79 protein-coding genes, 1 tRNA gene and 3 pseudogenes are annotated in these 52,357 nt (G+C 39.2%); 14 read left to right on the top strand and 69 right to left on the bottom strand.

All coding sequences use genetic code 11. From position 1 onward, the window contains the following. Nucleotides 1-188: pseudogene (locus ACFPOH_RS07380) on the bottom strand (hypothetical protein); the annotation flags it as partial. Between the two features lie 208 nt (nt 189-396). Here ACFPOH_RS07380 and ACFPOH_RS07375 point away from each other — a divergent pair. From ACFPOH_RS07375 to ACFPOH_RS07360, 4 genes are all read left to right on the top strand, one after another. Further along, nucleotides 397-807, top strand: a complete 411-nt coding sequence (locus ACFPOH_RS07375) for a hypothetical protein (protein ID WP_390309290.1) — start codon at nt 397-399, stop codon at nt 805-807. Then, on the top strand, nt 807-1,487 hold the full coding sequence (locus ACFPOH_RS07370) for a hypothetical protein (protein ID WP_390309288.1): 681 nt from the start codon (nt 807-809) through the stop codon (nt 1,485-1,487). The genes ACFPOH_RS07375 and ACFPOH_RS07370 overlap by 1 nt, the downstream gene beginning before the upstream one ends. Beyond that, nucleotides 1,477-1,713, top strand: coding sequence for a helix-turn-helix domain-containing protein (locus ACFPOH_RS07365; RefSeq protein ID WP_390309286.1), 237 nt, complete (start codon nt 1,477-1,479; stop codon nt 1,711-1,713). The genes ACFPOH_RS07370 and ACFPOH_RS07365 overlap by 11 nt, the downstream gene beginning before the upstream one ends. 103 nt (nt 1,714-1,816) lie before the next feature. Next, nucleotides 1,817-2,062, top strand: a complete 246-nt coding sequence (locus ACFPOH_RS07360; RefSeq protein WP_390309284.1) for a hypothetical protein — start codon at nt 1,817-1,819, stop codon at nt 2,060-2,062. Nucleotides 2,063-2,257: 195 nt separating this feature from the next. Here the strand turns inward: ACFPOH_RS07360 and ACFPOH_RS07355 are convergent. The 31 genes and pseudogenes from ACFPOH_RS07355 to terS form a co-directional block, all read right to left on the bottom strand. Next, nucleotides 2,258-2,833: pseudogene (locus ACFPOH_RS07355) on the bottom strand (peptidoglycan recognition protein family protein); the annotation flags it as partial. A gap of 36 nt (nt 2,834-2,869) precedes the next feature. Further along, the gene (locus ACFPOH_RS07350; RefSeq protein WP_390309282.1) at nt 2,870-3,148 is read right to left on the bottom strand and encodes a phage holin; all 279 of its coding nucleotides are present in this window, start codon (nt 3,146-3,148) and stop codon (nt 2,870-2,872) included. After that, entirely contained in the window at nt 3,138-3,446 is a 309-nt protein-coding gene (locus ACFPOH_RS07345) for a coiled-coil domain-containing protein (RefSeq protein WP_390309280.1), read from the bottom strand. Before ACFPOH_RS07345 ends, ACFPOH_RS07350 begins: the two co-directional genes overlap by 11 nt. Before the next feature lie 108 nt (nt 3,447-3,554). Beyond that, complete coding sequence (locus ACFPOH_RS07340; protein ID WP_390309278.1) at nt 3,555-3,854, bottom strand: hypothetical protein; 300 nt, start codon at nt 3,852-3,854, stop codon at nt 3,555-3,557. A 111-nt stretch (nt 3,855-3,965) separates the two neighbouring features. Further along, complete coding sequence (locus tag ACFPOH_RS07335; RefSeq protein WP_390309276.1) at nt 3,966-4,103, bottom strand: hypothetical protein; 138 nt, start codon at nt 4,101-4,103, stop codon at nt 3,966-3,968. 1 nt (nt 4,104) lies between these two features. Next, nucleotides 4,105-4,509: a hypothetical protein gene (locus ACFPOH_RS07330; RefSeq protein ID WP_390309274.1), complete on the bottom strand. Its 405-nt coding sequence runs from the start codon at nt 4,507-4,509 to the stop codon at nt 4,105-4,107. A gap of 17 nt (nt 4,510-4,526) precedes the next feature. After that, nucleotides 4,527-5,444, bottom strand: a complete 918-nt coding sequence (locus tag ACFPOH_RS07325) for a hypothetical protein (RefSeq protein WP_390309272.1) — start codon at nt 5,442-5,444, stop codon at nt 4,527-4,529. Between the two features lie 12 nt (nt 5,445-5,456). After that, the gene (locus ACFPOH_RS07320; protein WP_390309271.1) at nt 5,457-6,098 is read right to left on the bottom strand and encodes a hypothetical protein; all 642 of its coding nucleotides are present in this window, start codon (nt 6,096-6,098) and stop codon (nt 5,457-5,459) included. Next, nucleotides 6,091-7,269, bottom strand: coding sequence for a baseplate J/gp47 family protein (locus tag ACFPOH_RS07315; RefSeq protein ID WP_390309269.1), 1,179 nt, complete (start codon nt 7,267-7,269; stop codon nt 6,091-6,093). Before ACFPOH_RS07315 ends, ACFPOH_RS07320 begins: the two co-directional genes overlap by 8 nt. Then, the gene (locus ACFPOH_RS07310; RefSeq protein WP_390309268.1) at nt 7,259-7,615 is read right to left on the bottom strand and encodes a contractile injection system sheath initiator; all 357 of its coding nucleotides are present in this window, start codon (nt 7,613-7,615) and stop codon (nt 7,259-7,261) included. The genes ACFPOH_RS07315 and ACFPOH_RS07310 overlap by 11 nt, the downstream gene beginning before the upstream one ends. Continuing rightward, nucleotides 7,615-7,992: a Gp138 family membrane-puncturing spike protein gene (locus ACFPOH_RS07305; RefSeq protein ID WP_390309267.1), complete on the bottom strand. Its 378-nt coding sequence runs from the start codon at nt 7,990-7,992 to the stop codon at nt 7,615-7,617. The genes ACFPOH_RS07310 and ACFPOH_RS07305 overlap by 1 nt, the downstream gene beginning before the upstream one ends. Continuing rightward, the gene (locus ACFPOH_RS07300; RefSeq protein WP_390309266.1) at nt 7,989-8,789 is read right to left on the bottom strand and encodes a phage protein; all 801 of its coding nucleotides are present in this window, start codon (nt 8,787-8,789) and stop codon (nt 7,989-7,991) included. Before ACFPOH_RS07300 ends, ACFPOH_RS07305 begins: the two co-directional genes overlap by 4 nt. Beyond that, nucleotides 8,782-9,102, bottom strand: coding sequence for a phage baseplate plug family protein (locus tag ACFPOH_RS07295; protein WP_390309265.1), 321 nt, complete (start codon nt 9,100-9,102; stop codon nt 8,782-8,784). The genes ACFPOH_RS07300 and ACFPOH_RS07295 overlap by 8 nt, the downstream gene beginning before the upstream one ends. 6 nt (nt 9,103-9,108) lie before the next feature. Continuing rightward, nucleotides 9,109-9,705 (bottom strand): LysM peptidoglycan-binding domain-containing protein, encoded by a 597-nt coding sequence (locus tag ACFPOH_RS07290; RefSeq protein ID WP_390309264.1) that lies wholly within the window; start codon nt 9,703-9,705, stop codon nt 9,109-9,111. Nucleotide 9,706: 1 nt separating this feature from the next. Continuing rightward, nucleotides 9,707-11,668 carry a phage tail tape measure protein gene (locus tag ACFPOH_RS07285; protein WP_390309263.1) on the bottom strand — a complete coding sequence of 654 codons (1,962 nt, stop codon included), beginning with the start codon at nt 11,666-11,668 and terminating at the stop codon, nt 9,707-9,709. Continuing rightward, complete coding sequence (locus tag ACFPOH_RS07280; protein ID WP_390309262.1) at nt 11,668-11,790, bottom strand: hypothetical protein; 123 nt, start codon at nt 11,788-11,790, stop codon at nt 11,668-11,670. The genes ACFPOH_RS07285 and ACFPOH_RS07280 overlap by 1 nt, the downstream gene beginning before the upstream one ends. Before the next feature lie 61 nt (nt 11,791-11,851). Continuing rightward, entirely contained in the window at nt 11,852-12,136 is a 285-nt protein-coding gene (locus tag ACFPOH_RS07275) for a hypothetical protein (RefSeq protein ID WP_390309261.1), read from the bottom strand. Nucleotides 12,137-12,232: 96 nt separating this feature from the next. After that, a complete protein-coding gene (locus tag ACFPOH_RS07270) occupies nt 12,233-12,625 on the bottom strand; it encodes a phage structural protein (protein ID WP_390309260.1) in 393 nt (130 codons plus the stop codon). 16 nt (nt 12,626-12,641) lie between these two features. After that, nucleotides 12,642-13,637: a DUF3383 family protein gene (locus ACFPOH_RS07265; protein WP_390309258.1), complete on the bottom strand. Its 996-nt coding sequence runs from the start codon at nt 13,635-13,637 to the stop codon at nt 12,642-12,644. Between the two features lie 4 nt (nt 13,638-13,641). Continuing rightward, nucleotides 13,642-14,112, bottom strand: a complete 471-nt coding sequence (locus ACFPOH_RS07260; RefSeq protein ID WP_390309257.1) for a phage neck terminator protein — start codon at nt 14,110-14,112, stop codon at nt 13,642-13,644. Further along, nucleotides 14,105-14,446, bottom strand: a complete 342-nt coding sequence (locus tag ACFPOH_RS07255) for a hypothetical protein (RefSeq protein WP_390309256.1) — start codon at nt 14,444-14,446, stop codon at nt 14,105-14,107. Before ACFPOH_RS07255 ends, ACFPOH_RS07260 begins: the two co-directional genes overlap by 8 nt. Next, entirely contained in the window at nt 14,443-14,952 is a 510-nt protein-coding gene (locus tag ACFPOH_RS07250; RefSeq protein ID WP_390309255.1) for a hypothetical protein, read from the bottom strand. Before ACFPOH_RS07250 ends, ACFPOH_RS07255 begins: the two co-directional genes overlap by 4 nt. A gap of 3 nt (nt 14,953-14,955) precedes the next feature. Next, nucleotides 14,956-15,297 (bottom strand): phage head-tail connector protein, encoded by a 342-nt coding sequence (locus ACFPOH_RS07245; RefSeq protein ID WP_390309253.1) that lies wholly within the window; start codon nt 15,295-15,297, stop codon nt 14,956-14,958. Continuing rightward, nucleotides 15,287-15,427 (bottom strand): hypothetical protein, encoded by a 141-nt coding sequence (locus ACFPOH_RS07240; RefSeq protein WP_390309252.1) that lies wholly within the window; start codon nt 15,425-15,427, stop codon nt 15,287-15,289. Before ACFPOH_RS07240 ends, ACFPOH_RS07245 begins: the two co-directional genes overlap by 11 nt. A 41-nt stretch (nt 15,428-15,468) precedes the next feature. Further along, entirely contained in the window at nt 15,469-16,428 is a 960-nt protein-coding gene (locus ACFPOH_RS07235; RefSeq protein ID WP_390309251.1) for a phage major capsid protein, read from the bottom strand. A gap of 14 nt (nt 16,429-16,442) precedes the next feature. Further along, a complete protein-coding gene (locus ACFPOH_RS07230; RefSeq protein ID WP_390309249.1) occupies nt 16,443-17,087 on the bottom strand; it encodes a DUF4355 domain-containing protein in 645 nt (214 codons plus the stop codon). Between the two features lie 30 nt (nt 17,088-17,117). Further along, on the bottom strand, nt 17,118-17,303 hold the full coding sequence (locus tag ACFPOH_RS07225; protein ID WP_390309247.1) for a ribosomal-processing cysteine protease Prp: 186 nt from the start codon (nt 17,301-17,303) through the stop codon (nt 17,118-17,120). 122 nt (nt 17,304-17,425) lie between these two features. After that, a complete protein-coding gene (locus ACFPOH_RS07220; protein ID WP_390309246.1) occupies nt 17,426-18,337 on the bottom strand; it encodes a phage minor head protein in 912 nt (303 codons plus the stop codon). Further along, nucleotides 18,303-19,694 carry a phage portal protein gene (locus tag ACFPOH_RS07215; RefSeq protein ID WP_390309292.1) on the bottom strand — a complete coding sequence of 464 codons (1,392 nt, stop codon included), beginning with the start codon at nt 19,692-19,694 and terminating at the stop codon, nt 18,303-18,305. Before ACFPOH_RS07215 ends, ACFPOH_RS07220 begins: the two co-directional genes overlap by 35 nt. Nucleotides 19,695-19,704: 10 nt before the next feature. Continuing rightward, nucleotides 19,705-20,910: a PBSX family phage terminase large subunit gene (locus tag ACFPOH_RS07210; protein ID WP_390309244.1), complete on the bottom strand. Its 1,206-nt coding sequence runs from the start codon at nt 20,908-20,910 to the stop codon at nt 19,705-19,707. Then, nucleotides 20,910-21,662, bottom strand: coding sequence for a phage terminase small subunit (gene terS, locus ACFPOH_RS07205; RefSeq protein WP_390309243.1), 753 nt, complete (start codon nt 21,660-21,662; stop codon nt 20,910-20,912). Before terS ends, ACFPOH_RS07210 begins: the two co-directional genes overlap by 1 nt. Nucleotides 21,663-22,251: 589 nt before the next feature. Here terS and ACFPOH_RS07200 point away from each other — a divergent pair. Both ACFPOH_RS07200 and ACFPOH_RS07195 read left to right on the top strand, forming a co-directional pair. Continuing rightward, entirely contained in the window at nt 22,252-22,485 is a 234-nt protein-coding gene (locus ACFPOH_RS07200; protein WP_390309241.1) for a hypothetical protein, read from the top strand. Between the two features lie 10 nt (nt 22,486-22,495). Continuing rightward, entirely contained in the window at nt 22,496-23,809 is a 1,314-nt protein-coding gene (locus tag ACFPOH_RS07195) for an ISL3 family transposase (protein WP_390309239.1), read from the top strand. On the opposite strand, the gene ACFPOH_RS07190 is transcribed toward ACFPOH_RS07195, so the two are convergent. The 23 genes from ACFPOH_RS07190 to ACFPOH_RS07080 all read right to left on the bottom strand — a co-directional run bounded on the left by ACFPOH_RS07190 (nt 23,806) and on the right by ACFPOH_RS07080 (nt 35,023). Then, complete coding sequence (locus tag ACFPOH_RS07190) at nt 23,806-24,075, bottom strand: hypothetical protein (protein ID WP_390309237.1); 270 nt, start codon at nt 24,073-24,075, stop codon at nt 23,806-23,808. The two genes, ACFPOH_RS07195 and ACFPOH_RS07190, sit on opposite strands and share 4 nt — an antisense overlap. A 139-nt stretch (nt 24,076-24,214) precedes the next feature. Beyond that, the gene (locus ACFPOH_RS07185) at nt 24,215-24,358 is read right to left on the bottom strand and encodes a hypothetical protein (protein ID WP_390309235.1); all 144 of its coding nucleotides are present in this window, start codon (nt 24,356-24,358) and stop codon (nt 24,215-24,217) included. A 307-nt stretch (nt 24,359-24,665) separates the two neighbouring features. Further along, nucleotides 24,666-25,073, bottom strand: a complete 408-nt coding sequence (locus ACFPOH_RS07180) for a helix-turn-helix transcriptional regulator (protein ID WP_390309234.1) — start codon at nt 25,071-25,073, stop codon at nt 24,666-24,668. Nucleotides 25,074-25,169: 96 nt separating this feature from the next. Beyond that, nucleotides 25,170-25,628 carry an SAM-dependent methyltransferase gene (locus tag ACFPOH_RS07175; protein ID WP_390309232.1) on the bottom strand — a complete coding sequence of 153 codons (459 nt, stop codon included), beginning with the start codon at nt 25,626-25,628 and terminating at the stop codon, nt 25,170-25,172. A gap of 64 nt (nt 25,629-25,692) precedes the next feature. Next, the gene (locus tag ACFPOH_RS07170) at nt 25,693-26,583 is read right to left on the bottom strand and encodes an adenine nucleotide alpha hydrolase family protein (RefSeq protein WP_390309230.1); all 891 of its coding nucleotides are present in this window, start codon (nt 26,581-26,583) and stop codon (nt 25,693-25,695) included. 103 nt (nt 26,584-26,686) lie between these two features. After that, nucleotides 26,687-27,205, bottom strand: a complete 519-nt coding sequence (gene recU / locus ACFPOH_RS07165) for a Holliday junction resolvase RecU (RefSeq protein WP_390309229.1) — start codon at nt 27,203-27,205, stop codon at nt 26,687-26,689. A 10-nt stretch (nt 27,206-27,215) separates the two neighbouring features. After that, entirely contained in the window at nt 27,216-27,851 is a 636-nt protein-coding gene (locus ACFPOH_RS07160) for a dUTP diphosphatase (RefSeq protein ID WP_390309226.1), read from the bottom strand. Continuing rightward, nucleotides 27,829-28,041 carry a hypothetical protein gene (locus ACFPOH_RS07155; RefSeq protein ID WP_390309224.1) on the bottom strand — a complete coding sequence of 71 codons (213 nt, stop codon included), beginning with the start codon at nt 28,039-28,041 and terminating at the stop codon, nt 27,829-27,831. The genes ACFPOH_RS07160 and ACFPOH_RS07155 overlap by 23 nt, the downstream gene beginning before the upstream one ends. A gap of 13 nt (nt 28,042-28,054) precedes the next feature. Then, nucleotides 28,055-28,522 (bottom strand): single-stranded DNA-binding protein, encoded by a 468-nt coding sequence (locus ACFPOH_RS07150; RefSeq protein ID WP_390309222.1) that lies wholly within the window; start codon nt 28,520-28,522, stop codon nt 28,055-28,057. 329 nt (nt 28,523-28,851) lie between these two features. Continuing rightward, nucleotides 28,852-28,998, bottom strand: coding sequence for a hypothetical protein (locus ACFPOH_RS07145; protein ID WP_390309221.1), 147 nt, complete (start codon nt 28,996-28,998; stop codon nt 28,852-28,854). Between the two features lie 16 nt (nt 28,999-29,014). Next, nucleotides 29,015-29,215, bottom strand: a complete 201-nt coding sequence (locus ACFPOH_RS07140; RefSeq protein ID WP_390309219.1) for a hypothetical protein — start codon at nt 29,213-29,215, stop codon at nt 29,015-29,017. Next, entirely contained in the window at nt 29,212-29,412 is a 201-nt protein-coding gene (locus tag ACFPOH_RS07135; RefSeq protein WP_390309217.1) for a hypothetical protein, read from the bottom strand. The genes ACFPOH_RS07140 and ACFPOH_RS07135 overlap by 4 nt, the downstream gene beginning before the upstream one ends. Further along, nucleotides 29,409-29,699, bottom strand: a complete 291-nt coding sequence (locus ACFPOH_RS07130) for a hypothetical protein (protein WP_390309215.1) — start codon at nt 29,697-29,699, stop codon at nt 29,409-29,411. The genes ACFPOH_RS07135 and ACFPOH_RS07130 overlap by 4 nt, the downstream gene beginning before the upstream one ends. A gap of 5 nt (nt 29,700-29,704) precedes the next feature. Further along, on the bottom strand, nt 29,705-29,989 hold the full coding sequence (locus ACFPOH_RS07125; protein WP_390309214.1) for a hypothetical protein: 285 nt from the start codon (nt 29,987-29,989) through the stop codon (nt 29,705-29,707). Between the two features lies 1 nt (nt 29,990). Further along, nucleotides 29,991-30,818, bottom strand: coding sequence for an ATP-binding protein (locus ACFPOH_RS07120; RefSeq protein ID WP_390309212.1), 828 nt, complete (start codon nt 30,816-30,818; stop codon nt 29,991-29,993). Continuing rightward, nucleotides 30,754-31,512: a DnaD domain protein gene (locus ACFPOH_RS07115; protein WP_390309211.1), complete on the bottom strand. Its 759-nt coding sequence runs from the start codon at nt 31,510-31,512 to the stop codon at nt 30,754-30,756. The genes ACFPOH_RS07120 and ACFPOH_RS07115 overlap by 65 nt, the downstream gene beginning before the upstream one ends. A 45-nt stretch (nt 31,513-31,557) precedes the next feature. After that, on the bottom strand, nt 31,558-32,391 hold the full coding sequence (locus tag ACFPOH_RS07110) for an exodeoxyribonuclease X C-terminal domain-containing protein (protein ID WP_390309210.1): 834 nt from the start codon (nt 32,389-32,391) through the stop codon (nt 31,558-31,560). Between the two features lie 13 nt (nt 32,392-32,404). Next, nucleotides 32,405-32,884: a siphovirus Gp157 family protein gene (locus tag ACFPOH_RS07105; RefSeq protein ID WP_390309209.1), complete on the bottom strand. Its 480-nt coding sequence runs from the start codon at nt 32,882-32,884 to the stop codon at nt 32,405-32,407. 72 nt (nt 32,885-32,956) lie between these two features. Further along, nucleotides 32,957-33,160, bottom strand: a complete 204-nt coding sequence (locus tag ACFPOH_RS07100) for a hypothetical protein (RefSeq protein ID WP_168412050.1) — start codon at nt 33,158-33,160, stop codon at nt 32,957-32,959. Nucleotides 33,161-33,622: 462 nt separating this feature from the next. Further along, the gene (locus tag ACFPOH_RS07095; protein ID WP_390309207.1) at nt 33,623-33,883 is read right to left on the bottom strand and encodes a hypothetical protein; all 261 of its coding nucleotides are present in this window, start codon (nt 33,881-33,883) and stop codon (nt 33,623-33,625) included. Further along, nucleotides 33,874-34,173, bottom strand: a complete 300-nt coding sequence (locus tag ACFPOH_RS07090; protein ID WP_390309206.1) for a helix-turn-helix domain-containing protein — start codon at nt 34,171-34,173, stop codon at nt 33,874-33,876. The genes ACFPOH_RS07095 and ACFPOH_RS07090 overlap by 10 nt, the downstream gene beginning before the upstream one ends. A 120-nt stretch (nt 34,174-34,293) precedes the next feature. Beyond that, nucleotides 34,294-34,671 carry a hypothetical protein gene (locus tag ACFPOH_RS07085; protein WP_168412053.1) on the bottom strand — a complete coding sequence of 126 codons (378 nt, stop codon included), beginning with the start codon at nt 34,669-34,671 and terminating at the stop codon, nt 34,294-34,296. 112 nt (nt 34,672-34,783) lie between these two features. Further along, the gene (locus tag ACFPOH_RS07080; RefSeq protein ID WP_390309204.1) at nt 34,784-35,023 is read right to left on the bottom strand and encodes a helix-turn-helix transcriptional regulator; all 240 of its coding nucleotides are present in this window, start codon (nt 35,021-35,023) and stop codon (nt 34,784-34,786) included. 180 nt (nt 35,024-35,203) lie between these two features. Between ACFPOH_RS07080 and ACFPOH_RS07075 the strand changes: the two genes are divergently transcribed. The 7 genes from ACFPOH_RS07075 (at nt 35,204) to ACFPOH_RS07045 (ending at nt 39,443) form a co-directional block, all read left to right on the top strand. Further along, the gene (locus ACFPOH_RS07075; RefSeq protein ID WP_390309203.1) at nt 35,204-35,623 is read left to right on the top strand and encodes a helix-turn-helix domain-containing protein; all 420 of its coding nucleotides are present in this window, start codon (nt 35,204-35,206) and stop codon (nt 35,621-35,623) included. An 18-nt stretch (nt 35,624-35,641) separates the two neighbouring features. Then, complete coding sequence (locus ACFPOH_RS07070) at nt 35,642-35,896, top strand: minor capsid protein (RefSeq protein WP_390309202.1); 255 nt, start codon at nt 35,642-35,644, stop codon at nt 35,894-35,896. Between the two features lie 38 nt (nt 35,897-35,934). After that, the gene (locus tag ACFPOH_RS07065; protein WP_390309200.1) at nt 35,935-36,363 is read left to right on the top strand and encodes an ImmA/IrrE family metallo-endopeptidase; all 429 of its coding nucleotides are present in this window, start codon (nt 35,935-35,937) and stop codon (nt 36,361-36,363) included. A gap of 41 nt (nt 36,364-36,404) precedes the next feature. After that, the gene (locus ACFPOH_RS07060; RefSeq protein WP_390309198.1) at nt 36,405-37,613 is read left to right on the top strand and encodes a site-specific integrase; all 1,209 of its coding nucleotides are present in this window, start codon (nt 36,405-36,407) and stop codon (nt 37,611-37,613) included. A gap of 388 nt (nt 37,614-38,001) precedes the next feature. After that, on the top strand, nt 38,002-38,208 hold the full coding sequence (locus tag ACFPOH_RS07055; RefSeq protein ID WP_342469016.1) for a DUF4177 domain-containing protein: 207 nt from the start codon (nt 38,002-38,004) through the stop codon (nt 38,206-38,208). A 355-nt stretch (nt 38,209-38,563) separates the two neighbouring features. Next, nucleotides 38,564-38,770 (top strand): helix-turn-helix transcriptional regulator, encoded by a 207-nt coding sequence (locus tag ACFPOH_RS07050; protein ID WP_342469015.1) that lies wholly within the window; start codon nt 38,564-38,566, stop codon nt 38,768-38,770. Further along, complete coding sequence (locus tag ACFPOH_RS07045) at nt 38,721-39,443, top strand: DUF3169 family protein (protein WP_390309196.1); 723 nt, start codon at nt 38,721-38,723, stop codon at nt 39,441-39,443. Before ACFPOH_RS07050 ends, ACFPOH_RS07045 begins: the two co-directional genes overlap by 50 nt. A 339-nt stretch (nt 39,444-39,782) precedes the next feature. On the opposite strand, the pseudogene ACFPOH_RS07040 reads toward ACFPOH_RS07045, so the two are convergent. From ACFPOH_RS07040 to ACFPOH_RS06985, 12 genes and pseudogenes are all read right to left on the bottom strand, one after another. Then, a pseudogene (locus tag ACFPOH_RS07040) lies at nt 39,783-39,950 on the bottom strand (Ltp family lipoprotein); the annotation flags it as partial. A gap of 6 nt (nt 39,951-39,956) precedes the next feature. Continuing rightward, nucleotides 39,957-40,030 (bottom strand) — tRNA-Arg (locus tag ACFPOH_RS07035). A gap of 105 nt (nt 40,031-40,135) precedes the next feature. Next, on the bottom strand, nt 40,136-40,639 hold the full coding sequence (locus tag ACFPOH_RS07030) for a metallophosphoesterase (RefSeq protein WP_390309195.1): 504 nt from the start codon (nt 40,637-40,639) through the stop codon (nt 40,136-40,138). A 191-nt stretch (nt 40,640-40,830) separates the two neighbouring features. Further along, nucleotides 40,831-41,160: a zinc ribbon domain-containing protein YjdM gene (locus ACFPOH_RS07025; RefSeq protein ID WP_342581616.1), complete on the bottom strand. Its 330-nt coding sequence runs from the start codon at nt 41,158-41,160 to the stop codon at nt 40,831-40,833. 94 nt (nt 41,161-41,254) lie between these two features. Continuing rightward, the gene (locus ACFPOH_RS07020) at nt 41,255-41,848 is read right to left on the bottom strand and encodes an XTP/dITP diphosphatase (protein ID WP_390309194.1); all 594 of its coding nucleotides are present in this window, start codon (nt 41,846-41,848) and stop codon (nt 41,255-41,257) included. Then, nucleotides 41,845-42,600, bottom strand: a complete 756-nt coding sequence (rph, locus tag ACFPOH_RS07015) for a ribonuclease PH (protein WP_390309192.1) — start codon at nt 42,598-42,600, stop codon at nt 41,845-41,847. The genes ACFPOH_RS07020 and rph overlap by 4 nt, the downstream gene beginning before the upstream one ends. Before the next feature lie 249 nt (nt 42,601-42,849). Then, nucleotides 42,850-43,647 (bottom strand): glutamate racemase, encoded by a 798-nt coding sequence (gene racE, locus ACFPOH_RS07010; RefSeq protein WP_342469009.1) that lies wholly within the window; start codon nt 43,645-43,647, stop codon nt 42,850-42,852. 260 nt (nt 43,648-43,907) lie between these two features. Further along, complete coding sequence (locus tag ACFPOH_RS07005; RefSeq protein WP_016837203.1) at nt 43,908-44,129, bottom strand: helix-turn-helix domain-containing protein; 222 nt, start codon at nt 44,127-44,129, stop codon at nt 43,908-43,910. A gap of 71 nt (nt 44,130-44,200) precedes the next feature. Next, nucleotides 44,201-44,647, bottom strand: coding sequence for an acyl-CoA thioesterase (locus tag ACFPOH_RS07000; RefSeq protein ID WP_342581619.1), 447 nt, complete (start codon nt 44,645-44,647; stop codon nt 44,201-44,203). Nucleotides 44,648-44,888: 241 nt separating this feature from the next. Beyond that, nucleotides 44,889-45,671, bottom strand: coding sequence for a succinate dehydrogenase iron-sulfur subunit (gene sdhB / locus ACFPOH_RS06995; protein WP_342469007.1), 783 nt, complete (start codon nt 45,669-45,671; stop codon nt 44,889-44,891). A 2-nt stretch (nt 45,672-45,673) separates the two neighbouring features. Then, a complete protein-coding gene (sdhA, locus tag ACFPOH_RS06990) occupies nt 45,674-47,434 on the bottom strand; it encodes a succinate dehydrogenase flavoprotein subunit (protein ID WP_342469006.1) in 1,761 nt (586 codons plus the stop codon). 46 nt (nt 47,435-47,480) lie between these two features. Further along, nucleotides 47,481-48,086 (bottom strand): succinate dehydrogenase cytochrome b558 subunit, encoded by a 606-nt coding sequence (locus ACFPOH_RS06985; protein WP_390309191.1) that lies wholly within the window; start codon nt 48,084-48,086, stop codon nt 47,481-47,483. Nucleotides 48,087-48,379: 293 nt separating this feature from the next. On the opposite strand from ACFPOH_RS06985, the gene ACFPOH_RS06980 reads away from it, so the two are divergent. Next, entirely contained in the window at nt 48,380-48,796 is a 417-nt protein-coding gene (locus ACFPOH_RS06980) for a YslB family protein (RefSeq protein ID WP_342469004.1), read from the top strand. Between the two features lie 27 nt (nt 48,797-48,823). Here ACFPOH_RS06980 and ACFPOH_RS06975 read toward each other — a convergent pair whose 3' ends face one another. Next, entirely contained in the window at nt 48,824-50,050 is a 1,227-nt protein-coding gene (locus tag ACFPOH_RS06975) for an aspartate kinase (protein ID WP_390309189.1), read from the bottom strand. Between the two features lie 292 nt (nt 50,051-50,342). Beyond that, complete coding sequence (gene uvrC, locus ACFPOH_RS06970; protein WP_342469002.1) at nt 50,343-52,130, bottom strand: excinuclease ABC subunit UvrC; 1,788 nt, start codon at nt 52,128-52,130, stop codon at nt 50,343-50,345. Nucleotides 52,131-52,357 lie beyond the last annotated feature (227 nt).

The raw sequence follows: 52,357 nt of genomic DNA, 5'->3' as shown, positions 1-52,357 counted from the left end.
TCATCAGCTACATCCGTTTCCTTATTCTCCTCCTCAACGGCATTCTTATCTTCCGCAGGGGCTGAAGCGTTATCCGCATCATCCGCCACTTCCTTTTCGTCGCCTCCGGATAAAGAACCGATAAGAGCGATCACAAAAACGATGACAAGCGCAATAAACCACCAACGCTTATAAAATGGTTTTTTCATAAAAATCCTCCTGAATTGTTATTTTTGGTTAATTATAACAGATTACAAAAATATTTTTAAGTTTTTATTCATAGCAGGAAGTCGTTGCGATTGAGCAGCGGCTTTTTTATTTTTAGAAAAAAATTTAAAAAACATCAAAATTTATGTTTACAACACAACAAATATGATGTATAATTAAATTAGAAATAAGGGACGGGAGGAATTCAAAATGAGAGCAATAATGAAAAGAGCTTGGGAAATCGCTAAAGAAGCAGTTGTGAAGTTTGGTGGTAAAGCAATTGAATATATCGCAGAAGCTTTGAAATTGGCTTGGGCTGAATTTAAAAACGCACAAATCGTTGAAGTTGTAACTCATTGCGAAGAAACAGCATACGCTTTATTCCAATTTATGAATACTGATTCCAACGGTTTTGACCGCTCTGCTCGTGTTTGGGCAAAACCGAGAGACTTCTTCCGTATTTACTTTAACCTTAACGGTTGGAATGGTTACTTACAATTATCAAAAGAAACTTTTAAAATTACAAAATGGGATTTTGATGTAAAATGCTACCACAAAACTGTGGATGAAATTAAACGTATCGTCGAAGAATACAATGCGAACGGAGTTGTGACTGCGTAATGGGGAGAAAAATATTAGACTTAACCGGACAAAAATACGGCCGCTTAACTGTCATAGAGGAAGTGGCACGTAAAGGATACACTCGAAAATGGTTATGTAGATGCGAATGTGGGAACGAAACGATTGTCACTCAACCGAATTTGAGAAACGGACACACAACATCATGTGGATGTGTCCAACGTGAAAAAACGTCTAAATCAAACACAGCTGACTTAACTGGTAAAAAGTTCGGTAAGTTGAAGGTAGTTAAGCGTTTAGGTACTGCCAAAAACAGAAAAGCTGTTTGGCTATGCAAATGCGAATGCGGAAACACCACAGAGGTACAAAGTGATAAATTGCTTAGCGGTGAAACGACATCATGTGGATGCGCAAGAGTTGAAGCTGGAAAAGCTGTGCAACAAACTTTGCACGAAGAGTTAACTATCGACGGTGTTGTCGTCCCATATCTCACTCGAAAAGCTAGAAGCGATAATAGATCCGGCGTAAAAGGTGTTAGTATCATCACTTTAAAAAGCGGCGAAAAGAGATATAAAGCACACATCACTATAAAAGGGAAAACAATACATCTGGGCACTTTTGAAACGCTTGAAGAAGCTGAACAAGCACGCAAAAAAGCAGAAGAAGTTTATCATAAACCATACATTAATAAATTAAAGGAGGAAAAACGACATGACGAATAAATTAATTGATGATTACATGACTGTTAAAGAGGCAGCATGGCGCTGGGGTGTCGAATTGCGGACACTCCGCGAACGCCTCAATGCTAAACGTCGCCCCGTGGTTTTAGAAGAAATCGAGTGCGGGCTGATAAAATATTTTAAAGCGCCGGACGCTAAATATGGCGATTGGATCATCTCTAAACAAGCTATGCAAAAATGGTACGGTCCAGAGCCAGAAAAAAATTAAAAAACATCAAAATTTATGTTTACAACACATAAAATATGATGTATAATAAAAGTAACAACAGGGGAACGCAGAAAAAATATTAAAAAATCAGGAGGAATGGAAAATGGAAAAATTTACGATTGATTATCACACTGGAGTAATTCAAGAGGTGGAGGTTGAGGATCTACAAGAAGCCAAAAGAATCGCAGAGGATGGAATGGCGTACACACAAGAAAACGTTACAATCGAGCAAGACGGTGAAGTTATTACAACTTCTTATTGGTGCCCAGTCCCAGCAGGCGATGAAGATGAAGTGTTAAGAGATTTTGGTGATTTTGGATTTTATCAAGTATGGTCTGATGAACTGTAATAGTAAAAATGAGGGGCTTAGTCCCCTCCACAAATTAAAAACCGCCCTCCAAACGGAAGGCGGTTTTTATATTCAAAACAAAAAATCCCCCGCCAAACGGCAGGGGAATAGTTATTTCAACAATTCTAAACGGTCAAGGATTACTGCTAATTGTGCTCTTGTGACAGGTTCATCTGGACCAAATCGACCATCACTATGACCTTTGATGATTCCTGCTTTCATTGCTTTTCTAATGCTTTGTTCTGCCCAATGTCCTGTGATGTCGTCTTTTTTCGCTATTGAAACAGTATTCAATTCACGTTCAACAGCTTTTTTGAATTCTTCCCAGCGTCCTTCTGCTAAAATACGATGAGGACAATACTTGCCACTCCAATCTTGATGTTTCTTCAAACGATCAATTCCCCAACCGCGTCCTTTTAATAGTTGAGCAATCAACTTGATGGCATTAGCTTCAGCCTTTTGGTACCGTTCTCCACCAGATTTTGAATAACATATTTCAACATGAATAGATTTACGGTTACCCGGTCCGTTTCCGCCATCACCAGCTGCCCATGCATTCCGGTTCAGCGGAATTCCTTGAACAGCTTCTATATCATCGACTGCAAAATGAAATGATACTTGATTGTCATTTCTGATCATATATGCAATTTCATTTGCTGCTGATGCATCATTTGCGGTATTGTGAACTGTGATATATTCAGGATTCATTGTGTGAGGACATTTGATAGAGTATTTGCTAGCTGGAACTAAATTTTGTTTGATTTGGACCATTACCATCTCTCCTTTCATAAATTAAAAACCGAGTGATTACTCACCCGGTTTTTCGTATGTTAAAGCGCGTTTGCTATCTGATAACCCGCGAGTTGTTGGATCTGGAATTAAATTGATTGCATTTACAATTGTTAATCCTATTAAATATGGATTAGAGATGAATCCTATTAACACATCTAATAATTTTTCCCAGCTGTTAATATCTTCATATTTTATTCCCAGATAACCAAGCACTGGAATTAGCAAGGCTCCAATAAAACGGATGATAAACGTTAAATTATCTTTACTAAAGCGTACTTTCCAGTTAATTTTCATTGATAAATACCTCCATTTTATCGATTCTTTTATGTGCTTGTTTTGACGATTCCTCAACTCGCGTTAAACGTTCGTTAAATACTGCCATTTGCTTTTCATTAGCTTTTAAATCAATGCGAATATCATCTACACCTTTGCTGATGTATTCTAGTTGCGCTTGTAAACGTGCATCTTGGTGTGACTCGCTTTTCGCTTCTTTCAATTGATTCATTTTCTGATTTTGCTTATTAACTTGATAGCCAAGCGTTGCTATAACTACAGAAAAAATTGTTAACAACAATCCAAGTTCAACTGTCATAAACTCACCTACTTACACAAAATAACGCCGATAACACCGCTCGTCACGGTGTAATTCTCGTACTGGATGCAATAAAAAAGCACCCTCTAATGAGAGTGCTAGCTATCTTTATAAAACATCTTTAATTGGACATTCCCAACCATGCAATTCTGCTAAATCAACAAATTTTTTTAAGTCTTTAGAATCGTTACTTTCTAATTTTATCATTTCTAGTATGACTAAACATTCATTATTTTGATAGTTTATAACAACCTCAACTACTTCGTGTTCATCAGGATCTTTGTATAATGAATCGGTTATCAAATCGCCCTTATGAGGAATCACTGCTGAATCGAAATACTTGTAAATATTTACGAACCCTTTTCTAAAATCTTCAAGACTTATTTGTTGAGACAATGTTATTTTCATTTTTATCCTCCTTTCGCCAACAAAATTCGACGTTATGAGGAGTTTTCCTTTAATAAATTTTTGCTATTTTAATAGTTTTTAATTTATGTCACACTTTGAGACAAATGTTCATTACTTCATATTGTTAATAACTGATGTCACTACATCTTTTAAATTGCTTAATTGAGGCACTTGATCTAGCGTATAAGTTCCTGCTAATACAAGACTTACCCAAACTTTTACAAGACCGCTGTTTTCAGTGAATACCATCTTACACCCCTCCTGTCATTGTAGTTAGTAATAATGTCAATTCCGCAATCGCTTCTTTGGTTTCCTCTAATTCTTCTGATAACGGCTTTTGATAAACCGGCTCTTGCGGCTCGGTTGCGTTCGGGTCGGGATAATAAAACTCTAATGCTTTGTATTCCTCTCCTTCTGGTAGTGATGCAAGTAATTCTACATTTACTCGAAAATTACCTTGACTTTCGCGAAAATCTTGTTCATATTCCCCGTTCATTAAATCGAAATACCCTATTACTTCATCATTTATACCATTGAAATAATCATAAGTTTTTTTATCTTCCTCAAATGTCGGAATTACAGATATTTCTCTATCAAAACTATATGTTGCGATTTTATTGCCTGTTAATTTGTTAAAATATACTCGTCTAAACATGTAATCACTCCTTTCCATTATTCAAATGCTACCCATTCAACAAGTAATCCTCCAGGAGCGTTTGTAGGTAATTTAAAACCGTTTTCATTCACGTACAACGGTGCAACATCGGCTTTAATGTTAAACGTACTGGCTGTTAATTGTCCGTTGTTGTATGTTGAATCTTTGCAAGCGTTTGGATATAGCGAATCGTTTTCATTCGCCTCATAAATGGTTCTATATTCTATATTAGGTTCTTTAACACGCATTATGATAGTTGAGGGGATAAAACCTATTGCAGAATAAGGAACTGTAACAGTTCTTTTTGCTGCAGGTGAACCACTGACATAATAAACGGTTTCCGTATTTGAACTAACAGTTGCGGTCCCGCTCGCCCACTTCTTTCCTGTATTCACATTCGCAATTTTATTCGCTAGGGCTTGTAATGCTTCTGCTCCACTCGCTGATATTCCTTTTGCTGTAAGGTTTGTAGCCATCGTGTTTTTAGCGTTTTGAATATGTGTTATTAGTTGTTCTAAGGTATCGCTACTTGTCGCTGGTAAGCCGACAACGCTTGCGATACCTTTTTGAGCGTTATCGGCATTTGTAAAAAGTTCTTTCAAAACGTCTTCAACGTCTGATGCGGTGAATAAACCATCTGGATCTTCAACTGCAATATTTTTTGCCTTATGCGCTCCTGTCGCAGTATCTGCCAAGTGTTCATTAAATTTTTCATCATTTAAAGTCACAGTTTGCTCTAATTCTGTTAAAGTTTGTTCTAATTCTGTGATTTTAGAACTATCACCTTGAAGTTCCTCTAAACATTTATACGCCCTATTAAAAAGCCAGTTAAAATGTTGAGCAGAGGGCTTTTGACCTGGTTGCCAGCCATTGACTTTCAAGTCAGTAGAGGGCTCTATTCCTGGATTGTTCCACACTGGTAATTGTTCTGCCATCTAATCACTCCTTTATATAGGCAACTCTTTATCTGTAGATGGTGTCCATGCAGCACCTAGATAACCGCCGATTGAGTCGTCATTTATATCTCCAAAGCCTTTTTCATAGTCGATAGCGTTACTTTCATCACCAAACTCAAAAGTCCCAGTAAGTTCGATAACGTCTACTTTTACACCGCCAATTACCGTTTTTTGGACCAACCTAGCAAAATTTATTGGATCCAATCCTATTTCGTTCAGTTTTTGTAACGGTAATTCCATCACTTTTATAGCAGCTTCTTCCGGTTCTAATGGATCATCCCATTTTTCGATGATTTTTATCTCGTTATAATCACACGATAACGCGATTGCTAAAACTCGAATGATTGTATTGATACTACCATCCGATAAGTTGCGAGCAATTTTGGACTTTAATAGAATACGATAAACATCGTCCGTAGCAACCCCTCTTGGCTGGTTGATATTAGTTCCGATGTCATCGAGTACGACTCCCTCAGCCTTATCAATATCTCGCCATTCGTCAACACGATTAATCGTTGAATAAAGTTGTTCTAATTCATCGCTAAAAATTTTCATAAGTTTAGTGATGTTAGAATTTGGGCGCTTGTCAAAATAATCAGCAAAGCGACTGACAATGCTTTTTACATCAAACATTGACAGTCACCTCGATGTCGTCTGCTGATATTTGAGCAACTTCATTTATTGCAATTTCAATATTTTCACTACTGTAAGTAGCGCCATCTTTACTAAACTCCAAATCAACATCCACAATACCTTGAACATTTAATGCGATCGTTTTGGCAGCTTGGAAGATATAAACCATTTCGCCCATATTTAGTCCTGGAAGCATTTGGCCGTTTGTATCTGCTCCGCCGATATACTTCACCAATGCGTTTTTTATTTGCTCAACTCCATCTGATTGGAAAGTATTGTCCGCTTTTACATTTACACGAGCAAATAAATTTACTTCAGAAGCACGTGTAAAACCCACTTTTTTTACGTCGCCGCTCAAATCATCAACGTAAACAAAAGTAGAACCATGTGGCCGTATGCCGGCACCTTTTTTGTTCAAAATTGCTCGCCCGATTTCTTCATCTTCGCCGCCTAAGACAATAGCGTGAATAGATCTTGGTGGGGTTCCAAATTGGTCCGGTTCATCTTCGTAATTTTCTAGCACTCTTGCCGCACGAATCCCCGGTACTTTTAATAATTCAGCACGTATTGCAGCAGTTGTACCACTTCCAAGTCCTTCAACAGTAATATCTGCCCTTTCTCGTGCTTCCTGGTCAGTTTCTTTATCTCGGCCACCGCTTGTCGGCTTTTCGTTTGTTACAGCAGTAACATTCGCATCTGGATTTACGATTTCGGTAATCGTATTTGCTTCAACATTCCCAATTGGACCTATTTCAGTACAGATGATTTTTACGGTGCCTTCACCGTTCTCGTCAAGTGTCACATCTTCAATCGTTTCAAATTGAATATCGCCCTTGGAAACCAAAAAGCCACTTTGAACGGTATGTCCTGGTGTACCCGTTAAAGTGACTTCACCTGTCGCATATTCTGCTGTCAATCTTGTTATACCAGCCAAAGGTAATAGTTTGTCCAACTGGACCCCTTCAGCAGACTTCCTAAAAGCAGCATGGTAAACTTGCTCAATGGCCATCCAAGCGAGTGATAAAAACCATGCCATAATGCGGATTAAAATACCAAGTACTGACTTTTCGCTAACATTTGCATCAGCTCCAAATAATTCTTTTGCCTTCGCAGACATGTCATTTAATAGATCATCATACGTTTTACGCTTAAATCCGTTTTTATCCAGCACCCACGGACACCTCCTCATTTAAAGTGGTGCCATCGGTTAAAGTTACAGTGTATTTTATTGTTCGCTTTCGATTTTTATAATCATTAGAAATCGTTAATTCGTCGATACTTGCGATTCTTTCTTCTTTGGATAAAACTCGCAATACTTCTGCCCGAGCCTCATCATCTGTCGATTTGTCGAGTACTTTTGAAAAATCGAGACCAAATTCCTCGTTCAAGAACCATTCTTTCAAATTAGTGCCTAACGAAATAGCGATGCATTGCGCCACTTCTTCGGAACCTTCAATAATCTCAAAATCGCCTTTTTCAAAAAGTAAATCTCCATTTTTTAACGCCAATGTTTTCATTAAAACAACCCCACAATCACAGCATCATGGATGCTAAACATTCGATTTGTGCCAGGATAAACAATGTTTCCTTTTTTCGCGCCATCAAGCGCTCGTTGACTAAACACAACCAGCACCACATCGCCAACATTGTAAACCGGCTTGTATGTCTGTACGGCACCGCCATTCACACGGTATTTCTGTTTTAAAGCGGGAACGCCTTCAATCGGCGGCAGATTCACCGGTTCTTTTCCTTCTTCTTTCGCTTTAAATAACGGTTGTATTTTAGCTGTGCATTTCACTTCATCATAACTAAGTATTTTTGCTGGCATAGCGGTATTAATGCTCGTCAAAATTCCTCGCCGAAAATTTGCAAAAAACTCCGTCACTTCACTCATAATACCGCCTCCACTTCTGTGTAAAAATCATTACCTCTCGCATAATGACGACCTTTCCGAACCCTCACAGTCGCTTTTACAAATTGCGATTCCAATTTAATAATTGAAGCTGTGTTCATTCGGTATTGCAAAAGCGATTTCACTTTATAACCTTTAATCGTTGTCCCATTTTTTTCTTCCTCGAAGTATTCCGGGGACCCGATTAGACCTGTGTCAGCTTTGAGAATAAAATTATGATTATCTCCTTCTTTGATTGGTCGGACGTATATTTGGCCACGGGATATATATGCCGATGCTCCGCAATCAGTAGCTATATCATTAATTGCTTTAACTACTTCTCCATCGATTGAATATCCATCGGTCATCACTTTGTTATCGGGCAAATTTAAAACAGCTATCTTGAGACCGATAGATTGTGCCAAGTCTCTGATAACCGCATCAGATTTAATATTCTTTTTATACGATTTTTGTAAAGTTTTAGTAGCATCGTATGGCACAGAATCAAGTACTTTAATAGTTGTTGCTAAATCAGCTCCATTTTTGACTGTCGTTATTGCCTCGATGCTACCTGATAAAATCAATCCTTTGTCCTCGACATATCCAGCATTAATTGTTAACGTCTGCCCACGTTTTAATTTATTACGAGTCGATTCTGATAGATTGTAGATAACGATTTCACTTAAATTCGGCTCCAAATCATCATCAAATGGGATATCAAACTCGATGTCTAAGTCTGTATTATTAAAGCGTAAATTACCAGTAAGTACCTCGATATAACGCTTGAATAACTTACTCATCGTTCATCACCACTAAAAATACGGTTTCATTCAAATTGTCCCAACCAACACGAGTTTCTTTGTTGGATTCGTCTAATGGTACAATTGTTGGTGCTGGAAATCTAGTATCATAAATTTCACTAAAAAGAGGCTCACCGTATATGATTTTTTCACCATATACAAGAGCCTCTCCGTTTCTGTATAAATCGACCGTAAAGTAGTCCCCGATTTGATTGTAGTGAATCTCCATTTCAAATAATTCAGCACCTAACTCGATTTCAAAACGATAAGGGATGAGCGATTTTTCTATTTCAATGTATTCTCTTTTCAGCATTCACACTCACCCCACTCTTAATTTTGCACCAACTGGAATTTTAGTTGGTTCATATCCATTCCAAGCTTGCAATTGTTGCCATTTCACGTTGTATTTTTTTCCTAAAGCTATATATGTGTCTCCTCGTTTAACAACATGATAAATCGGTGATGTCTTTTTATTAACTGTTTGTTTACGCCCTGCCTGTGCAACTGGGGCCGTTACAGCTTTTATTTGTGGTGGAACGTATGATGATTGAGCAATTCGTACCTCGGTTAGTGTGCAGCTAAATTTGAAACCGTTCACGACACTAGAATCAGCTCGTATGTTCAAGTCATGAAGTAGCATGTTTGTGTATATTCTTCGACCCTCGTAAGTTACCAAGCGACCTTCTTCTTCGATTTTTCGGAGTTTTGTGATTAAACTCTCCACCCGTTCTTTGGTTGGACGTACCAACAACCCGGATAATTTAACAACGATTGGCTGCCGTTCCACATGATCAGATAGATTGATGCCTTTCTCCACTTTGTGAGTTGGAATTTCTACATCAAAAGTAGTGTCCTCATTTTCTACATGTATCAATAACCCATTAATTTTTGACGTACCATTTAATTCAATCGCCATATTACCCCTCCCTTGGCGCCGGGATAATAATGTTTAGATCCGCGAAAAACTCTTCCAATTGTTCTGTAATACTTCTTGCTGTGTTAGTTGGATTTTTCGATTCTTGTACAATGATTTGGATATTTGCATTGACCGATGATGTGCTAGTAGTCGAATATGTTGCGGAACCGCTGTCGCCTCTTAAATCCAATTCCGGTCCAATACCTTCTCCTTTTATAATTCCGGCTTGTCGTAGTGCGTTAGCTTGTTGTGCAGTTAAAACCGCTTCATCTTTGTGGAGTTCGGCGATATAACCATCGTAAGGAACACGACCAAGTCCTGTAGCATGGCTAGGTATTAATTTCTTTGCTAATGATAAAGCACCGCTTCCGATTTTACCAACCCAATCGGGCATTTTGATATTAGCCATAGCCTCTTTTAATTGCTTAAATGCATCAATAGCGTTTTTAACCGGTTTGACTAAAAAACTAGTGATTGGGCTTTCTTTTATTTTTGTCCAAAGTTCGCCAGCTGCTAATTTGATGTCATCCCAGTTTTTTATTAACCATTTCCCGGCATCAATCGCATTTTGAATTGGTTGCGTTAAAAATGCTCCTATTGGATTTTCTCGTATTTTGCTCCATAGTTCGCTAGTTTTTGTTTTAACGGTGTCCCAGTTTTGATACAATGCAATACCTGCAGTCACAAGCAAACCGATAAGTGTTACTACCAAACCAATAGGGTTAGCGCGTAATGCTGCATTAAATCCTTGTGTCGCCAATGTCGATGCAAACGTACTCGCTTGATAAGCTTGCATTAAACCATTCACAAATGTAATGATTTGGAACGCTGTAAACCCTGCTACTACACCACCTAGAATCGGAATTAACCAATTTAAATTATCTCTTGTCCAGCTTACTGCATTAATAAAACCCTCGAACGCCGGCACAATTAAATCGATTACTAAGCCACCAAGTGTTCCGAAATCTTCGGCTAACTGTTCTGTATCCATTTCTTGGATTGTTTTTGTCAGTTCTTTCATGGTACCAACAGCTTGGTCGAGTATTTCTGTACCAAGTACAGCCTTAAAATCGGTCCATGCTTGCTTTAAGTTACCGAGTACGTTCTCATATCCATCCGATTCCCTAGCAGCTTGCCCGGTTGCTCCGGCCGCTTCTTGCATAGCTTTTGCGTATTCCAAACGCACCAATTGTTTTCCTGCTTCGTCTAGTTTCTTCCAATCTTTTCCCAGTTCTTTTGAAGCAAACGCGGCCATTTGTGTTTCATTAGCAAACAAGCCGATAGCTTCGCCGCCTTCGTAATTTCCTTTAATAAATGAGTTCAGGTGCTGATTAGCTTGCTCAAAACTCATGTCATAAAAAGCTGCAGCATCAGCAACCAATGTAATCCCTTCTGCCGCCATTTTTGAAGCTTCTTTCGTGTCGTATCCTAACCCCTTGAACATTGATGTCATTGTGGAATATGGAGCTTGCAGTCGGCTTGGTAACATTCCAAATTGCTTACCTAATTCATCGAGTGTTTTTTGCGCTTCGCCTTGCATGTCGCCAAAGACTTGTTCGAATTGGGCGTTTAATGCTTGCGCGCTTGCAGCAGCTTCGATAGCATCAACACTAAAACTAATCGCACGGTCCACTGCAACATAAGTTGCTATTGTTGCGAATACTCCGGCAATAACTTTTTTCATATTTTCAAATCCGTTGGTTGCTTTTTTTACATCTTTTTCGAGTTTGTTTAAGTCGTTGTTATCAAGCTTATCAACTTCACGATCAGCATTTCGAATTTCTCTTGAAAGTTCATCGAATTCTCTTGATGCACTTTTTACATCTTTTTCGATGTCATCTAAACCACCAGTATCCAATTTTTCGAATGCGTTTTTTATGTCATCAACAAGCGAATCGAGGTCTTTCAGCGGGTTATCGTCAACATCTACACCGATTTCAACAAATAAATCTCGTAATGCCACTACTTACTCGCCTCCTTCGCTTGGTTGATTTTTTCGATATGAATATCAAGAGCAGCATTCGCTTCAAATAATTCATGCTGTGTCATGTTTTTTGCTTCTTCGTAAGAGATTACTTTCTCCATTACTAATCTCCACATGAGCCAACGACTTTCGGCTTTTTGTCGATAATGAGAATAGTCAAATTTAGCGAAATATAAATTTAGATGCAGCGCTCATAACTTCAGTAAATACTTTTACCGAATCAAATTCTTCTTCGAAATATTCAAAGTTTACGCGACGTGGAACCCCATCTTCTTCAACAAATACAACATGTTCCAATAGTTCTTTGAATAATTCTTTGTCCGATGTATTTCCGTTTGCATCTTTTGCACGTTCACGAATATCCAGAACAGCCTCTAAGCCTGGATGTTGGAAAATCCATGTTTTCCCCGCAATCTCTTTTTTCTCTTGCTTGTTTTTAATCGCCATTTTTCTTCTCTCCCATTCTTTTTGTATTAATAGATTTGTTATATGTCGCTTATTCATAACAAATTAAAAGAGCAAGCCGAAGCTTGCCCCTCCTTTCTACTTAACTGTATAGTCAAGCACTTTAATCGTGTACGTTCGGTTCGTGGCCGATTTTCCAAACTCCTTGTCAGCTGGCTTAGTGACAATCCCCTGCGTGCCGCCGACAACCTCTTTTACTTCATTATTCGAGTTCACCCAAACCGGCACGATTTTTCGTTCATTTGCCAGCTGATCTAAATAAGAAATGGATGGCGATGTTTGGTTCAATGTTATTTCAATTGTTCCAAGCGAATCGCCGTTAATTGTAATGATTGAATCGCCTTGTGCGGATGAACTTGCCTCAAAATTATCATTATCTTTTGAAGCTTTCACCATGGATCCATCGCTGTACCCGGTGATAATAACGCCATCGACTGTAGTCACGACCTTACGCGCATCATATGTTCCCATTTACCTGACCTCCTTCTTAAACTACCATTTCGCCTTTTATTGTCGCTTCGTGGATTGCACCTGCTAATTCGAGTGAGAACGATAACCCTTTATAATGACGTTCTACACGGTCTTGCGCATCAGTTTCAGTGCGAGATTTCGCTGTAACCGTATATAAAAATTGTCCAGCATCATTTTTTGCTACAATCCCTCGCTTTCCGGCTATTTCCAAAATATTAATGACCGTTGATTCAATTTGTGGAATGCCTGTGTCATCGAACGGGATTTTATCGTTACTTACAAACAAGTTAGACACTGCGTTTTCCATGTTGATTTTCACCCAGTCTTTCCCCTGGATAACATCGATATATTCTCCGCTAAGTGCTGTACCTTCTGAAGTTTGAGCTACCCCGTTTTTAGTAACATAAGCAAATCCATTTAAGTCATGAATTTGCTGTAATGTAGTTGCGTCATACGGAGCTGGATCTACACCAATTAATTTTTTAAATTTATAAGTTATGGAACCAACTGGTTTGGAACCATGACCACCGATTAGTGCCAAATGTGGATATTGTTCAATTTTGTCATGGACCATAACAAAAGTACGATCATATTTTTTAGCCGCAATCGCTGCTAGATCATCGACACTGTCCACTGTATGTGCAGCTATTTTAAATCCTTTACTTTCCACTACGTCGGAAATGGCGATAAAGTCGGAGACGGAGCCTGTAGCTAATGATACGAAGTACCAGTCATTGTCGTAGTATTTTTCTAATGTTTGAGGTGCTGGATTTTCAGTCGTATAAGTAGCAATAGCAACTTTCGATGGCCGGGTATCACCTTGATTGAAAATTTGTTTGGCTGCTTTATATGCATCGGTATTATTACCAAAATCTTTTTCAACGCCATCTAAATCTGCATAAACTTTATAAGCTTGTGAAGTACCTTCAGCCAAAATCAATGGCGTACCTAATCCAGTGAGTGCTGACGGTTTTCTAATGTCTATAATGACTTTAACATCTTGTAAAGGCATGTATTTATCCCTCCTGTATCGTTACTGTTTCGATAACGTCAATTCCGTAAGTTTCTTGACCTTGGATGCGTAGACGCACATCGAAACCATACCGTCTTTCATAGTCAATCGTTAAAAAAACATTCCTATTAGTGGCCGGCAATACGTCCGCAATAGCGATGCCTGCATCTGATAATTCAATTGCACCTTTCCCCAAGAAGTAAGCTCTGGCCTTCATGCACAAATCTTTTGATACTTCAATTTTGTCAGCATGGACCGTCAATGATAAAACCATTTCGATATCTTGCTTGATAGTTTGGTTCTCACCATTGGTTAGAATAAAGGGGTGTCCAATATCATCCGTTAACGTGTCTTTTATTGAGATAAATGGATACGGTGGTTGTTTACCATTTGTTTCCGCTTGAATAACCGGTTTGCCAACGTAATTTTCAAGTCCGGTTTGCAACGGAATCCAAATATCATCGTAGTTAATCAAACGAACTCACCCCTTTGGCGATATAGCGATAAAAGTTGCCAAATTGTGTGAAATCGGCGCTTGTGTCAACGATATACTTATGCCCATTCTTTTCGATTTTGTCGCCGTGAGAAAATGGAGTGAGAGAATAAAGTTGTACATCAGCATTCGTCACTAAACCACCTAATTGGGCCATTGTTTTGATGTCGAACGGAATGAGTGCAGCATAACGTGTTTCGGTCTTTTCTTCACCTTCCACCCATTTCCCGTTCACCCATTGACCTTCCGTTTTGATGTGCACTGTGATGGGACCGCTGTATTTTTTGATTAATCTTTCGAAGTTGTAAATACTCATTCAACTTCGACCTCCATAGAGCCAATTAGTCCACCGCTATCTACTAACGGATTACTAGAGCCTTTACGTTCAATAGTGAATGGGTGGTTGACTGGATTATCCAAATCAATCGCATATTCCTGTATTTTTCCTCGCAGCTCTTTCGCTAATTCCTCATAAAACAAATCAATAGAAACGTTTCCTTCGATGACATCGCTGATCAACTCTTTTGCCTTTTCATACACCGATTTTTCATGCAAATCCACACCTGTTCGCAAGAAAGAGCGTTCCGGAATGATGATATATTTAGTATCTTTCTTTAAATGAAGGCCTTGCGCCGCTAGATAATTGCGCATCTTTTCTGTTACTTCAATTCGGCAACCGAATTCATGAACAGATGCAATCATCGCCATATCGCTATTACGGATATAACCGACTCTAGCTTTCTTGTTACGAGTTTTTGAGATGTTTGCCACAATTTCCGGAATGCGATTGTTATCTTTGAAATTTACTCGGATTTTAGCCATTACTTACGCTCCCAACGGTTTGAATCGTAGTTTTCTCAATCCAGCTGAACTCAATTTGGAAATGAGCGCTTGATTTCGCTCCTCAACGCTATCGAACGTTTGCGACATACCGCCGATGGATTCACTTTTAATTCCGGCGTTATTTTGCATTTCAAAGTTTACATACTGAGCGATTACACTTTTTGCGACCGATGGCAATTTTAATTCACCATCGACTAAAAAGTCTTGATTGCATACACATTGGACCCATTCAATAGCTTCTTCCAATACATCTTGTAAGTATTCGTCTTTGGAAGTATCCTCATCAGGTATTTGCAATCGTCTTTTTAACTCATCAAGCGTCATTTTCGCCACCTGCTTGCTTTTTACGAGTTGTTTTAGGCTTTTCGTAAAGTTTATATCCTAACGGTTGGTAAACCACTGTGAAGGCCTTTTCTGTGGCTTCAATGACTTTCCCGTCTTTTTCGATTTTCATAGTATCCCTCCAAAAAATAGAGCGAGCAAATAGCTCACTCATTATGGCGTCGTTACTTCTGGCGTTAATGCTGCAAATGCATCTTCTGAAAGTGTCATAAATCCAACTTGTTGAGTAACTCGTAATGCGAACATATCGCGCTCGAATAAGTTAATTGGATTTCCTTCTGCATCTTGAATCGTTGTTAATGTCGCATCTGTACTGATTGCGTATTCCATGCCTTGCGGAATGCCATAACGAGCCATATCCCAGTTAGCTGCAATCAATAACGCTTTTTCGTAATCCCACGATTTCGAATCAACATATCCGATTGGTAAACCTAGTACTTGGGAAGCGGCTCCTGCATTTGCATCATTGAAAATTGGTAAGCCGTTTTCATCTTTTGCCCCACGCAATTTTTGACGGAAACGACGTGTTGTAGTGAATCCATCAACATCTTTGTCTGCATCCTCTATTAATGCAATAACACCGTTTAGTTCATCATAGAGTTTTCCGATAGAATTCAGGGCGATCTTATTCCCTGAAGATTCGATTCGCTCAAACACAGATACTCCTGTGCCGAATGGCGAATCGACACCGAATAATGCAGCTTGGTCGAATTTAATAGCAAATGCTTCTGCAACTGCCGGGCGGATTTGTGCAAAGAAATCTTTTACAGTGTAATTCAAAAATTCTTTTGACACAGGGATGATGACCCCTAGCTTTTTTGATACCATTTTCGCTTTTAACCATGTTGCTTTGGATGTTTGGATGCGTTCACCCTCGCCTACCCAGTAAGCTCCTGGACCACTTGCTAAATAAGTGAATTCTTTTTCTGGTTTTGCCATAGGTTCGTATTTCGCTAGACGTGTAACCGCTGATTGCGTCATAAACTCTTTTAAGATTAGCGTTCCTTCTTCTTTCGGAACACTTCCACTCACCGCATCTTGTAATAAGATATTTGCTGGATTAAACACATCAAATTGTTGAATGTTTACTTTTAACAAAGATTTTGTTTTCATTTTTCATCTTCCTCCTATTTTCTTAAACTTACTTCGTCCGCCAACGCCGAGATATCCACAGCGCCTGCACCTGAACCGCCTGTTCCATGATCAATTTGACGGCCATAATCTTTAAATCTCGCATTTACGCTTTCTTCGATGATTGAATCTAAATCTTGCTTCAGTTCATCAAGCGTAGAAGCAGTAATGATTTCGTCATCGCCCAAGAAGCGATCGATATATTTTGTTGCAAACTTTGTTGGCAAGCCTTTTTCGGTCGCGTGTTGCAACGCTTTTTCTTTTAATTTAGCGAGTTTGGCTTCTCGCTCTTGCTTTTGAAGTTTTTCTTCAAGTTCACGAATTCGCTTTTGTTCTGGTGTTTCAGTTGGATTTCGTTTCTGAATTTCTTCTTCGATAAGCGCTTCTAAGTTGTTGGCTTTCCATGTTTCGAGTGACTTTGAGAAATGTGCATCTAATTTCGGTTGAAGCACTTTTCTACCTTCGTTTGTTTCCAGAAACTTTTTAACGTTGTCGGCAGTTAAAACATTTGTATTGAAGTACGCTTGCACTTCGTCACTTTGTTTATTTGCTTCCAAATACGCTTTCACTTGTTCGAAAGTGAGTTCCTCAAATTGTTTAATATTAACTGCTAAACGTTGTTTTTTCATTTCTCTCAACATAAATACTCCTCCTTGCCAAGTAGTGCGAGCCTACTTGTCTAATTCAATAATTTTCACTTGTAAATCGTTTGGAAATTGTTCCTCTAATTCTTGTAAATAACGTACAGATGATTGTAGAAGTGTTGAAACTGCAGCACATACAACCGATTTTGTATGGCCTTTCGCCTCGATGCTTAAATAACCATCTGGATTGGTCTTGACTGTTATTTCAGTCATGTTTTTCACCCTTTCTTAATGCCCTTACAGTTGCAATCGCCCCTGCAAGTGCAAGGTAATTGATTAAAATAAATCTCTTTGATGCACTCACCCTCTCAAAACAAAATAAAAATGCCGTATTTCTACGACTTCATTGCCTTCTTAAAATCTTCGAATGTTTGCCGAGCTAGATCATCATTTGTTTTTCCTTCAATCTTCTCAATCTCGTAAACCAAAATGCACCTACAGTTGATGTCATGATGCGCATATCCTGTGTTGCCTGGCGCCTCGCCACGCTCGCCATTTCCTAAGTCGAATAGCTCTTCTACCGGAATTTTTACATTGTCCATCTTCACATGATTCGCTTTGGAAGTTTGGCGAACACGACTGTCCTTCATATTCCGCCACTTTTTCATCATGATGATTCCTTTTTTATTGGCGTATTTCGCGCTGTCTAGAGCCCCGGCTTGCACTACACGATGGGTTTCAGTTCGGGCGACTCGAATTGATTTCTTGTAATCATCGTCAAATACTTGATTTAACTCACTTGCCATTTGCTTGTAAGTGGAACCTCGCACCAACCCTTGCGTTACCGTTTGACGAATCTTATAGATTATCTCTCTACGATTCTTTTCGAGTGTTTCAGAGAGAGTAAGTCCTTTTACTGGGTTGTCGATTGCTCTTTTAATTTGGTCCAGTTTCAATGTTTTGTAGCCGATTTTTTTCATCGTTTCTTTTTCAATCGCCCAGCCCATCCATTCGTAAGAGTACAAATAACTGCTGGACAGCAATATTAATATGGTCGTTTGAGTGTCTTCCGACATTGTGTTGACGTGTTCAATTAACGAATTAATAAACCTCTTCAATCGGTCATATTTCATCATGTCCTCGTAAGTTAGCACACCGTCTTTTTCGTATTTCTCATAGATGGCACCTAATTCAGCTAGTGCTTTTTTTACCAACTCTTTGTACGTTTTGCGAATGGAATTTTCAGTTTTCGAAAGTTCTTTATTTGCCCATTCATCCAGTTTCTTCGCGTACTTCTCCAAATCCATCGTCGTCACCGCCATCCATTAAAGATGGAATATCATCTTGTTCTAATCGACGTTGCTCCAATTCATATTCCACATCATCCACAACCGACAGGGTAGATAATGCTGTTTTCTGCGATGTGATAGCTGTCAATGTAACCGCTGTTTGTGCTTCTTCAAGAAGATTTACCGGGATGTTGCGCTTAAAGCCAAACCAAACCTTTAAGTAGTCATCTTTTTGGCAAATATTACGCTTTGCCCACGCAGAACACAAAACTTTAAATTGATAACGTAAAGCCGCAGTCATTTTGCGTTCCATCGTGATACATTTGTTTTCAAGTGCCATGAGCTTGTATTTCATGGCCACACCAGAAAGGTTGTTGCCGAAATATTCGTCACTGAAATTAACAGATTTCGCAAAACGTAGGATATTTTGCTCCAATCGGTTCAGGTGGTTCTCAATCATCGTATCGTTGATGTCTTTTGTTAAGTATTTGACATCGTCTTTTTCGCCCAGTAACTCGAAAACGCCTGTTTTTTTCAGTTGTTCCAATGCTTCCTCGTCAGCCCCGAGACCGCGAAGCACTAGATATGCCAATCGGTATTGCTCAATCTCATTTGATGCATCTGAAAGAGTGCGGTCGTAAGCATCAATCAAATTGAACACTTTTTCTGCATCAGCCATCATTTCCTCGTTGTTCTGCAACCCATATAACGGGCAATAATCGAATGTATGGAGCTTCTTTTCAATCAGTTTTAATCCATTACCACCGGTTTCAAAAACATAAAAATAAGCGTTATCGTAAAACTCAACACGCTGCACATTATCGTCAATATCAAAATAGCGAATCGCAAATTCCGGTTCCGTGTAATCGGATGGCGAAAAGATAATGGTCTCCCACGGATCAACATTGATAATCCGCTCTTTACCTTCTGTGTCAATGTAAGCCAATCGAGCGCTATATCCGCAAATAGCCGCTTTTTTGCCCCACTCACTATCTTTGTCATCGGTGTTGTTTCGTAAGAGGAACGCTTCTAATTCTTCTTTTAACCTTGTCAGCTTGTCTTTGCTGTTACGGTCAATGTCGTAAGTAATCGGATGCCCAAACATATAGCCGACTTTTGTGTCGACGATTTCTGCATCAAAAGCATTGTTTATTCGATTATTCACTTTATTATCGATACGCTTAATTGTACCAGTTTCAAAATCCTCGTACTCGACCGGTTGACGACGTAAAATCGGCACACCTTCAATAGATGCTTTATATCGCTCGTAAAATAATTTTCTCTTTTCCCGGTCTGCGCTATGTTCTTCGATAGCTTTTTCAATTAACTGAGGATTGGCCCCTTGTTCCCGGAACAATTTCAAATACTTATAGATGTTCATTTATTCACCTTCTTTTTCCCGTGATGATGCGTTTTAGATAATGTGTATAGATTGCATATCTCAAAGCATCTAGCACGTCATCCCATTCTTTTACCGGTTCGTCATTTGATCCCCAAACATATTGGTTTATTTCTTCTTCAAAGCGTTTCACTTTATCTCTTACAATAAATAGTTTACTAGTTTTAAATAAACTTGCGATTTCTTCGATTCCAGCAATAACATTTTTCTTTGCTTCGATTGCACGTAGTTTTTCGCGTCTAAAGCGAGCGATATGCTCTGGTCTAGCAGTATCGCAATAGAAATTGATGTTGCCATAGCGTTCTTTGACGCCCTTTGCGATTTTTACCCATTCATCGATTTCTTTGTGTTGGTACGCATGTTCTTCACAAAGATAAACATTGCCTTCAACATCTTCTGCTAGCACCACAATAGCCCCGTGGTGTTCATAACCCCAGTCAACACCAGCGAAGTATTTAACAATATTCTTTTTCTTGAATTCTTCAAGTGAAATATAGTGTTCTTTTTCGTTGAAGTCCTTGTATATAACACCTTCCGCTGCAACCCAACGACCGTAAATGTCACGGTCCGTGAACATACCGCTTGGTGTTGAAGCTACAATACTTTCAACATATTCTGGATCTAACTGGTCATTGTCAAATAAGGAAAAATGAAATGCACGAATGTTTAATCGACCATTCGCTAAACGCTGACCGTCTTTGTCAATATAATCTTTTTTTACTGGATGCGAAGGATTTTCCGGGTTCGTATCGATAAGCACTTGAGCGCCTGGATAAGAGCAACGAGATATAACCTCTTTGATGAACATATCATGCAGCGCTGTACCCTCATTTAAAAAAGCACCGGCAGCAGTAAAACCGCGGGCCTTTTTCCAAGAGTCCGATTGCGCACCATCGAAGCAATATACTTTGTTTCCAAAAATCGTCACTGCATTGGTCTTATCAAGCTTTAACTCCTTGCCAAGTATCGACTCCATGTCATCCAACACATTGCGGCGAATACTCGCTTGCGTAGCTCCGCCGATAATGAACGAAAGCCCTTTGTTTTCATAGCGTGCAATGAGCATCAAAAAAAGCAGGATTAAGATAAATGTTTTTCCCGCACGTTTCGCTCCGCTGGCAACTAATATTTTCGGTTTCTCATGAATAAAGCTATTCATGACTTCTTTCTGCTTCTTTGTAAGTTCAGCCATTACTCTTCACCAGCCAATTTACGAAGCATTTTAGCGATTTCGCTTTCTTGAGTAGATCCGTCGCTTTTTTGGAGTTTATTAATTTCAGCCTTTGTTTTATCGATTTGAGTTTGCATAAGTTCAAGTCTTAATCGTCGCTCATCATCTTCTGTCGCCATTTCATTAAACTGCTTAATTAAAGAACGCAATTCACTCATTGCTCGAGATTGAGCGTTGAGGAATTGCGCTTGTCGTTCCCATGCGAATTGGAATTCGTATTCGATTTCTTCGCCATCTTCATACATTTTGTGCTTTTTCAATTCTTTAATCATTTCATCCTTGTTCTCAACATACATAATCGATTGAGCACGAATGATTGCAGCGTATTGAATCATGATTTGGTCCCAGATTAAATCGGCTGGACTTTTTTCTTCGAGCATACCCATTAGTTCTAGTGTTTCCTGCGGGATATACTTTGAAAAAAGCCCGTGCTTGGTGGCGTTTTGGTTGCCTTTCGGAGCAGCGCCGCCTTTGTTGCCGACTGCGTTCTTGTTACCTTTTGGTGCTCCCCGTGTTCGTTTCGTAACGTTACTTTTTGATTTGGTAACGTTACTATTTATTTTCTGTTCCCATTTATCTTCGTTTTTCCACTTTCGGATTTGGGAATCAGATACTTCTAATTCTGTTGCAATGTCTTTTAATTTTTTAGATCCGTTGCTATTTTTCCATATTTCAAATGCCTGATCTCGTTTCGGGTTCCTTGGTCTTGCCAAATCACATCACCGCCACCCCCGTTAATTTTGAGTTTGTTTTGGGCAAAAGAAAAAGCGCCTAATTTCTCGGCGCTTACATTACAGGAAATGGTCCGAACAACATCTTTAAACCTGTAATAAAAACTTGTAATCCATAATCTACACTTTTTTCTTTACTCTGTTTTTTAACTTCGTTTAATAGAGCTTCATATAAATTAGATGGTTCAGCTTTAGATAAAATTCCTTTTAATTCTTCTTGAATTTTTATGGCTATTCGGATTTTCGTGTTGAAATTTAGATTATGTTAATTCATATCAAAATCGGATTATCGTGTTGATACATCCATAAATCAATGGTAAAATTATCTTAGTAAGAGGGGTGATATCAGCCTTGAACGAATTGCGTGGAAAAAAGATAAGAATCATATCTTCCGATCATCCTCAAAATTGGTATTCCGATAAGATCGGGCAAGAATTCATTGTTCAAAGCGAATGCAGTCGTAATCGGAATAATTTAATTGTTAGAACAACTATCGAGCAAGCTGGATGGAAATATGGTTGGGTAAACAAAAATGACTGCATATTCATTTAATCACAAAAGAGGTGATTCAATGGGACTTATTCATAAAAGCAGAAACCATAGTCAGGTGCAACTGATGATTAGTCGAATACTTCAGTATGCAAAAAAACAAAAAGAGTTAAATCAGCCTGCAACAATATTTGTAACAAAAAATACTACAGAATCGTATCACATTGACTATCTTAAGGATGTCCTTGAACGAAATGGATTTATTGTTAGCCTTTCAGAAGGATACAATCACATCAATGTTGATATTAGTTGGTAGGAGACGCTGAATGAACATACTCAACCTCCCAAACTTCAATGTTCTTGATGTAAAAGAAACAGAAGATGATTATCAAATTCTGGTGGAGAGCGTTTCTCCACCTTCTATGTGCATTCACTGTGGATTCGCGGACCTTCAACGATTCGGAACAAAGAAACAGTTTTTCTACGATACACCGATGCACGGCAAGCGTGTTGGCATCACGGTAAACCGTCAGCGTTACCGATGCAAGAACTGCGGTTCCACATTCTTTGAAAATTTGTGGGATATGGACGATAAGCGGATGGCAACGGTTCGCCTGGTCGAGTATATCCAAAAGCAGTCATTAAATCGAACTTTCACAAGCATTGCCGTTGAAGTCGGCATGGATGAAAAGACCATCCGCAACATATTCCGCGATTACGTTAGTTTCCTTGCCGAAACGGTAAAGTTTGAAACACCACGGTTTCTTGGCATTGATGAGATCCATATCCTTAAAAAACCACGTTGTGTTGTCGCTAACATCGAAGAAAATACGATAATCGATTTACTTGTTAACCGTAACAAAGAAACGGTCATACGCTACCTGATGAATCTGCCTAACAAGGAGAAAATTCAGTACGTTGCAATGGACATGTGGCAACCATACAGGGAAGCTGTGAACGATGTGCTTCCAAAAGCTAAAATCATCGTAGACAAGTTTCACGTTGTCCGCATGGCTAACACCGCCTTAGAAGACATTCGCAAGGCACACCGCAAGAGCATCGAACCCAAACAACGTAGACAGCTTATGCGTGACCGCTACGTGTTGTTGAAAAGGTATCATGATCTTACGCCACAGGATATGCTGTTGCTGGACTTATGGACGGCGAACTTTCCCAAGCTGAAAATGGCGTATGACCTCAAAGAAGACTTCTTCAAAATATGGGATAGCAAAAGCCGTGTTGAAGCTTACGACAAGTACCAGCAATGGGTTGCAAGCATTCCTGATGAGATGAAAGCGGCATTCAGGCCAATTGTTACAGCTATCAAGAACTGGGAAGAAGAAGTATTCAATTACTTCGATCATCCCATCACAAACGCCTATACGGAGTCGCTGAACAACCTTGTGCGTGTGATCAACCGTTTGGGCCGTGGGTACAGTTTCGACGCTCTGAGAGCCAAGATACTGTTCACGGAAGGCTTTCCGAAACAAAAGGTAAATGGTCACTCCAAGAAGTCGCAAATGCGTGGTTTTGGATACCTGATGCAACGACCAAGCGAAGTCCTTTGGAGTTCAGATCAAACGTACCTTGGAGTGCCAATTTCAACACTGATTAGTGCTATCGAAGAGGGGTTGATTTAACCCCTTTTCAACACACTAATCCGAATACCCATTTTTATTAAATTTCCTTCTGTAATATTCAAATTATTTTGTATTATTTTTTCTAAATTAATAAGACCATCCAATATCTTTTTAGTATCTTCGTTGATGTTTTTTAATAATTTATTTCTTTCTGTTTCTCGTTCTTCTCTTTCTCTTAAAGTTTCCCTAACCTTTTGTAGATTTTCCTCTAATTTCCTATTACTCTCGGCGCTTATTCTATTAAATGGCCCTAATGGATCAAACAATTTTATCCCCCCCTCCCGCCAACATATTTCGACGAAAAAGGGGAAAATTCCTTCTTTTTGTGCATACCCTCAACAGCAAGCACTATCAATATCGAGCGAAGGGGTCACACTCGGGATAATGCTCGCTGTTCAAGATGCGTTATTCTGGTAACGCTTTGATTTTCCCGCCACACTCACACGTATTCTTGTATGTCGTCCGTATTTCATTTCTTTTCTCGTCGAATTCTTGCTTCTCGATGCTTGCTGGACGTCCGCATTTTTCGCATTTGATTGTGTATTGCATAACTCTCACCTCGCAAAAAAAGAAAAAGCAACCGAAAATCTCGGCTGCTTTCTTGTTTGGATTACACACCCTCATTGATCTTTTTTGGGATTTCCGCAAATTCATCGAATCTTGTCATTTAGCATATTTTTGTTTTTGGGGTAAAAATAGTAGCAAAACGAAACTTGTGTTTTATTGATTTATTATGGCAATGATTCGCCGAAGCGGTTTTCCACGCCGCCCCGGACCTACCTCATATTTTACAGTTGGAAAATAATAGCTGTCACCTTTGTTAAAAGTGTTAAATTTGGTAAGTTTGGAAAGACACCTATTTCAACATACTTTCGATAATCGATTCTTTGATGTTTTTAATAGATACATGACTTAACGCCATGTGCTGCCCAATCCAACGCATCGATTTGCCTTCTAAGAGCCAATATAATACCTCCGCTTCTCTCGGCTCCGTTACTTTGTCCACGCGCTTTTGCACTTCTTGGATTTTGTAAATATATTCATTGATTCGTTTTAAATGTTTGTTTCTTCTCACGACCTCTGCGAACACTACATCGCTTGTCTGCCCACTTGCTTTTGGCAACGTAGCTTCAATGCCATATTGAGCGATTTTTGCGCCTTTGTATCCAAATTCCATTTGCAACTGTTCTACGGTGTTGATCATCCATCTATAATCTTTAATCCACTGATCTAACTTTTCTTTCGTAATCTGCACTTTACCCATAGGTCCGCCCTCCTATGCTATAATGGAGTTGAGTTGTTAGCTAGGAGGGTAAGCTGTGGCTGCGGGTTGAAGTGTGGCCACAGCTTTTTTTCGTTATCAACTTAACTTCATGAATACTAACCAATGAGTTTTGCTTCTCTTATTGCCGAATAATGGCTTTTTATCAAAGCATTTTAATACTTCTTTAAGCGGTATTTGTTCCTCATTCCACTTAAATATTAATGTTCCGTTCGGTTTTAAAACTCTCATACATTCTTTAAACCCTTTTGCTAAATCATCACGCCAATTTTCGTCTAACTTCCCATACTTTTTGGCCAACCATGAATTTTCTCCAACCTTTATTAAATGAGGCGGATCAAAAACAACCAAATAGAAGCTGTTATCTTCGAAAGGCATGTTGCGAAAATCCGCAATAATATCAGGATTTATATTCAAAGCACGACCATCACATAAGGTTGTACTTAACCGGCGATTATCCATGTACAGCACATCTTCATTTTCCTTATCAAACCAAAACATTTTACTTCCACAACAAGCATCTAAAATCTTGGCCATAATCTCCCTCCTCTACTTCGCATTTTGGTTCAATTACATCATAATTTCTTCGAAGTGCGACATATTAGTTTCCGCAAAATCCTTCGCATTCATTGAGAAACATATCAATATCCATTTGATTTTCTTGAAAATCTATTTCATCTAACGGTTTTCCAGATCGATGGAGATAGGCTTTTCCTTCGAATTGTGGTAGATTTCTGACCAACTTATCAATCTTCACTGCATCATCAAATTCTTTTCTGTTATGAAGTTTCATTTCTCGCCACATTTCATCGTCATGAAACGGACATCCGATACAGGAAGATTTAGCCGGTGTTCCCAAACCAAGTCGTTCTACATAGGCAATACATGCGCTTCGATCCATATTGAGTATATCCACTAAAGGATGTTCTGCTTTTTGCCAATTTACTCGACTAGGTTTTACTCTTTGAATTTCATCAGTACTTATGCCTTTCCAAAGATGAACAATTTCTTTCACTCTTTCTTTTGGTTTATAGCCTAATAATTTACGTATCTCACGATTAATCGGCAGTATTTTATATTCACTTGTACATTGCCTTCTAGCCATTCCGATTTCCCCGTTTTTGTTTTTGATGAAGAACGGCATACTAGCCAATCTTTTTCCGTTCTTTGCACTTTTTACAATGTCATCTCGAATATTTCCGTTACTTGTGAATACAATCTCTTTACCGTATTTATCTTTAATGTATTTATTGATTTTTAAAACCCAATCATACACATATTGTGGTTCCCATCCTGTATCGCTGAAAATGATAAAATCCGGAATTACGCCGTTAATTTCTCCCTCTAAAGCTAGTAGTAGTAAAGCTGTGGATTGCGTGCCGCCGCCATATGAAAGTACATGAATGTGTTTTTTACCATCGCTATATTCTTTTTGGATCATTTCATTCCCGTCCTTACCTTTGGTATCATTTCTCCTCCTAAATGCTTGCAATCATTCCCCATCCTGCTACTACATTTCCGGAACAAGCGACAGCGTGTCATGCACGCCATCAGCTTGTCCTCACGAATCATCCATGCCGGACGATCGTCAATGATCATGACTTGCATTTCTCAATCACCCCTAAATAATCTAGTAAAATACCATTCTTGCTCTTTACCAAATCGCATTCAGTCATAAAGTACTCATAAGGTACGCTCTTTCTACCGCCCTCATTTGCCTTTCTAAGCCATTTTTCTAACTCTGAAAGGGAAAGTATATAGACTTCATTTTTTTTCGCAAATTCGACGAGTATGAAGCTGATACCGCCATTGTCTTGCCAGCGTTTCAAAAACTTGAATTGATGATCTTCTATGTTTGAGAGAGGGAAGCGTGTCCTCTCTCTCGTGCTTTTTGCGTCGAATGCAATTGCCCGTCCGTTATAGCAACCGATAAAGTCAACTGTACTTTTCTTTTCTGGAATAGCCCTACTTGCTTTCGTTTTACGGTCATAAAAGACTTTCCAGGGCACTGGCACCTTCTGAATAGTCGCAATGCCTTTTTGTGCATATTGAACATTCGTTCGTTCAATCAGATGTTCAAAGCTCATACCTCGATTCGCATAACTGACTGCCATTCCATCACCCTCAATAACCAGATTCCTGACGTTCATGGTTGATTGCATTTTTTTGGAGATATGCCGCCTCGATCTGTTCCCAAGTGAAGCCGAGCATTTCGCCTAATCCGATAAAACAAGCAAATAAATGTTCATACATTTCTCTAGGCACTTCGTCATTAACTGTTTTTTGGAAATGTATGTTATAAATTGTTCCGAAACATTTGATAAATTGGTTAGTAGTAGTCGTTTCTTTAACTTTCCAAACATCAATATCTGTAAAATTTAATTCCAACCCAATTGATAAGATAAAATGCAAACAATCGACGAACTCTTCAAGCAGTGGGTTTTTCGAATCATCGTCACCTGTTCCATCACAATACTCACAAGGTTCACTGCACTCTTGTAAAGTTCCGTTATCATAAGAACCAGTAAAATAAATGTCGTTCCCTAGACCGTCGCACATTTCACACTTATCTGTTGTTCTCGGCTCTTGGTCATGGCTCCAAAACTTGAAACCTCGCCAGCAATTTGCGAGTTCGCCGAGTTCAACTTGCAACGCTAGAATCTTTTTTGCAAGACGATCTTCACCTTCTTGCACTGGATGTTCTTGTTCGATGTGCGCATCGAGTTTGGCTTGCATTTCAAACAACTTTTGCAGATTCATTTCGATTCTCCTTTGCTAACCAGCGTTTTTCGACTAGAATTTGATATGGTTTTGAATCAGCTTCGAAATATTTCATTTCACTTACCTCTACATAACCATATTGCTTGTGGCGTTCGATCTCCTTTTCTAATTCTCGTTTTGTTCGACCTTTAAGAATTTTTCTTTTGTGGTTGATTCCTAATAGTTCCATTTTTATCACCTCGCTAAAACGGTAAGTTATCATCGATATCATCCGGAAGCGAACTGTATCCACTAAACGGGGCATTATTCGGCTGATTTTGACCTCTGTAGGCGTTTTGATTGCTAGATTGATAGTTTGTATTACCTTGATAATTTGGAGCCGAATTTGGGCTATTCTGTACATTTTCCGAACGATAATCTAAGAACTCTATACTATTTGCTACTACTTCTGTTGTATAAATTCTTTGCCCCTGTTGATTTTCATAGCTACCTGTTTGAATTCGACCCGTGATTGCTATGCGATTGCCTTTCTTTTGATAGTCCACTAGATTCTGCGCCAATTTATCGAATGCGATACAACTAATAAAATCCGCTTCATCCTTTTTCATTCGGTTAACTGCTAAAGTGAATCTACAAACTGACAATCCGTTTGGTGTCATACGTAGTTCTGGATCCTTCGTCAGCCTACCAATTAATTGAACTTGATTCATCTTCTTTTCCGCTCCTTCATGTACTGCCACTCGGCACCGATTAAAAATGCGAATCCCCAGCCAAGAACCGATAAACTCAAGATGTTCATTACGTTACTCACGCAATCTCACCCCTGCTATATTTCTGTAATATCCATCCGTCCTGGAGCATAGCTTGTACTAGCGGCCTGAAGTTAGGTACAACAGCAGTGACCTCCACGCCCTGCTCGTATCTAACAAATTCCACAAACTCACGGAAATCTAGGATGTTATGTATCTCTTGCTGCACTTGTTTCTTGATAGATTTCCGTTTTGAAGCTACTGGAATACCATGTTTGTTTACTTGCATATCAAGCACCTGCCTTAACCCTTGCTGTTGCAAGTGCGTATTTTAAATCGCGATCAGATAATTCTTGTACCGGTTTGCCCTCTACTTGCTTGATGCCCAAAAGTCTAAGTTGCTCGGTGTAGAAAGCTCGCTTGAATTTGCTTATCATACATCTCACTCCTTATTTATTCACTCACTTTAATAATTTCGATTCTCTGAAACTCTAATTCACCATTTCGGATTTCTTGATAAATAGAATCAATATAGCTTTTTAAATTAAAGTTCCCTTCAATTTTTTTAGCCTTTTCAATAGCTGCAACTAAAATTCCTAAATCATCTTTTCCAGCGAAATAAAGGTCATCAATTTTGATGATGTAAGTGTTCATGCTGGGATCGCCACCTTGTTGAAATAATGCACGTTGTGTGGAACCTGATAATATAAGTCGCCAGGTGTGTTATATCTCGCTAACGCTGATTGCAACTCCGCTTCGCTGTAACAAATTGTTTTTGATCTAGATTTTTCGAAATGCCATACGATGATTGCGTATGGCTGTGTGTTAAAACCGATGCATGTTGGTTTCATTCCGTTCCCTCCAATACTTTGATTGCGTCTTGTATAGCATCGTATACTTCCTCACTTGTTCCAAATAACGTTGCTTTTTCATTGATGTTATTAATCGCTTCACGATAGCGTTCAATCTTTCTTTCTAGTTCCTGCACTCGTTCGGCTTGTTCTTTTAAATAGTTATAATCACCTTCACTTAGCGTATATACCTTGCCCCAATGTCCCTTTATTCCGTCAAGGTATTTGTAATAAACTTTATCCACTAACACCCTCTCTTCTATCTCTTCCAACCGTTCTTTACTCATCTGAATCAACCCTCCAATGCTTCTTTGGCTATTTGATGAATCTTGTCATATGTTGGGTTGAAGTCGCCTAGCCCGCGAGTAATGGCTTCGATTTCTTTGAGCGCCTTTTCAAATTTACTTTCGAATTCATGTTCGGAAACTGTTGCTTCCGAATGATCGCCTTGCGCTGCCCATTCTCTGTTTAATCGAGCAGCATAATCATAGGCCTCAAATTCATTTTCAATAACTTTCCATGATTTTGTTGTACCATCGCCACTATCAAATACAGTTACGACATACACTTTTGCCATTTCATTCACCCCTTAAAATCTCATCAAATTTTGATAGTCTTTGCTTCGCAATCTCCCGTCTGTAGCTAGTCGCTTTGTTTTCAATAGGCTGTGACATTTCGAGGATTCTGTCGTATGCACGCTTTCCAATTTTGTCGATTAAATCAGCAGTCCGAATATTTGAAGTTGCTAGAATTGGTTTCTGACGTCTGTAACGTCCGTCAATAATCGTGAATACCGTTTCTTGCACCCAATCCGATGTTTTTTCTGCTCCTAGATCATCGATAATTAACAAGTCACAAATGTTTAATGCTTTTAAAATCTGCTGTTCAGTTTCTTTGTTGTTATAGTTAAATGTCGCTTTGATTTTGTTCAACAGTTCAGGCATTGAAATGAATACAACTACTTTCCCATGTTTCGTCAAATGATTATGAACCGCTGCCGCTAAATGTGTTTTCCCGTTACCAGGCTCGCCCCATATCATGATTGAATCTGCTCCGTACTCTTCAAAATGTTCTGCATAGTGCTTGGCAATCTTATAAGCATTTTCCGCACCACTACGAATCTCGAAGTTTTCGAAACTAGCATTTAAGTATTTGTCTCCGATATTGCTAATCGAGAATAACTCACGAACTTCATTTTCTTCTTTGGCTCGTACCAGTCGATTAACTTCTTCCATTTTTGCTTGTTTCTCGCATTCGCAAATCGGTTGTACCCATCGTTTACGGCCGAGCACTTCGATTTCAATCGCTGGTATATCTTGTTTACAATAAGGACAGATTTTACTAGAGTGAGAAGTCGTCTTCTGCTGATCTACTAGAGTGTTCATGACTGCGTTGAGAACGCTCACTATTTACACCTCGTTTCTGTTTAAATTCCGCGTCGTCGCGTTCGACTTCGGCTAAATTAGTAATTCTTTTATGCTGCCAGTCTTTTAAGATAGTTTCGATATATCTTAGAGTTGCCCGATTTGATAGAACTGCCCGTCTAATAGCTTCTAAGATTAAGTCGTGAGGATAATCTTTAATCCAGTATTCAATCGTTTCTATTTCGATTGGTGACAGGTTATAGCGAATGTTTTCTTGGACTGCTTGGAATATTTCTTGGCTGCGATCAGCAGTATTAGTAGTAGAATTATTAAATGTATTATTAATAAATGTAATATTCTCTTTAACCTTTTCTTCCATAGGGGTATTGAACTTTTCTTCCATAGGCTCTTGAACTTTTGTTCCATAGGTATGGAACTTTTCTTCCATAGGTTGTGGTACAACAATTGTTAAATACCGACCTTCAATTTCTTTTGTGCCCTCTTTGTATTTCACTTTTGATGCGATATAGCCGTACTCAATAAGTTGATTAATCCATTTAGATACGGATTTTTTGCTTACTTCATATAATTCTGCAAAATAAGAATTCGTTGCCCAACAGTAACCCTTTTCGTGACAAAGTGCTGTGATTTCTCCGTATAGCAATTTGGCATTTGGTGTTAACCTTTTGTCATACCTCACATTAGCTGGGATAATGGCGTAATAACTTCGATGCATTTGCCCGCCCTCCTTTATGATTGAGGGGATTTCTCCCCTCGTAGATTAGTAGAATGGTAACTCTGAATCATTCACTTCTGGAATTTCTTCAAATATTGGCGCTACTTCTTCCTGCACTTCTTTTTGTTCCTGTTGATGTGCTTGCTGTTGTAAATGCTGTTGCGCTTTTCGTATTTTTTGTTGCTCTACAGCATCAAACATTGTTTGTATAGCTTTTTTAATAACTGGATCTGTACGCTCTTGATTAAGCAACCATTCTAGGTAATCATGTTGTGCTTTATAAATTTCTTTTAATGTTTTCCCTTTGTATTTTCCGAATGTGAGTTTGATTTTTGCTGCATCTTCAGGCGTCATTGTTTCAATCTGCTCAGTTTGGATATACTCTTGCATATCCTCGATATCTTGAGTGAATACATCAGATAAGCTGGCTACGGTTAAAGTTGCGTCAATTTGAGCTCGTTTTTTCGCCATTTTTAAACAAGTGTTTGCTAACGTATACGGATCTTGATTGATATACTTTTTCTCTTTTGTGTTGCAGTGACCGACACCTTCAGTAATTTTGATGCCGTTTTTGTATAATTCACATCGAACAGTAAAAGCAAAGAAACCTTTTTCATAATCTTGAACGCGTTCTGTAACTTCGTACTCGCTTGTTAAACCCATTAACATTAAGATTTTCTCTGCCCCAGGTTTTAATAAAGTAGGTTTATTTGTTCCAGGAATAATTCCATAGTCATGATCTGCTTTTAATGTATTTTGAACGACCATTTGAAATTGATTGATTTTTGATAAAGTACCTTGAATTGCGTTTAAATCCATAGAATCGATAATTGAAAGAGAATCGACTTGGTTTTGCACTTTTAAAGCTGTTTCGGCCATTATTAAACCCTCCTTAAAGAATTTGTAATGATTCTTTTTCCACAAGTTTCGCTCCAGGAACTTCTGTTTCTTTCAAACGTTTGGCCAATTCGCTTTTGCTAATTGTTTTTGTGATTTTCACAAATTCTTCTGGAATTAAATCCTCGTTTTCTACTTCCACAGAAGTAGATTTGCGGAGTGATATTGTAAATTTCGATGTTTTTACACGTTTTTCACCTGTAAGCAACAAAGTATCTTGCATCGCTTCTTTCATGCGTTCAACGCCATTCTCAAGCGATTTACGACGGTCAGCTAAACGTTTTTCTTCCGCTTTTAAACCGGCAATATCGGATTCAAGATTTTTCACAACCATCGCATAACCTTCTAATTTTTCGCTAATTTCTCCGTTCACCGAATCGATAGCAAATTTCAATTCTTCTTCCGTGTATTCACCTGATTCAATTAAAAACTGAATGTTACGGTACATTTCGTTTAATTCGTATAATGTAGCCATCTAAGCCCTCCTATGCTATAATTTCAGTAACCAAATTTTTTTGAAACGTAGACCACTTGTATGGTGGTCTTTTTAAATTTCTTCGAGGGATCCGTCATCCATGAGATACTCCCACAAACAACTCGGACTGCAAAACAGTTCATCATCGAATGTTGCGGCGCCATCTCCTGGATAGATAATCTCATGACACGTTTTACATTTTCCGATCGGGCTAGCTACATCTTCCGGATAAACTCCGCCGAGGACCATTGGATTTTCAACATCGACTGGTCTCATACTGTCACCTCCTTTCTGGTGATAGAATCACCAATCTACCTACAACGTCTTGGCCGCTGGGGCTACAGAGTAGCTGCCGCTCGTCCGAATGGAGTCTTGGCGAAGCTGGGCTCGGTTGTAGATAGATTGCTAATCCCATCCGGCAGCCCACAAGCATCCGTCTTTTAGGAGGATTCGGCTAACCAACCGCTTGTGAACTGCTGGATAGGAGCGAGTTAGACTCGCAACCCATCATCATTTGTGTTATAATTGAATTAGTGTATATTAGTCTGCCGTTAACCATTTTGGTTAGCGGTTTTTTAATGAGTGTGAATATATAAGAAAACCGTTGAGATAATTCCGAATAATAACGGTCCAAAGAACCAAATGAAATCTGATATGGTACCTTGTCCTTCGAAAAAGTAATCATTGAGCCACTTCATCTGATCACCTCGCTTGATAGCAACAACTTTTGAATTAATGTCAACTTACGCCATTTAAACTTTCGCACCTTTTGACCACCTCGCATAAAATTCCTCGATTTGATAAATCATGTATTGTTAAGTAAAATCTGCGTTGGTTTTCGAGCTTTTGAATCCGTTCAATTGAACGAATCAAATCAATAGTTCTTGCCATAGCCAAATCTAATCGCCCATCTTGTGTATGCATGCCGATCATTTCTAAAAGATCATCAATGCACGCTTTCTCTTTCGCGATTTCCAAACTAATCATTCTTAAATCCATTTCAATAAAACACCTCCGATATTGATAAATGCTGCCGGCACCGTCTGCAATAGATTAAACGCGTTGATAATTACGTCCGGACCGAATGTCATCAAAGCCGCTTGCGCATCACATCCAGTCGCCCGAATCCAGTCAAAGAATGTGCGAATATCGATGATGTGTCGGCCGGACTCAATTTTGCTAATCGTCGATTGTGTCATGTTGAGTTTGTCCGCTATTTCTTCCTGCGTTAATTTTGCTTTTTTGCGGAATTGTTTGAGTATCTTGTGATACTCTGTTGCGATTTGCACGATATTCACCCCCCTTGGAATATTCCGATTCGGAATATTCAGTTTCAGAATTTATTCATTATTTGAATTTCTATCTAAGCAAAATGAGATTAATATATAGATAGAGGTTCTGCCCGACCTCTAACTAGTTTTTTGCCCTCGTATCAGTCTGAGCCATTCAGCTTGACTGATGTAAATGCCTAATCGCTCGTTCATATATTCAATGTTCTTGTCTGCCCACTCGAACACTTTATCTCTTGGATAACGAGCTTGGACTGCTTTATCTCGTGGAAACCCATCCATGCGTATAATTTTTTCCACTTGTGGCAGTGAGCAGTTAAAGAATTTGGCTAAATCGGACTTTCTCATTCGTTCAGGATATTCGAATTTTGATTTCATATATTCACGGCCATCTTCAACACCCTGGAGATAAGCTTTCTCGATAACTGCTGTGAGTCTTTTCTCGAAAAGTTCGTATTCTTGTGATTGAATATCCTCGAGCAATCGGCTTAGGTTCATTTGCTAGCCCTCCTTTTGTTCAAAAGGCTGTTGCCCGACAGCCTTTTATATTACTTTTTTGTTTGATAAAAATTTGTTAATGAAATAGATTTGACCGCGCCCAGTTCACCTCCTATGCGGTTTTGTTTTTCATGCCATTTTCACAACAAAATGTTGTGTTATTATCTAAAAAAAGTTCTGATGGTTCAGCATCAAATAATTGAGCTATAGCTAAAGCTATATGAAGCGAAGGAGTTCTTACACCTTGTTCAATCATCCCATAATAACTTTCACTAATATTGATGTTGAATCTTTCTGAAAGTTGTTTCACCACATCTTTTTTGGAGCCAACCATTATTTTTACGGCATTCAATTAATTTCGTTCGTCTCATCTATTCACCCCCAACTTTTTGTTGTTTTTATATTACACAACATTTTGTTGTCTGTCAACTTAAAAATAAGATTTTTAGTTGTGTTTTTATATATTATTTTCAATAACCCAACATACAGTTGTATAATGTTATTAAAACAATGGCAGAAAGGGGTGCGAATAATGTCCACTATCCCCGAACGGCTTAAATCGCTACGTAAAGAAGCTAAATTAACACAAGCTGATGTTGCAAAATTTTTAAATATAAGTGAGAGTGCGTATGGCTATTACGAACAAGGTAGAAACGAAATTTCTATAAGCAATTTAAAAAAATTAGCAAAGAAATATGATGTTAGTATTGACTACATAACGTGCGAAACTGATATCAGGAAACCTTATTCGGACAAAGCCGAAAAAGACATCGCTAAACGAATACAAAAATTCCGAGAAGAAATTGAAAATTCGGATGGATTAGCATTCAATGGAGAGCCGCTTTCAGAAGAAGCAAAAGAATCACTTATTGAATCGATGGAGTATATTTTTCGGCAGACGCAGAAAATTAATAAGAAGTATATTCCTAAGAAGTTTAGGAATGAAGAATAATACATTGGGGATGATTTGATGGATAAAAAGTATGAAGAAAGATATAAAAGAATGAAAGAAGAACTTGATAAAGCGAAAAAATCACATGAAAATGGCATTCTAATGTCATATAAAGTAAGACACATGAAAGATGGTAGGGTTTGTAGTAAATGCGAAAAATTTGATGGATACACAACAAGTGTTATAGAGGCTGTAATAGGCGTTAATCACCCGCCTTTTCACGAAGGGTGTCGTTGTTTAGCTATTTATTCGATAACTGAAATAAAAAAATAAACTATGTCTTGTTTTTTACTATAAAATGTGGTGATTGAATGTGGTTGAAAAACGAAGTTGTAAAACTAATTAAAAAACATAATACATCTGACCCATTTGAAATTGCAGCTCAGAAAAACATCCATGTCATCAAATGGGATTTACACGAACAAATCAACGGTTATTATAAATACGATCGTCGAAATCGATACATAGTAATTAATTGCAACTTAGACGACGATTTTCAACGTGTAGTATGTGCCCATGAACTTGGGCACGCAATATTGCATACCAGGGTTAACACGCCGTTTATGCAGAAAAATACTCTATTATCAGTTAATAAGATTGAGAGAGAAGCCAACAGATTTGCTGCTGAATTATTAATACCGGATGATTGTTTTATAGAATACAATAACATCTTTGACATCGCTTCTGCATATCAAGTGCCAGTTGAACTGGTCGAATTGAAATGTAAGAAGTATTTTTAATACACACAAAAACGAACATATATTCTGAAAGGATGGTTAACGTGAGTTATGTTCGAAAACTTAAAGAAAAAAATAAATATCAATTAGTAGCTGATTTAGGTTATAGAGGTAAAAGGCGTTTAAGAAAAACTAGGATTATCACAGCAAAAAGTGAAAAAGAAGCTGAACGCCAATTAATTTTATTTGAAGCCGAATTAAAACAAAAAGAGGAATTGTATTTTGGAGAAACCGCAAACATTACATTAAATGAACTTTACCCAAGATGGAAGGAACATTATGCTAAACAACATTACAGCCCAAGAACTTTTGTTGACAATTGCACTCATTTAGAAAAGCGAATATTACCCGTTTTCGGGGATATGAAATTAAGGGATATAAAAAAAGTGGATATAGCTTTTTTTATTAGTGATTTGCAAAGGAAAAACAAACGACTTGATGGGTTAGATGGGAATCTTGCCCCTTCAACTATTAGAAATATTTACAAAGCATTCGCAAGTATTATGAGGGCTGCGGTAGAATGGGAATTAATAGATGAATCGCCATGCAAAAACATCAAGTTACCAAAATTGAAATACGAAGAAGGAAAGGCATATAACGAAAATGAGGTTGCCCGGTTATTTGAACGATTAAGGAAAAGGGAAAGTCCTGAAAAATGCTTAATTGTCGAATTAGCAATTGTCAGTGGCGCAAGACAAGGCGAAATTGCTGCGCTTGAGGAAAAACATTTAAACGCCGAGAATAGCAGCATTTTGATTGAACAAGCACTGGTTATAGCTAAAAAAGAGGAATTTGAACAAGCGAAAGACGGACTGATTTTAAAAGAAACCAAAGGTAAAAGAAAACGTGTTGTGACAATTCCAAAGAACGTAATGGATGAATTAATTCGGTGGGTAACCATGAAAAAACAACATTTAGCCCAATTAGGTAATGAAAGAAAATGGAAAGAACATACATTTCTATTTTCTGATGAAAACGGGAAGCCGTATCGACCGGACTCCATTAGTCAATGGTGGGAGCGGTTTATGGATCGCAATCCGGATTTACCTCGTATTCGATTCCATGACTTACGACACACATCAGCAACTTTATTAATTCATGCCGGGGAACACCCAAAAGTTATACAGTCTCGATTAGGACACGCAAATATAAGTACTACTTTGAATGTTTATGGACATCTATTAAAAGAAACGGATCAACGAGCAAGTTCACATTTTGAAAAATTTTTCATCGGAAATGAAGAAAAAGAGTGATTTGGGCTATTTTTGGGCTAAATATTTTTTGATACATGTCGATGAATAAAAATTAAAAACCTTACAACCGTTGTGGCTGTAAGGCTTTTGTGNTGTATAAGTTTCTGACATTGGGCTCGAGCCGGGCCCGCGGAAAGCGTCCCCGGAACGGAAATCAATTTTCTTCAATTATCAAAAAAACACCATTTTCTCCCGGGAGAAAATGGTGTTTTTTATCTTTTATCCCAGCCTCTTTTTTGTGAATTCAATTCCCCCGACCGGAGCTTGAGGGGACTCAGTCGAAGATTCCTGATCGTGAAGTATGCCCATTATGTTTATTTTTTTGTCATATTTTTTTCGTAGGGGATTGTCGGCGTTTGTCGAATATAAAAAATTGGAGGTGTTGGATATGGCAAATTGGGAATACAAAGTGGAAACCCGTCCTATGAGCTTGGAGGGAGAAAGCAATGTTGAAACCATGCTAAATGAATATGGAGGTGAAGGTTGGGAATTGGTCAACATCGTCCCAGAATATACCAACACGACAAATGACCAAAATCAAGTGGACAGCATTTATGTAGATTACTACACTTTTGTCTTTAAGCGTCAGAAATAATCAAGGAATGATTTCGGGGAAAAATGTTGAAGTTTCACTATGGGTACAGCAAAAAGCCTTACAACCGTTGTGGTTGTAGGGCTTTTTCTAGCGTTCCGGGAGAAAACTGAGCTTTGGCACTTGATCATACCGCACTAATCATATAATGATTTTGACGACCCGGCCAATAAAATAAAACACACATTCCTCTCGGTTACTTCAATGGAGCAGGCCACATTTATTAAATGGAGGACAAATAAAAAAACAGAAAAATCCAAATGAAATTCTAATGTTTTTTGCAATGGATATTTTTCATTTTGACTAATATATTTGTCAAAACGACAAATATCATTTACAATTGATTCGAGGTGATAAAATGAAAACCCGTCTCAAAGAATTACGGGCAAGAGATGGCCTCACTCAAACGGAGTTAGCGAAAAGGGCCAGAATCTCCAGACAAACAGTAAGTTTAATCGAAAGAAATGAATATATGCCTTCATTATTGATTGCTGTCAGAATTGCAAAGGTATTTAATGAACCAATTGAAAATGTATTTATTTTTAGTGAGGAGGAACTGTCATGAAATTATTGATTCTGTATATTGCGATTTTTTATATGGAATATATGAGTTGTTGTCCGGATTAAAGATGCAATCATTTGAGGGAAATATATTAATCGTTTCCAACTTGGCTGTGATCTTCTGTTTAATATTGGCACGTTTGAATATATGGAAAGCGGAACAAGGGAGCTTGATGGAAGTCAGCATGGAAGAGGAAGATAGTCATCAAGTGTCATTGGAAAGGAAAGCTTATACTGCTGCAACTTATATTCAAATAGCAATGTCCATTTCCTTTACGGCTCTTCTGATAGGATTTTTACTATTAAGAGATTCTCAACCAGTAATTGTGTTCGCAAGCGCTATACTGATGGTTGTTTCAATTGCGAGCTTTATTCCAAGTGAAAAGATTGTGAAAATTACAAATCCCAATTTTATGTTTCCCGATCCTCAATCAAAAAATTATCATGAAGAATATTTTGAACAATTTGATGATGGTGAAAAATATGTCATGTTAAAAGGTTTATTTCATCTATACCAATTGGTCATTTGGGGTCTTGTGATTTTAGCATTTGGTCTCATGTTTTATTCTGTGTTTACAGGTAACTCACAGCTAGTCGGTATCATTGGTATTGGTGCATTATTAATGCTAATTCAAGTGAGCTATACAATCAGTTTAAAACCGGGTAAGTTGAAATAGGATCTCCTTCTGCTTTTATTAAGTAGTTAGAAGCTATTATTTGTGTAATATATGTGTAATAAATTTTTTCAACAGGACATTTTGAAAAAGAAAAAGCTTGCAAACATTGATAAATCAACATCTGCAAGCTTTTTTCTAGCGTCCCAGGAGGGATTCGAACCCCCGACCGACGGCTTAGAAGGCTGTTAAAAAATTTTTATACATTTATATGAATTAATAAACCCTTATTAAATCGATTTTTTCATTAAATTTTTTCATTCATAGACGAGAACGCTTGTTTCTATTTACTCAATTTTATATAATTTTGGGCAAACTTTGGGCTAAAAATGGTTTTATTAATTATTTCAAATTATCAATGGCATATTGAGCTTCTTCCGGAGTGAATTTTTCGCCATATTCAGAAACTAACTGATCATAGATAGCCTGATTTGACATATTCATTGTTTCTGCATAATCTTGTGCTTTTTTCAATGCATTTGCTTTCCAATCCCAATCGAGATTGTCGACTNGTAGCGTCCCAGGAGGGATTCGAACCCCCGACCGACGGCTTAGAAGGCCGTTGCTCTATCCAGCTGAGCTACTGAGACATATTTCGTTTTCCAAAGGACAATATTTATTATATTAGTGTAGTGTGAAAATGTCAACGGATTTTTTTATTTTTTCCCTGATTTTCACACTACATTTTTCTCCAATTATTCCAATTGAAATTCCTGTTGAAAAATTTCTTCGCCTTGATCTGTATAAGCGGTGACTCTCCAAACATTCTCCTTGCAATCAATCACCGCGTAACTCTTTTTATCCATTCCCCGCGGCTTCAACAAACTGCCCGGGTTTACAAACAAGGCATTGTCTATCAACTCTGCCCCCAGCACGTGTGAATGGCCAAAAAAAACCGCATCGGCTTCCACTTCTTTTGCGCGATAAAACAAATTCATCACGGTGGACTTCACATTGAATAAATGGCCGTGAGTCACAAAAATCTTTTTCCCTTCCACTTCAAACAGCTCTTCATCCGGGAAGCGTTTGTCCCGGTCGCAATTTCCGCGAACCCGTTTGATCCCTTCCAAATACGGATGATCGTAATCCAGTTCGCTGTCTCCGCAATGAATGACCACATCCACCTCAGGATGGCGGCTTTTTACCGTTTGAATAATTTCTGCATCTCCGTGGGTATCGCTCATTACTAATATTTTCATCGGATTCACCCTTATTGGTTGCTTTTCACGAAAAAATCCTCTAACTACATAAAATATTAATAAATTTTTCTATAAATGTAAAAGGTTCATTCAAAATTTCTTAGCCGTTCTGATTGAAATTTATGCAAATGCCTGAAGAAATATACATCGTCTTGTCCCAAACAAAAAAGAGGCCGCTTGTGCCCCTTTTCTTACGCTTTTTTCACAAATTCGGATTTCAGTTTCATGGCGCCAAAGCCGTCAATTTTGCAGTCGATGTTATGGTCGCCTTCCACCAATCGGATGTTTTTCACCTTTGTCCCGATTTTTAATGTGGATGAACTCCCCTTTACCTTCAAATCTTTAATGATGGTCACCGTATCGCCATCCTGCAAGATATTGCCGTAAGCATCTTTTACGATCAGTCCATCTTCTTCTGTTTGTTCATCCCCGCTCCATTCATGGGCGCATTCAGGACAAATAAACAAATTTCCATCTTCATAGGTATATTCCGAATTGCATTTTGGACAGTTTGGTATCATTTCCTTTTCCTCCATTTTCACAGCATTACCAATAATATAATAAATCCTTATGGAGAATTCAATTGTTTATAAAAATTACCAAACTGTCTGCTTCTTATTTCAATACATTCGGCAATTCCTCTGTCAGCTTTCGAATGGCATTTCCGCGGTGGGAAATGGCCCCTTTCTGTTCCGGAGTCAGTTCCGCCATGGTTTTGCCGAGTTCCGGTACGTAAAAGATCGGATCATAGCCAAAACCGTTTGAACCACGTTTTTCGTGCAAGATTGTCCCTTCACAAGTGCCACGGAAAGTTTTGGTTTTGATATCCGGTCCGCTGATGGCGATGACACAGACGAAGCGGGCGGTGCGTTTTTCATCGGGCACTCCCTCCAAGTTCACGAGCACTTTTTGAATATTCGCTTCATCGTCATGATCCCCCGCGTAACGGGCGGAATACACCCCTGGTTCGCCTCCCAGGGCGTCTACCTCCAATCCGCTATCATCCGCTATCACAAGTTTTCCAAGGGCTTTTGAGAGCGTTTCCGCCTTCAATACCGCGTTTTCCTCAAAGGTTGTTCCCGTCTCTTCTATTTCCATGTCGTTTGCGATATCCAACATGGTGATGACCTCGTAATTCAGCGGTTTGAAAATGGCTTCAAAATCTTTGGCTTTTCCTTTGTTTTTTGTTGCAATCACTACTTGTTTCATTCTTCCGACTCCTCTGTTTGAATGAGCTTCGCATCTTCGCCAAGAACCGATTTTTGTATTTCAATCAATTCGCGAATCCCTTTATCCCCCAAATCAAGCAATGCATTCAATTCATCGCGGGAAAAAGTCGCTTCCTCCCCGGTACCCTGAATTTCAACAAACCGGCCGCTTCCTGTCATGACAAGATTCATATCCACCATTGCTTCAAAATCTTCCGCATAATTCAAATCCAACACAGGACCGATGGATTCGATGAAACCTACACTTGTCGCAGCCAAGAAATCTGTCACAGGGAACTTTTCAAATGGGGTTTCTTTATGAAGTTTTGCAATGGCCTGTGTCAAGGCAACAAATGCACCTGTAATGGAAGCCGTACGCGTTCCTCCATCCGCTTGAATGACATCGCAGTCTATCCAAATCGTTTTTTCCCCCAATGCTTCCAAATCGACCACTGCCCGCAGTGCCCGTCCAATTAAACGCTGGATTTCCATCGTACGGCCGCCGATTTTCCCCCGGGATGCTTCACGGACTGTCCGCTCTTGTGTGGCTCTTGGCAGCATGGAATATTCTGCAGTGATCCAGCCTTTCCCTTGTCCACGAAGAAAACTTGGCACCTTGTCTTCCAATGTGGCTGTGCAAATCACTTTTGTATTTCCAACTTGAATCATTACTGAACCTTCAGGATGCATCAAATAATCCGTTTCTATAGAGACTGGTCTTAATTCGTTTACTTCTCTTCCATCTACTCTCATGCACTTTCCTCCTAAAAATAATCGCCCATATATTAACATACTTTTCCTTTAGAAAAAAGTCATTGCACATTTTTAAAACTTTTCAGGCATACACTCATTATAGCTTGTAGCACTGCCCTACAAGTAAAAAAGCTCGAAATGTACCTTTCGAGCTTTCTTCATGTCTCATGCAATTCGGTACAACCGATACTATTGCCGCATCTGTACCGAATCGCATGAGACTCAAAGTGATTGGATAAAATATCGCTTTTATTTTAAATGTATTTTTCGGATATCCAGATGTTCCATTTCCAGCCAATTTTCAGCGATGGAACGGAAAATGGGCACAGAGCCGGTCACATAGAAAATATGATGCGGTTTGCTTTTTTCTGTTCGAAACAAATGTTGATAGTTCAAAAGTTCCTTTACTTCTTTTGCCGTTTCTTCCGCTGAAGATAAAACGGTCACATTGGGTCCCACTACCTTTTCGATATGATGTTGGATCATCGGATAGTGGGTACAACCTAAAATGACTGTATCAAAACTTTTATTTTCAAGCGGCTTTAATCCATTGGCTACAAGGTCGAATGCAAACTGTCCTTCATATTCTCCGCTTTCCACAAGCGGCACAAATGTCGGACACGCAAGAGGAATGATTTTCGCCTTTGTGTTTAATGAAAGAAGTGCACGTTCATATGCACCGCTTTTTATGGTTCCTTCCGTTGCAAGTACGACAATTTCATTGCGCCGTGTTTTTTTCACCGCTGCCCGGGCTCCTGCATTGATGACGCCCACTACCGGAATCGAAAGCTGTTCCCTTAACGCGTCCAATGCAACCGCTGTTGCCGTATTACATGCGACGACGAGCATTTTAATATGTTTCTTTTCCAATGCTCTTGCCAATTGCAGCGTAAATTTGAGAACCTCTTCCTTTCTTCGTGGGCCATAAGGGCACCTTGCAGTATCTCCAATATAATAGATTGTTTCATTAGGTAAAGCTTTGATGATCTGTTTTGCAACCGTTAAGCCGCCAACTCCTGAATCAATAACGCCTATCGGGGCATTCACTTGTTACCGCCTCTATCCTATTTCATTTGTATGTCAATTCATATCTATTCTATTTTGGATTAATTCTTTACTTCGTTCAACGATTCTTTATTATATACAAAGAAATAGGAGGAGACAATCTTTTCAACTGAATGCCATGATCATCAATGCTAATTTGCCCGAAACATGCACAGCTTAAACATAAAAAAGAATGTGGATGCAAAAACGGCTGTTATTTTGAAAAGGAATACAGATATGATGAACTGAATCGCAAAATTTTTTTAGTGCAATGATAATTCGTCTAGCCTTAACAACTCGATCAGTGCCTGTGACCTGCTGGAAACTCCCAGCTTTTGGATTGTGTTCGAAATATGATTTCTCACTGTTTTTTCACTGATACCCAATTTCTGGGATATTTCTTTTGTGGAATAATCCAAAATTAATAATTGGAATATTTCCCGCTCTCTTTTCGTTAGTAGCGAACGATGCTGCGGGCTACTCATAAGGCAACACCCTCCTATCTCCTCTCTATGTAAAGTATGTCAGGAGGGGTAATGCTGTGAGGGCATTTTCACTATTTCCCAATTAATATTGCCTTTTGTTCCTCAGTCCATGGGGCAGGTCTTCCTGTTTCCTTATTGATTTGCACCAAAGCCCCTCTTCCCGTTAATACAATTTCATCTTTTTCATTTTTTACCATATAATGAAGATCTATGGATGAATTCCCCACACGTGCTGTTTTCACATAAACCCTCAATTTCTCTTCGTAATAGACCTGCTTCAAATAATCGCATTGCAAATCCGCTGCAACGGGGATCAATTGTTCATCTTGCGAACCCCAATTGCTTTTGATGTTCAGCCATTTGAAATACTCAATGCGGGCATGTTCAAAATAAGAAAAAGGCACCACATTGTTCAAATGGCCATACATGTCTACATCACCAAACCGGACTATTTCTTCAGTGTAAAATTTAAATTCTTTCTCCCATTGTTGTAAATCGTCAATATAAGCTTCTTTCATATTCCCATCCCCTTATTTTATTCATATAACAATTATGATTATACAATAGTTGTTTGAACATCGAAATGAATGAAAATGTCGAACCGTGTTGAAAGGGGTGGGGAAAAGTAGGGGGGAATTCGATATTGCAGCCCCTCTGCAATCAAATCGCTTACTATAGTATGCAAACTCTTTAAAATTGGTCATCCATTTTTCAAAAAAAACAGCCAATCCGAAATCGAATTGGCTGCGTTTTTTTGTATTAGTCTACCATGTGGTCGGAACCGAAGAATTTGCGGAACATGTGAACAGTTGTCGCTCTGTTTAGAGAAGCAATGGATGTTGTTAAAGGAATACCTTTAGGACATGCAGCAACACAGTTTTGAGAGTTACCGCAGTTTGCTAGTCCACCTTCACCCATGATTGCATCCAAACGTTCGTCTTTGTTCATCGCACCTGTTGGATGTGTGTTGAACAGACGCACTTGAGAAAGCGGAGCCGGACCAATGAAGCTGGATTTCTCGGAAACATTTGGACAAGCTTCGAAACAAACACCGCAAGTCATGCATTTTGATAATTCATATGCCCATTGACGTTTACGTTCAGGCATACGTGGACCTTCACCCAAGTCGTAAGATCCGTCAATTGGAATCCACGCTTTAACTTTTTTCAACGCATTGAACATACGGCTACGGTCAACTTGCAAGTCACGCACAACTGGGAAAGTTTTCATTGGTTCAAGGCGAATTGGTTGTTCAAGTTGATCGACCAACGCAGAGCAGGATTGACGTGGACGACCATTAATCACCATCGAACATGCACCACAAACTTCTTCGAGGCAGTTCATATCCCAAGTAACTGGTGTTGTTTGTTTTCCATCAGCAGTTACTGGATTTTGACGAATATACATTAATGCCGAAATCACGTTCATGCCTGGGCGATATGGTACATCAAATTCTTCCCAGCGGCTCGCACCATTTGGATTATCTTGACGTAAAATTTTAAATCTTACTTTTTTTCCACTTTCCACTTGTTGTGTACTCATGATTAATTATCCCCTTTCGAAGAGTAGTCACGTTTACGAGGTGGAATTAATGATACGTCCACATCTTGATAAGTAATGATTGGCTCTCCAGTAGATGGATCGAATTTCGCCATTGTTGTTTTCAAGAAGTTTTCATCGTCACGTTCTGGGAATTCCGGTTTATAGTGCGCACCGCGTGATTCGTTACGCAATAAAGCACCTTTTGTGATTACTCGTGCAAGATACAACATGTTTTTCAATTGACGAGTGAAGTGTGCGCCTTGGTTGCTCCACTTTTGAGTGTCGTGGATGTTGATATTTTCCCAACGTTCCAACATATCACCAAGTGTGTCATATGTTTTTTGTAGGCGGTCATTATAACGTACAACTGTTACGTTGTCTGTCATCAATTCGCCTAGTTCTTTATGAAGCAAGTATGCGTTTTCATTTCCTTTATCCATATTTAGGATGTTATCCCATTTTTGCTGCTCTTGTTTTTCATATTGATCATATAGAGATTGTGGCAGATCGTCCGCATGTCTTCTCAAGCCTTCCATGTATTTAACTGCGTTAGGTCCGGCAACCATACCGCCGTAAATCGCAGAAAGCAAGGAGTTCGCGCCTAAACGGTTTGCACCGTGTTGACTGTAGTCACATTCTCCGGCAGCAAATAGACCAGGAATTTCAGTCATTTGATCGTAGTCAACCCATAATCCACCCATTGAGTAGTGAACTGCAGGGAAGATTTTCATTGGTACTTTACGTGGGTCGTCACCAACGAATTTTTCGTAAATTTCAATGATACCGCCGAGTTTAACGTCAAGTTCATGCGGATCTTTGTGAGACAAGTCAAGGTATACGATGTTTTCACCATTGATACCTAATTTTTGGTTTACGCAAACATCGAAAATTTCACGAGTTGCGATGTCACGAGGTACTAAGTTACCATATTTAGGATATTTTTCCTCTAAGAAGTACCAAGGTTTACCATCTTTATATGTCCAGATACGTCCACCTTCACCGCGGGCAGATTCACTCATTAGACGGTTTTTGTCGTCACCAGGAATCGCAGTTGGGTGAATTTGGATGAACTCACCGTTCGCATATGATGCACCTTGTTGATATACGATAGACGCTGCTGAACCAGTGTTGATGACAGAGTTTGTTGATTTACCGAAGATGATACCAGGACCACCTGTTGCCATAACTACTGCATCAGAGCGGAATGATTTGATTTCGGAAGTTTTCAAATCTTGCGCTACGATACCACGGCAAACTCCTTCATCGTCAAGAACGATACCAAGGAATTCCCAGTGTTCATATTTTGTTACTAAACCTTCCACTTCGTAGCGGCGAACTTGTTCATCAAGAGCGTAAAGCAATTGTTGACCTGTTGTTGCACCTGCGAATGCAGTACGGTGATGCAATGTACCACCGAAACGACGGAAGTCAAGTAAACCTTCAGGAGTACGGTTGAACATAACTCCCATACGGTCGAACATGTGAATGATACCAGGTGCTGCTTCACACATCGCTTTAACTGGTGGTTGGTTTGCTAAGAAGTCCCCACCGTAAATTGTATCGTCAAAGTGGATCCATGGAGAATCCCCTTCACCTTTTGTATTTACTGCACCATTAATTCCGCCTTGCGCACATACTGAGTGTGAACGTTTAACAGGAACTAATGAGAATAATTCTACTTCAGTACCCAATTCGGCTGCTTTCATCGTTGCCATTAGACCAGCCAAGCCGCCTCCAACAACGATTAATTTCTTTTTAGCCATGATCTTTTCTCACTCCTCTTTTCTGTTTGGATGTTCTATTTAGTGATTAAGCGAATGCTAGAATTGCAGATACACCGATAATGCTGATGATTACAAAGAATATCATAGATAGCCATGAGAATACTTTTTGGGAATGTGGTGATTGTGTAATACCCCAGCTTACACAGAATGCCCATAAACCATTAGATAAGTGCAATGTAGCTGCAAGGATACCCACAATGTAGAATCCTAACATCCAAGGATTTGCAACGATTTCTTCCATCATATTGAAGTTTACTTCTGCACCTAAAGCTTTTTGGATGCGTGTTTGGAAAATGTGCCAAGCAATGAAGATTACTAGGAACACGCCAGTAATTCGTTGCAATAAGAACATCCAGTTACGGAATGTACTGAAGCGCTTGTTGTTTGGTGTTGCTGTAAAGGCAATGTAGATTCCATATAAACCATGGAATAAGATTGGAATGTAGATCACAATCCATTCAATTACGATTAGCAAAGGAATTTTGTCCATTCCTGCTACAAAATTGTTGTAAGCTTCTTCTCCTCTTGTTGCTGTAAAGTTTGCTAATAAGTGGAAAATTAAGAAGAGCCCTACAGGTATAACACCAAGTAATGAATGTAGTCGGCGCCAGTAAAATTCATTTTTTGCCAAGACTGATACCCCCTTAAATGATAAAAATAAGTAGTCAATAAGTCGTCACAAATTGTAAACGCTTTATGCATTGACTGTATTACTCATAATGGTACAATATTATGACAAGTTCATTGTACCCCCATGAACTATTACCGTCAAGGTTCGTTGCGAATATTTATCTAAGTAAAAATTTTTCAAAATTTTCTATAAAATTGACTGTTTTTCTCTAAAGTGACATTTTTCTCTATTTTTCGATATTTCAATAATCTCACAAAAAAAGAAAAAAATGTGTAGAAAGAGGTTCTTGGTATATGACAGCAACTAGAGACACATTCCCTTATTTCGGTTACGAACTGATCAGGGATTATTTATTGCCATCCATCCTGGGAAAACATGAAAAAGATATTCTTTATTGGGCAGGCAAAGATTTGGCCCGCAAATTCCCGTGCACCGATATCCCTTTGATCATTTCCTTCTTTAAAGATGCGGGATGGGGCGACCTCACCCTTGAAAAAGAAACGAAAGACGGATTCGTTTTCCGCTTAACGAATGATCCGGAGCAGTTAAAGATCAAAGAGCGGAATTTCCGCTTGGAAGCCGGCTTTATCGCTGAACAGATCCAAAATTTCAAAGGCTTTTTGACGGAATGCTTTGAAGAAAAAAAGGAAAACCAGCATCAAGTTTTCTTTACTGTAAAAATGGATTTGAAAGAAAAAACGAAAGAGTGAGGGGCAATTTCGCCCCCCTTTTTTATTTCACACCAATTCCTCGGCAAGGCCGAACTCTTCATGCAATGCGTTGGCGGCGCGGATCATATCATCCTGAGGCACAACAACGGAAACTTTGATCTCGGAAGTGGAAACCATTTTCACAGGTATATTTTCTTTGCATAAACGGGCAAACATTCTTGCAGCCACCCCTGGATTGGAAACCATGCCCGAACCGACGATGGACACTTTTGCCAAACCGACTTCGAAATCCGCAAATTGGAAGCCGAGTTCTTCTTTATGATCTTCAAGAACTTTCACCGCATTCGCCAAATCTTCTTTTGCAATTGAAAAAGAGATTGTCGGCTTCACTTCGCTCATAACGGACTGAACGATTATGTCCACATTCACATGATGTTTCGCCAGTGTATTGAACAAATTCGCAAGGGAAGATTTTTCCAAAGATTCATAGCCGACTGTAAAACGGATGATGTCAGTCTCATATGCAACGCCACGAACGATTAAATTTTTCTCCATTTCGATCTCTCCCTTAATCAATGTACCTCGGACATTTTTTGTACTCGAGCGGACAACGATTGGTATCTCAAATTTTTTTGCCAACTCCACTGCTCTCGGGTGAACGACTTTGGAACCCAAATAAGACAGTTCCAACATCTCATCATATGTGATGTCTTTCAGTTTGCGTGCCCGCTGAATGGTGCTTGGATCTCCTGTATACACTCCGTCAAGTTCCGTATAAATTTCAACCCGATCTGCACCGATGCTTTTTGCCACCGCTACCGCAGTTGTATCTGATCCTCCATCGCCAAGCAAGGTGATGTCATTTTCCTCATCGACCCCTTGTCCACCTGCTACAACCACAATTTCACCTTTTTTGAACCGTTCGATGATGACATCCCCGTTAAGTTCTTCGATTCGGGCATGTCCTGCCGTTTTTTTCGTTGTTCGCACCCCAAGTTGCCAACCATTGAGGGAATGGGCTCTAAACCCCCTTTTTTGAATGGCGATGGACAACAAGCTGGCGGCGATTTGGGCATTTGTGGAATGGATGGCATCCAATTCCCTTTCCGTTGGGGAATCGGATAATGAAAAGGCGATTTTTTCCAAACTGCCGTTGATCAATTCCGTTGAAGGGACCACCGCCACCACATTGCGGCCAAATTTTTTTTCTTCAATCAGCCTTTTTGCTGTTTCTCCAATTTGTTCAGGCGTAGACAAATTCTTTTCATTCAATTTCACTACAATGTTAATCATCGCTACACTCCCCTTAATTTCACTAGCCAAGCGAAGTTCCAATGTTTCTATGACGAAAGAAAAAAGCAACTCTTCACAAGGGTGGTGAAAAGCTGCCTCAATTCCCCTTTTTGAGATAGCTCCTCAGAACCATCAGGATTCTGACTGTCTAATATTGCTTTGATAAAAACAGATTCAACCCGAACGTACAATTCCATAGCACCTCGGAAATCCCGCTTCTCCTGCCGGTTGCCCATGAAGCTCCCATTACTATCTGAACATTTCAACTTTTCAAACTTACAATATCATACAGTTATTGCTTTGACAATGTGTCTCCATGGAAATGTTGATAGATGGATTCCGCAACCGCTTTGGGCATCTTTGCTTCCATCAATTCTTCAACAGATGCTTCTTTGATTTTTTTCACGGAGCCGAAATGATGCAATAATTGCTTTTTCCGCTTTGGACCCACGCCTTCGATTTCGTCGAGAACCGAGCGGAAAGCGTTCGTTTGATGCTGCTGTCTTAAAAACGTGATGGCGAAGCGGTGGACTTCATCCTGTATGCGCTGAAGCAAGTAAAAGGCGTCGCTCGTTTTTTTCAAAGGAATGGAAACGGGCGGATCCCCGAATAAGAGTTCTGAAGTGCGATGCTTATCATCCTTTGCAAGACCGGCGATGGGAATGGACAAACCCAGTTCATCTTCCAACACTTCCCGGGCCACTTCCATCTGCCCTTTTCCACCGTCGATGATGATCAGATCCGGAAGCGGCAAATGATCCCTCAATACACGGGTGTAACGCCTGCGGATGACTTCCTGCATTGCGCCATAGTCGTCATGTTTTGCAGCTTCCCTCAATTTATATTTGCGGTATTCTTTCTTTGCCGGCTTTCCATCAATAAATACGACCATTGCGCTGACCGGATCCGCACCATGCAGATGACTGTTGTCAAAAGCTTCGATGCGATATGGGGTTGCAATATTGAGCGCTTCGCCCAATTGTTGGCAGGCGCCGATGGTACGTTCTTCCTGCCGCTCGATCAATTGGAATTTTTCCTGGATGGCAAGTGTCGCGTTCTTGTTTGCCAGCTCCACCAACTCTTTTTTTTGGCCCCGTTTTGGCACTATGACTTTCACATGTAATAATTCTTCCAAAATCGCTTTATCAATATGATCCGGTATTAAAATTTCCTTCGGCTTGATGTGTTCCGTATCATAAAAACGGCCGACATAGGTTAAAAATTCCTCTTCCGGATCCCGGTATATCGGGAATAGCGATACATCCCGCTCAATCAGCTTGCCTTGGCGGACGAAAAAGACTTGCACGCACATCCAGCCTTTATCGACGGCATAACCAAATACGTCGCGGTTGGTTTGATCGCCTGACACAATTTTCTGTTTTTCCATGACCGCTTCGATATTTTGGATTTGGTCCCGATATTCTTTCGCCCGTTCAAATTCAAGCTTTTCCGCAGCCTCCACCATCTTTTTCTCCAATTCTTTTTTCACTTCTTCATGGCCGCCATTCAAAAATCGCACAATTTCATTGGTCATCTCTTCATAAATTTTCGGATCAATCTCTTTTACACATGGAGCCAAACATTGTCCCATATGATAATACAAGCAAACCCGGTCCGGCATGCGGTTGCATTTTCTCAATGGATAGATGCGGTTGAGCAGTTTCTTTGTTTCATTTGCCGCAGATACATTCGGATATGGCCCAAAATATTTTGCTTTGTCTTTTTTGACTTTTCTCGTCGTAATGATTCGCGGATATTTTTCATTCGTAATTTTTATGTAAGGATAACTTTTATCATCCTTCAGCATCACGTTATATTTCGGGTCATATTGTTTGATCAAGTTGAGTTCCAATATCAAAGCCTCCAAATCACTGGAGGTCACGATATATTCAAAATCCTCTATTTCACTTACCAAAAGCTGCGTTTTTCCGTCGTGGGAGCCGGTAAAATAGGAACGGACCCTGTTTTTTAAAATTTTTGCTTTTCCTACATATATCACCGTTCCCTGCCTGTCTTTCATCAAATAGCATCCGGGCAGCTCCGGCAAAAGCGCCAGTTTATTTTGAATTGTTTCATTCATGAAGTATCACCCTGCATTTTATCAACCTGCTTACTAACTATATTATATGGATATATGTATGCAAAAAGCGAGAAGTTTTCTCTGCGGAAACTGTGAGTATAAAAAAAGAGGCTGGGACAAAAGATAAAAAACACCATTTTCTCCCGGGAGAAAATGGTGTTTTTTTGATAATTGAAGAAAATTGATTTCCGTTCCGGGGACGCTTTCCGCGGGCCCGGCTCGAGCCC

Source organism: Ureibacillus suwonensis, assembly GCF_042655065.1.
GTDB classification, from domain to species: Bacteria; Bacillota; Bacilli; order Bacillales_A; family Planococcaceae; genus Ureibacillus; species Ureibacillus suwonensis.
This window is presented reverse-complemented; position numbering and strand designations above follow the sequence as displayed.

What these genes read in the sequence shown, in the direction of transcription:
- ACFPOH_RS07375 (WP_390309290.1), top strand. Translation starts at nt 397, where the DNA reads ATGAGAGCAATAATGAAAAGAGCTTGGGAAATCGCTAAAGAAGCAGTT.
- ACFPOH_RS07370 (WP_390309288.1), top strand. Translation starts at nt 807, where the DNA reads ATGGGGAGAAAAATATTAGACTTAACCGGACAAAAATACGGCCGCTTA.
- ACFPOH_RS07365 (WP_390309286.1), top strand. Translation starts at nt 1,477, where the DNA reads ATGACGAATAAATTAATTGATGATTACATGACTGTTAAAGAGGCAGCA.
- ACFPOH_RS07360 (WP_390309284.1), top strand. Translation starts at nt 1,817, where the DNA reads ATGGAAAAATTTACGATTGATTATCACACTGGAGTAATTCAAGAGGTG.
- ACFPOH_RS07350 (WP_390309282.1), bottom strand. Translation starts at nt 3,148, where the DNA reads ATGAAAATTAACTGGAAAGTACGCTTTAGTAAAGATAATTTAACGTTT.
- ACFPOH_RS07345 (WP_390309280.1), bottom strand. Translation starts at nt 3,446, where the DNA reads ATGACAGTTGAACTTGGATTGTTGTTAACAATTTTTTCTGTAGTTATA.
- ACFPOH_RS07340 (WP_390309278.1), bottom strand. Translation starts at nt 3,854, where the DNA reads ATGAAAATAACATTGTCTCAACAAATAAGTCTTGAAGATTTTAGAAAA.
- ACFPOH_RS07335 (WP_390309276.1), bottom strand. Translation starts at nt 4,103, where the DNA reads ATGGTATTCACTGAAAACAGCGGTCTTGTAAAAGTTTGGGTAAGTCTT.
- ACFPOH_RS07330 (WP_390309274.1), bottom strand. Translation starts at nt 4,509, where the DNA reads ATGTTTAGACGAGTATATTTTAACAAATTAACAGGCAATAAAATCGCA.
- ACFPOH_RS07325 (WP_390309272.1), bottom strand. Translation starts at nt 5,444, where the DNA reads ATGGCAGAACAATTACCAGTGTGGAACAATCCAGGAATAGAGCCCTCT.
- ACFPOH_RS07320 (WP_390309271.1), bottom strand. Translation starts at nt 6,098, where the DNA reads ATGTTTGATGTAAAAAGCATTGTCAGTCGCTTTGCTGATTATTTTGAC.
- ACFPOH_RS07310 (WP_390309268.1), bottom strand. Translation starts at nt 7,615, where the DNA reads ATGAAAACATTGGCGTTAAAAAATGGAGATTTACTTTTTGAAAAAGGC.
- ACFPOH_RS07305 (WP_390309267.1), bottom strand. Translation starts at nt 7,992, where the DNA reads ATGAGTGAAGTGACGGAGTTTTTTGCAAATTTTCGGCGAGGAATTTTG.
- ACFPOH_RS07300 (WP_390309266.1), bottom strand. Translation starts at nt 8,789, where the DNA reads ATGAGTAAGTTATTCAAGCGTTATATCGAGGTACTTACTGGTAATTTA.
- ACFPOH_RS07295 (WP_390309265.1), bottom strand. Translation starts at nt 9,102, where the DNA reads ATGCTGAAAAGAGAATACATTGAAATAGAAAAATCGCTCATCCCTTAT.
- ACFPOH_RS07290 (WP_390309264.1), bottom strand. Translation starts at nt 9,705, where the DNA reads ATGGCGATTGAATTAAATGGTACGTCAAAAATTAATGGGTTATTGATA.
- ACFPOH_RS07280 (WP_390309262.1), bottom strand. Translation starts at nt 11,790, where the DNA reads ATGGAGAAAGTAATCTCTTACGAAGAAGCAAAAAACATGACACAGCAT.
- ACFPOH_RS07275 (WP_390309261.1), bottom strand. Translation starts at nt 12,136, where the DNA reads ATGGCGATTAAAAACAAGCAAGAGAAAAAAGAGATTGCGGGGAAAACA.
- ACFPOH_RS07270 (WP_390309260.1), bottom strand. Translation starts at nt 12,625, where the DNA reads ATGGGAACATATGATGCGCGTAAGGTCGTGACTACAGTCGATGGCGTT.
- ACFPOH_RS07265 (WP_390309258.1), bottom strand. Translation starts at nt 13,637, where the DNA reads ATGCCTTTACAAGATGTTAAAGTCATTATAGACATTAGAAAACCGTCA.
- ACFPOH_RS07255 (WP_390309256.1), bottom strand. Translation starts at nt 14,446, where the DNA reads ATGAGTATTTACAACTTCGAAAGATTAATCAAAAAATACAGCGGTCCC.
- ACFPOH_RS07250 (WP_390309255.1), bottom strand. Translation starts at nt 14,952, where the DNA reads ATGGCTAAAATCCGAGTAAATTTCAAAGATAACAATCGCATTCCGGAA.
- ACFPOH_RS07245 (WP_390309253.1), bottom strand. Translation starts at nt 15,297, where the DNA reads ATGACGCTTGATGAGTTAAAAAGACGATTGCAAATACCTGATGAGGAT.
- ACFPOH_RS07240 (WP_390309252.1), bottom strand. Translation starts at nt 15,427, where the DNA reads ATGAAAATCGAAAAAGACGGGAAAGTCATTGAAGCCACAGAAAAGGCC.
- ACFPOH_RS07235 (WP_390309251.1), bottom strand. Translation starts at nt 16,428, where the DNA reads ATGAAAACAAAATCTTTGTTAAAAGTAAACATTCAACAATTTGATGTG.
- ACFPOH_RS07230 (WP_390309249.1), bottom strand. Translation starts at nt 17,087, where the DNA reads ATGTTGAGAGAAATGAAAAAACAACGTTTAGCAGTTAATATTAAACAA.
- ACFPOH_RS07225 (WP_390309247.1), bottom strand. Translation starts at nt 17,303, where the DNA reads ATGACTGAAATAACAGTCAAGACCAATCCAGATGGTTATTTAAGCATC.
- ACFPOH_RS07220 (WP_390309246.1), bottom strand. Translation starts at nt 18,337, where the DNA reads ATGGATTTGGAGAAGTACGCGAAGAAACTGGATGAATGGGCAAATAAA.
- ACFPOH_RS07210 (WP_390309244.1), bottom strand. Translation starts at nt 20,910, where the DNA reads ATGGCTGAACTTACAAAGAAGCAGAAAGAAGTCATGAATAGCTTTATT.
- ACFPOH_RS07200 (WP_390309241.1), top strand. Translation starts at nt 22,252, where the DNA reads ATGGGACTTATTCATAAAAGCAGAAACCATAGTCAGGTGCAACTGATG.
- ACFPOH_RS07195 (WP_390309239.1), top strand. Translation starts at nt 22,496, where the DNA reads ATGAACATACTCAACCTCCCAAACTTCAATGTTCTTGATGTAAAAGAA.
- ACFPOH_RS07185 (WP_390309235.1), bottom strand. Translation starts at nt 24,358, where the DNA reads ATGCAATACACAATCAAATGCGAAAAATGCGGACGTCCAGCAAGCATC.
- ACFPOH_RS07180 (WP_390309234.1), bottom strand. Translation starts at nt 25,073, where the DNA reads ATGGGTAAAGTGCAGATTACGAAAGAAAAGTTAGATCAGTGGATTAAA.
- ACFPOH_RS07175 (WP_390309232.1), bottom strand. Translation starts at nt 25,628, where the DNA reads ATGGCCAAGATTTTAGATGCTTGTTGTGGAAGTAAAATGTTTTGGTTT.
- recU (WP_390309229.1), bottom strand. Translation starts at nt 27,205, where the DNA reads ATGGCAGTCAGTTATGCGAATCGAGGTATGAGCTTTGAACATCTGATT.
- ACFPOH_RS07160 (WP_390309226.1), bottom strand. Translation starts at nt 27,851, where the DNA reads ATGAATCTGCAAAAGTTGTTTGAAATGCAAGCCAAACTCGATGCGCAC.
- ACFPOH_RS07155 (WP_390309224.1), bottom strand. Translation starts at nt 28,041, where the DNA reads ATGGAACTATTAGGAATCAACCACAAAAGAAAAATTCTTAAAGGTCGA.
- ACFPOH_RS07150 (WP_390309222.1), bottom strand. Translation starts at nt 28,522, where the DNA reads ATGAATCAAGTTCAATTAATTGGTAGGCTGACGAAGGATCCAGAACTA.
- ACFPOH_RS07145 (WP_390309221.1), bottom strand. Translation starts at nt 28,998, where the DNA reads ATGATAAGCAAATTCAAGCGAGCTTTCTACACCGAGCAACTTAGACTT.
- ACFPOH_RS07140 (WP_390309219.1), bottom strand. Translation starts at nt 29,215, where the DNA reads ATGAACACTTACATCATCAAAATTGATGACCTTTATTTCGCTGGAAAA.
- ACFPOH_RS07135 (WP_390309217.1), bottom strand. Translation starts at nt 29,412, where the DNA reads ATGAAACCAACATGCATCGGTTTTAACACACAGCCATACGCAATCATC.
- ACFPOH_RS07130 (WP_390309215.1), bottom strand. Translation starts at nt 29,699, where the DNA reads ATGAGTAAAGAACGGTTGGAAGAGATAGAAGAGAGGGTGTTAGTGGAT.
- ACFPOH_RS07125 (WP_390309214.1), bottom strand. Translation starts at nt 29,989, where the DNA reads ATGGCAAAAGTGTATGTCGTAACTGTATTTGATAGTGGCGATGGTACA.
- ACFPOH_RS07115 (WP_390309211.1), bottom strand. Translation starts at nt 31,512, where the DNA reads ATGCATCGAAGTTATTACGCCATTATCCCAGCTAATGTGAGGTATGAC.
- ACFPOH_RS07110 (WP_390309210.1), bottom strand. Translation starts at nt 32,391, where the DNA reads ATGGCCGAAACAGCTTTAAAAGTGCAAAACCAAGTCGATTCTCTTTCA.
- ACFPOH_RS07105 (WP_390309209.1), bottom strand. Translation starts at nt 32,884, where the DNA reads ATGGCTACATTATACGAATTAAACGAAATGTACCGTAACATTCAGTTT.
- ACFPOH_RS07100 (WP_168412050.1), bottom strand. Translation starts at nt 33,160, where the DNA reads ATGAGACCAGTCGATGTTGAAAATCCAATGGTCCTCGGCGGAGTTTAT.
- ACFPOH_RS07095 (WP_390309207.1), bottom strand. Translation starts at nt 33,883, where the DNA reads ATGGATTTAAGAATGATTAGTTTGGAAATCGCGAAAGAGAAAGCGTGC.
- ACFPOH_RS07085 (WP_168412053.1), bottom strand. Translation starts at nt 34,671, where the DNA reads ATGAACCTAAGCCGATTGCTCGAGGATATTCAATCACAAGAATACGAA.
- ACFPOH_RS07075 (WP_390309203.1), top strand. Translation starts at nt 35,204, where the DNA reads ATGTCCACTATCCCCGAACGGCTTAAATCGCTACGTAAAGAAGCTAAA.
- ACFPOH_RS07070 (WP_390309202.1), top strand. Translation starts at nt 35,642, where the DNA reads ATGGATAAAAAGTATGAAGAAAGATATAAAAGAATGAAAGAAGAACTT.
- ACFPOH_RS07065 (WP_390309200.1), top strand. Translation starts at nt 35,935, where the DNA reads ATGTGGTTGAAAAACGAAGTTGTAAAACTAATTAAAAAACATAATACA.
- ACFPOH_RS07055 (WP_342469016.1), top strand. Translation starts at nt 38,002, where the DNA reads ATGGCAAATTGGGAATACAAAGTGGAAACCCGTCCTATGAGCTTGGAG.
- ACFPOH_RS07050 (WP_342469015.1), top strand. Translation starts at nt 38,564, where the DNA reads ATGAAAACCCGTCTCAAAGAATTACGGGCAAGAGATGGCCTCACTCAA.
- ACFPOH_RS07045 (WP_390309196.1), top strand. Translation starts at nt 38,721, where the DNA reads ATGAACCAATTGAAAATGTATTTATTTTTAGTGAGGAGGAACTGTCAT.
- ACFPOH_RS07030 (WP_390309195.1), bottom strand. Translation starts at nt 40,639, where the DNA reads ATGAAAATATTAGTAATGAGCGATACCCACGGAGATGCAGAAATTATT.
- ACFPOH_RS07025 (WP_342581616.1), bottom strand. Translation starts at nt 41,160, where the DNA reads ATGATACCAAACTGTCCAAAATGCAATTCGGAATATACCTATGAAGAT.
- ACFPOH_RS07020 (WP_390309194.1), bottom strand. Translation starts at nt 41,848, where the DNA reads ATGAAACAAGTAGTGATTGCAACAAAAAACAAAGGAAAAGCCAAAGAT.
- rph (WP_390309192.1), bottom strand. Translation starts at nt 42,600, where the DNA reads ATGAGAGTAGATGGAAGAGAAGTAAACGAATTAAGACCAGTCTCTATA.
- ACFPOH_RS07005 (WP_016837203.1), bottom strand. Translation starts at nt 44,129, where the DNA reads ATGAGTAGCCCGCAGCATCGTTCGCTACTAACGAAAAGAGAGCGGGAA.
- ACFPOH_RS07000 (WP_342581619.1), bottom strand. Translation starts at nt 44,647, where the DNA reads ATGAAAGAAGCTTATATTGACGATTTACAACAATGGGAGAAAGAATTT.
- sdhB (WP_342469007.1), bottom strand. Translation starts at nt 45,671, where the DNA reads ATGAGTACACAACAAGTGGAAAGTGGAAAAAAAGTAAGATTTAAAATT.
- sdhA (WP_342469006.1), bottom strand. Translation starts at nt 47,434, where the DNA reads ATGGCTAAAAAGAAATTAATCGTTGTTGGAGGCGGCTTGGCTGGTCTA.
- ACFPOH_RS06980 (WP_342469004.1), top strand. Translation starts at nt 48,380, where the DNA reads ATGACAGCAACTAGAGACACATTCCCTTATTTCGGTTACGAACTGATC.
- ACFPOH_RS06975 (WP_390309189.1), bottom strand. Translation starts at nt 50,050, where the DNA reads ATGATTAACATTGTAGTGAAATTGAATGAAAAGAATTTGTCTACGCCT.
- uvrC (WP_342469002.1), bottom strand. Translation starts at nt 52,130, where the DNA reads ATGAATGAAACAATTCAAAATAAACTGGCGCTTTTGCCGGAGCTGCCC.